Annotated in this window: 57 protein-coding genes (2 of these 57 running past the window's edge); 26 read left to right on the top strand and 31 right to left on the bottom strand. The window is 71.5% G+C overall.

All coding sequences use genetic code 11. The annotated features are described in order from the left end of the window. The 5 genes from ACIQWX_RS19805 to ACIQWX_RS19785 form a co-directional block, all read left to right on the top strand. On the top strand, window positions 1-801 hold the 3' portion of the coding sequence (locus ACIQWX_RS19805; protein ID WP_400872700.1) for a carbohydrate ABC transporter permease. 189 nt of this gene lie to the left of the window's left edge; 801 of the gene's 990 nt are visible here — the last part of the coding sequence; its start codon lies beyond the left edge, outside the window; its stop codon occupies window positions 799-801. Continuing rightward, on the top strand, window positions 798-1,670 hold the full coding sequence (locus ACIQWX_RS19800; RefSeq protein ID WP_400872697.1) for a carbohydrate ABC transporter permease: 873 nt from the start codon (window positions 798-800) through the stop codon (window positions 1,668-1,670). The genes ACIQWX_RS19805 and ACIQWX_RS19800 overlap by 4 nt, the downstream gene beginning before the upstream one ends. 2 nt (window positions 1,671-1,672) lie before the next feature. Beyond that, complete coding sequence (locus ACIQWX_RS19795) at window positions 1,673-3,094, top strand: GH1 family beta-glucosidase (RefSeq protein WP_400872695.1); 1,422 nt, start codon at window positions 1,673-1,675, stop codon at window positions 3,092-3,094. Between the two features lie 948 nt (window positions 3,095-4,042). After that, window positions 4,043-5,809, top strand: a complete 1,767-nt coding sequence (locus tag ACIQWX_RS19790; protein ID WP_400872692.1) for an IlvD/Edd family dehydratase — start codon at window positions 4,043-4,045, stop codon at window positions 5,807-5,809. Window positions 5,810-5,888: 79 nt separating this feature from the next. Beyond that, complete coding sequence (locus ACIQWX_RS19785; protein WP_400872689.1) at window positions 5,889-6,200, top strand: DUF3040 domain-containing protein; 312 nt, start codon at window positions 5,889-5,891, stop codon at window positions 6,198-6,200. Here ACIQWX_RS19785 and ACIQWX_RS19780 read toward each other — a convergent pair. After that, the gene (locus tag ACIQWX_RS19780) at window positions 6,197-7,324 is read right to left on the bottom strand and encodes an NADP-dependent malic enzyme (protein ID WP_400872687.1); all 1,128 of its coding nucleotides are present in this window, start codon (window positions 7,322-7,324) and stop codon (window positions 6,197-6,199) included. The two genes, ACIQWX_RS19785 and ACIQWX_RS19780, sit on opposite strands and share 4 nt — an antisense overlap. A gap of 43 nt (window positions 7,325-7,367) precedes the next feature. Beyond that, window positions 7,368-7,784: a CBS domain-containing protein gene (locus ACIQWX_RS19775; protein WP_400872684.1), complete on the bottom strand. Its 417-nt coding sequence runs from the start codon at window positions 7,782-7,784 to the stop codon at window positions 7,368-7,370. Between the two features lie 87 nt (window positions 7,785-7,871). Between ACIQWX_RS19775 and ACIQWX_RS19770 the strand changes: the two genes are divergently transcribed. Continuing rightward, window positions 7,872-8,504: a UdgX family uracil-DNA binding protein gene (locus ACIQWX_RS19770; RefSeq protein WP_400872681.1), complete on the top strand. Its 633-nt coding sequence runs from the start codon at window positions 7,872-7,874 to the stop codon at window positions 8,502-8,504. On the opposite strand, the gene ligD (ACIQWX_RS19765) is transcribed toward ACIQWX_RS19770, so the two are convergent. The 4 genes from ligD (ACIQWX_RS19765) to ACIQWX_RS19750 form a co-directional block, all read right to left on the bottom strand. Next, the gene (gene ligD / locus ACIQWX_RS19765; RefSeq protein WP_400872678.1) at window positions 8,497-9,360 is read right to left on the bottom strand and encodes a non-homologous end-joining DNA ligase; all 864 of its coding nucleotides are present in this window, start codon (window positions 9,358-9,360) and stop codon (window positions 8,497-8,499) included. The two genes, ACIQWX_RS19770 and ligD (ACIQWX_RS19765), sit on opposite strands and share 8 nt — an antisense overlap. Beyond that, window positions 9,357-10,301, bottom strand: coding sequence for a non-homologous end-joining DNA ligase (ligD, locus tag ACIQWX_RS19760; protein ID WP_400875821.1), 945 nt, complete (start codon window positions 10,299-10,301; stop codon window positions 9,357-9,359). Before ligD (ACIQWX_RS19760) ends, ligD (ACIQWX_RS19765) begins: the two co-directional genes overlap by 4 nt. 5 nt (window positions 10,302-10,306) lie before the next feature. Further along, complete coding sequence (locus tag ACIQWX_RS19755; RefSeq protein WP_400872676.1) at window positions 10,307-11,245, bottom strand: Ku protein; 939 nt, start codon at window positions 11,243-11,245, stop codon at window positions 10,307-10,309. A gap of 115 nt (window positions 11,246-11,360) precedes the next feature. Continuing rightward, window positions 11,361-11,558, bottom strand: coding sequence for a hypothetical protein (locus ACIQWX_RS19750; RefSeq protein WP_400872674.1), 198 nt, complete (start codon window positions 11,556-11,558; stop codon window positions 11,361-11,363). Window positions 11,559-11,749: 191 nt separating this feature from the next. On the opposite strand from ACIQWX_RS19750, the gene ACIQWX_RS19745 reads away from it, so the two are divergent. Then, complete coding sequence (locus ACIQWX_RS19745) at window positions 11,750-11,959, top strand: hypothetical protein (RefSeq protein WP_400872671.1); 210 nt, start codon at window positions 11,750-11,752, stop codon at window positions 11,957-11,959. Window positions 11,960-11,998: 39 nt separating this feature from the next. Here the strand turns inward: ACIQWX_RS19745 and ACIQWX_RS19740 are convergent, their stop codons facing one another. Then, the gene (locus tag ACIQWX_RS19740; protein ID WP_400872669.1) at window positions 11,999-12,364 is read right to left on the bottom strand and encodes an STAS domain-containing protein; all 366 of its coding nucleotides are present in this window, start codon (window positions 12,362-12,364) and stop codon (window positions 11,999-12,001) included. Window positions 12,365-12,659: 295 nt separating this feature from the next. Between ACIQWX_RS19740 and ACIQWX_RS19735 the strand changes: the two genes are divergently transcribed. Then, window positions 12,660-13,391: an ANTAR domain-containing protein gene (locus ACIQWX_RS19735; RefSeq protein WP_400872666.1), complete on the top strand. Its 732-nt coding sequence runs from the start codon at window positions 12,660-12,662 to the stop codon at window positions 13,389-13,391. Window positions 13,392-13,406: 15 nt separating this feature from the next. Here ACIQWX_RS19735 and ctaD read toward each other — a convergent pair whose 3' ends face one another. After that, complete coding sequence (gene ctaD / locus ACIQWX_RS19730; protein ID WP_400872663.1) at window positions 13,407-15,179, bottom strand: cytochrome c oxidase subunit I; 1,773 nt, start codon at window positions 15,177-15,179, stop codon at window positions 13,407-13,409. An 83-nt stretch (window positions 15,180-15,262) separates the two neighbouring features. Further along, on the bottom strand, window positions 15,263-16,225 hold the full coding sequence (locus tag ACIQWX_RS19725) for an LLM class F420-dependent oxidoreductase (protein WP_400872658.1): 963 nt from the start codon (window positions 16,223-16,225) through the stop codon (window positions 15,263-15,265). 119 nt (window positions 16,226-16,344) lie between these two features. On the opposite strand from ACIQWX_RS19725, the gene ACIQWX_RS19720 reads away from it, so the two are divergent. The 3 genes from ACIQWX_RS19720 (at window position 16,345) to ACIQWX_RS19710 (ending at window position 17,974) form a co-directional block, all read left to right on the top strand. Then, complete coding sequence (locus ACIQWX_RS19720) at window positions 16,345-16,674, top strand: plasmid stabilization protein (RefSeq protein ID WP_372665490.1); 330 nt, start codon at window positions 16,345-16,347, stop codon at window positions 16,672-16,674. 62 nt (window positions 16,675-16,736) lie between these two features. Next, the gene (locus tag ACIQWX_RS19715) at window positions 16,737-17,186 is read left to right on the top strand and encodes an ATP-binding protein (RefSeq protein ID WP_400872655.1); all 450 of its coding nucleotides are present in this window, start codon (window positions 16,737-16,739) and stop codon (window positions 17,184-17,186) included. Then, window positions 17,183-17,974 (top strand): SigB/SigF/SigG family RNA polymerase sigma factor, encoded by a 792-nt coding sequence (locus tag ACIQWX_RS19710; protein WP_400872652.1) that lies wholly within the window; start codon window positions 17,183-17,185, stop codon window positions 17,972-17,974. The genes ACIQWX_RS19715 and ACIQWX_RS19710 overlap by 4 nt, the downstream gene beginning before the upstream one ends. A 95-nt stretch (window positions 17,975-18,069) precedes the next feature. Here ACIQWX_RS19710 and ACIQWX_RS19705 read toward each other — a convergent pair whose 3' ends face one another. Continuing rightward, window positions 18,070-19,584, bottom strand: coding sequence for a CHAD domain-containing protein (locus ACIQWX_RS19705; RefSeq protein WP_400872649.1), 1,515 nt, complete (start codon window positions 19,582-19,584; stop codon window positions 18,070-18,072). Between the two features lie 123 nt (window positions 19,585-19,707). Here ACIQWX_RS19705 and ACIQWX_RS19700 point away from each other — a divergent pair, with 123 nt between their 5' ends. Then, window positions 19,708-20,235 (top strand): hemerythrin domain-containing protein, encoded by a 528-nt coding sequence (locus tag ACIQWX_RS19700; protein WP_400872646.1) that lies wholly within the window; start codon window positions 19,708-19,710, stop codon window positions 20,233-20,235. Window positions 20,236-20,299: 64 nt separating this feature from the next. Continuing rightward, window positions 20,300-21,100 (top strand): GAF and ANTAR domain-containing protein, encoded by an 801-nt coding sequence (locus ACIQWX_RS19695; RefSeq protein ID WP_400872643.1) that lies wholly within the window; start codon window positions 20,300-20,302, stop codon window positions 21,098-21,100. Window positions 21,101-21,161: 61 nt separating this feature from the next. Here the strand turns inward: ACIQWX_RS19695 and ACIQWX_RS19690 are convergent, their stop codons facing one another. From ACIQWX_RS19690 to ACIQWX_RS19680, 3 genes are all read right to left on the bottom strand, one after another. Beyond that, the gene (locus ACIQWX_RS19690) at window positions 21,162-21,629 is read right to left on the bottom strand and encodes a hypothetical protein (protein ID WP_400872640.1); all 468 of its coding nucleotides are present in this window, start codon (window positions 21,627-21,629) and stop codon (window positions 21,162-21,164) included. A gap of 74 nt (window positions 21,630-21,703) precedes the next feature. After that, window positions 21,704-22,537 carry an aldo/keto reductase gene (locus ACIQWX_RS19685; protein ID WP_400872638.1) on the bottom strand — a complete coding sequence of 278 codons (834 nt, stop codon included), beginning with the start codon at window positions 22,535-22,537 and terminating at the stop codon, window positions 21,704-21,706. Between the two features lie 80 nt (window positions 22,538-22,617). Beyond that, window positions 22,618-23,079: an SRPBCC family protein gene (locus ACIQWX_RS19680; protein WP_400872635.1), complete on the bottom strand. Its 462-nt coding sequence runs from the start codon at window positions 23,077-23,079 to the stop codon at window positions 22,618-22,620. 116 nt (window positions 23,080-23,195) lie between these two features. Between ACIQWX_RS19680 and ACIQWX_RS19675 the strand changes: the two genes are divergently transcribed. The 3 genes from ACIQWX_RS19675 to ACIQWX_RS19665 are packed head-to-tail and all read left to right on the top strand — an operon-like array spanning window position 23,196 to window position 24,174. Continuing rightward, entirely contained in the window at window positions 23,196-23,609 is a 414-nt protein-coding gene (locus ACIQWX_RS19675) for a phage holin family protein (RefSeq protein ID WP_400872632.1), read from the top strand. Beyond that, window positions 23,606-23,914, top strand: coding sequence for a DUF3618 domain-containing protein (locus tag ACIQWX_RS19670; RefSeq protein ID WP_400872629.1), 309 nt, complete (start codon window positions 23,606-23,608; stop codon window positions 23,912-23,914). The genes ACIQWX_RS19675 and ACIQWX_RS19670 overlap by 4 nt, the downstream gene beginning before the upstream one ends. Continuing rightward, on the top strand, window positions 23,911-24,174 hold the full coding sequence (locus ACIQWX_RS19665; RefSeq protein WP_400872626.1) for a DUF4235 domain-containing protein: 264 nt from the start codon (window positions 23,911-23,913) through the stop codon (window positions 24,172-24,174). Before ACIQWX_RS19670 ends, ACIQWX_RS19665 begins: the two co-directional genes overlap by 4 nt. 41 nt (window positions 24,175-24,215) lie before the next feature. On the opposite strand, the gene ACIQWX_RS19660 is transcribed toward ACIQWX_RS19665, so the two are convergent. After that, complete coding sequence (locus ACIQWX_RS19660) at window positions 24,216-24,587, bottom strand: STAS domain-containing protein (protein WP_400872623.1); 372 nt, start codon at window positions 24,585-24,587, stop codon at window positions 24,216-24,218. 167 nt (window positions 24,588-24,754) lie between these two features. Between ACIQWX_RS19660 and ACIQWX_RS19655 the strand changes: the two genes are divergently transcribed. Both ACIQWX_RS19655 and ACIQWX_RS19650 read left to right on the top strand, forming a co-directional pair. Next, window positions 24,755-26,044 (top strand): NAD(P)/FAD-dependent oxidoreductase, encoded by a 1,290-nt coding sequence (locus ACIQWX_RS19655; RefSeq protein WP_400872620.1) that lies wholly within the window; start codon window positions 24,755-24,757, stop codon window positions 26,042-26,044. Between the two features lie 11 nt (window positions 26,045-26,055). Beyond that, a complete protein-coding gene (locus ACIQWX_RS19650) occupies window positions 26,056-26,604 on the top strand; it encodes a hypothetical protein (protein ID WP_400872618.1) in 549 nt (182 codons plus the stop codon). A gap of 35 nt (window positions 26,605-26,639) precedes the next feature. On the opposite strand, the gene ACIQWX_RS19645 is transcribed toward ACIQWX_RS19650, so the two are convergent. Beyond that, window positions 26,640-26,834, bottom strand: coding sequence for a DUF2630 family protein (locus tag ACIQWX_RS19645; protein WP_400872615.1), 195 nt, complete (start codon window positions 26,832-26,834; stop codon window positions 26,640-26,642). Between the two features lie 57 nt (window positions 26,835-26,891). Here ACIQWX_RS19645 and ACIQWX_RS19640 point away from each other — a divergent pair, with 57 nt between their 5' ends. After that, a complete protein-coding gene (locus ACIQWX_RS19640) occupies window positions 26,892-27,878 on the top strand; it encodes a serine hydrolase domain-containing protein (protein WP_400872613.1) in 987 nt (328 codons plus the stop codon). A 45-nt stretch (window positions 27,879-27,923) separates the two neighbouring features. On the opposite strand, the gene ACIQWX_RS19635 is transcribed toward ACIQWX_RS19640, so the two are convergent. Next, on the bottom strand, window positions 27,924-28,802 hold the full coding sequence (locus ACIQWX_RS19635; RefSeq protein WP_400872611.1) for a LysR family transcriptional regulator: 879 nt from the start codon (window positions 28,800-28,802) through the stop codon (window positions 27,924-27,926). 82 nt (window positions 28,803-28,884) lie between these two features. Here ACIQWX_RS19635 and ACIQWX_RS19630 point away from each other — a divergent pair, with 82 nt between their 5' ends. Genes ACIQWX_RS19630 through ACIQWX_RS19620 form a run of 3 tightly spaced genes read left to right on the top strand, consistent with a single transcriptional unit; the run spans window position 28,885 to window position 32,919 of the window. Continuing rightward, the gene (locus ACIQWX_RS19630) at window positions 28,885-30,174 is read left to right on the top strand and encodes a diaminopimelate decarboxylase (protein ID WP_400872609.1); all 1,290 of its coding nucleotides are present in this window, start codon (window positions 28,885-28,887) and stop codon (window positions 30,172-30,174) included. 40 nt (window positions 30,175-30,214) lie between these two features. Beyond that, a complete protein-coding gene (locus ACIQWX_RS19625; protein WP_400872606.1) occupies window positions 30,215-31,708 on the top strand; it encodes an ArnT family glycosyltransferase in 1,494 nt (497 codons plus the stop codon). Between the two features lie 26 nt (window positions 31,709-31,734). Continuing rightward, window positions 31,735-32,919 carry a 4-hydroxybenzoate 3-monooxygenase gene (locus tag ACIQWX_RS19620; RefSeq protein WP_400872603.1) on the top strand — a complete coding sequence of 395 codons (1,185 nt, stop codon included), beginning with the start codon at window positions 31,735-31,737 and terminating at the stop codon, window positions 32,917-32,919. On the opposite strand, the gene ACIQWX_RS19615 is transcribed toward ACIQWX_RS19620, so the two are convergent. After that, window positions 32,916-35,267 (bottom strand): alpha-L-fucosidase, encoded by a 2,352-nt coding sequence (locus ACIQWX_RS19615; protein WP_400872600.1) that lies wholly within the window; start codon window positions 35,265-35,267, stop codon window positions 32,916-32,918. The genes ACIQWX_RS19620 and ACIQWX_RS19615 overlap by 4 nt on opposite strands. Window positions 35,268-35,495: 228 nt before the next feature. Between ACIQWX_RS19615 and ACIQWX_RS19610 the strand changes: the two genes are divergently transcribed. Beyond that, window positions 35,496-35,759 carry a hypothetical protein gene (locus ACIQWX_RS19610; RefSeq protein WP_400872597.1) on the top strand — a complete coding sequence of 88 codons (264 nt, stop codon included), beginning with the start codon at window positions 35,496-35,498 and terminating at the stop codon, window positions 35,757-35,759. 407 nt (window positions 35,760-36,166) lie between these two features. After that, complete coding sequence (locus ACIQWX_RS19605) at window positions 36,167-37,387, top strand: SGNH/GDSL hydrolase family protein (RefSeq protein ID WP_400872594.1); 1,221 nt, start codon at window positions 36,167-36,169, stop codon at window positions 37,385-37,387. On the opposite strand, the gene ACIQWX_RS19600 is transcribed toward ACIQWX_RS19605, so the two are convergent. The 8 genes from ACIQWX_RS19600 to ACIQWX_RS19565 form a co-directional block, all read right to left on the bottom strand. Continuing rightward, complete coding sequence (locus tag ACIQWX_RS19600) at window positions 37,373-38,647, bottom strand: MFS transporter (protein ID WP_400872592.1); 1,275 nt, start codon at window positions 38,645-38,647, stop codon at window positions 37,373-37,375. The two genes, ACIQWX_RS19605 and ACIQWX_RS19600, sit on opposite strands and share 15 nt — an antisense overlap. Further along, window positions 38,644-39,180 carry a GNAT family N-acetyltransferase gene (locus ACIQWX_RS19595; protein WP_400872589.1) on the bottom strand — a complete coding sequence of 179 codons (537 nt, stop codon included), beginning with the start codon at window positions 39,178-39,180 and terminating at the stop codon, window positions 38,644-38,646. The genes ACIQWX_RS19600 and ACIQWX_RS19595 overlap by 4 nt, the downstream gene beginning before the upstream one ends. Before the next feature lie 54 nt (window positions 39,181-39,234). After that, window positions 39,235-39,789: a YbaB/EbfC family nucleoid-associated protein gene (locus ACIQWX_RS19590; protein WP_400872586.1), complete on the bottom strand. Its 555-nt coding sequence runs from the start codon at window positions 39,787-39,789 to the stop codon at window positions 39,235-39,237. Further along, a complete protein-coding gene (locus ACIQWX_RS19585; RefSeq protein ID WP_400872583.1) occupies window positions 39,786-40,127 on the bottom strand; it encodes a type VII secretion target in 342 nt (113 codons plus the stop codon). The genes ACIQWX_RS19590 and ACIQWX_RS19585 overlap by 4 nt, the downstream gene beginning before the upstream one ends. Before the next feature lie 4 nt (window positions 40,128-40,131). After that, entirely contained in the window at window positions 40,132-42,132 is a 2,001-nt protein-coding gene (locus ACIQWX_RS19580; RefSeq protein ID WP_400872580.1) for a hypothetical protein, read from the bottom strand. 8 nt (window positions 42,133-42,140) lie between these two features. Further along, a complete protein-coding gene (locus ACIQWX_RS19575) occupies window positions 42,141-42,608 on the bottom strand; it encodes a hypothetical protein (RefSeq protein WP_400872578.1) in 468 nt (155 codons plus the stop codon). Between the two features lie 20 nt (window positions 42,609-42,628). After that, window positions 42,629-43,471, bottom strand: a complete 843-nt coding sequence (locus tag ACIQWX_RS19570; protein WP_400872575.1) for an ESX secretion-associated protein EspG — start codon at window positions 43,469-43,471, stop codon at window positions 42,629-42,631. A 151-nt stretch (window positions 43,472-43,622) separates the two neighbouring features. Beyond that, window positions 43,623-44,561: a 2-dehydropantoate 2-reductase gene (locus tag ACIQWX_RS19565; protein ID WP_400872572.1), complete on the bottom strand. Its 939-nt coding sequence runs from the start codon at window positions 44,559-44,561 to the stop codon at window positions 43,623-43,625. A 113-nt stretch (window positions 44,562-44,674) separates the two neighbouring features. Here ACIQWX_RS19565 and ACIQWX_RS19560 point away from each other — a divergent pair, with 113 nt between their 5' ends. Next, entirely contained in the window at window positions 44,675-45,616 is a 942-nt protein-coding gene (locus tag ACIQWX_RS19560) for a hypothetical protein (protein WP_400872570.1), read from the top strand. A 1,013-nt stretch (window positions 45,617-46,629) separates the two neighbouring features. Here the strand turns inward: ACIQWX_RS19560 and ACIQWX_RS19555 are convergent. The 6 genes from ACIQWX_RS19555 to ACIQWX_RS19530 form a co-directional block, all read right to left on the bottom strand. Further along, window positions 46,630-47,856, bottom strand: a complete 1,227-nt coding sequence (locus ACIQWX_RS19555) for a DUF222 domain-containing protein (RefSeq protein ID WP_400872568.1) — start codon at window positions 47,854-47,856, stop codon at window positions 46,630-46,632. A 169-nt stretch (window positions 47,857-48,025) separates the two neighbouring features. After that, window positions 48,026-48,721: a flavin reductase family protein gene (locus ACIQWX_RS19550; protein ID WP_400872565.1), complete on the bottom strand. Its 696-nt coding sequence runs from the start codon at window positions 48,719-48,721 to the stop codon at window positions 48,026-48,028. 93 nt (window positions 48,722-48,814) lie between these two features. Beyond that, window positions 48,815-49,624 carry an FAD binding domain-containing protein gene (locus ACIQWX_RS19545; protein ID WP_400872562.1) on the bottom strand — a complete coding sequence of 270 codons (810 nt, stop codon included), beginning with the start codon at window positions 49,622-49,624 and terminating at the stop codon, window positions 48,815-48,817. Then, window positions 49,621-50,091, bottom strand: a complete 471-nt coding sequence (locus ACIQWX_RS19540) for a (2Fe-2S)-binding protein (protein WP_400872560.1) — start codon at window positions 50,089-50,091, stop codon at window positions 49,621-49,623. Before ACIQWX_RS19540 ends, ACIQWX_RS19545 begins: the two co-directional genes overlap by 4 nt. After that, on the bottom strand, window positions 50,088-52,352 hold the full coding sequence (locus ACIQWX_RS19535) for a xanthine dehydrogenase family protein molybdopterin-binding subunit (protein ID WP_400872557.1): 2,265 nt from the start codon (window positions 52,350-52,352) through the stop codon (window positions 50,088-50,090). The genes ACIQWX_RS19540 and ACIQWX_RS19535 overlap by 4 nt, the downstream gene beginning before the upstream one ends. Before the next feature lie 43 nt (window positions 52,353-52,395). Beyond that, on the bottom strand, window positions 52,396-53,148 hold the full coding sequence (locus ACIQWX_RS19530) for a sulfite exporter TauE/SafE family protein (RefSeq protein WP_400872554.1): 753 nt from the start codon (window positions 53,146-53,148) through the stop codon (window positions 52,396-52,398). A gap of 392 nt (window positions 53,149-53,540) precedes the next feature. On the opposite strand from ACIQWX_RS19530, the gene ACIQWX_RS19525 reads away from it, so the two are divergent. After that, on the top strand, window positions 53,541-53,781 hold the beginning of the coding sequence (locus tag ACIQWX_RS19525) for a discoidin domain-containing protein (protein WP_400872551.1). Its footprint extends 2,783 nt past the window's final position; 241 of the gene's 3,024 nt are visible here — the first part of the coding sequence; it begins with the start codon at window positions 53,541-53,543; its stop codon lies off the right edge, out of view.

Here is a 53,781-nt window from a genome sequence, read left to right as displayed (position 1 = left end):
CTGTTCAAGTGGGAAGCCGGGAGCGACGACCCCGACTTCATCGGCCTCGACAACTTCAAGGAGCTCTTCGCCGACACGCAGTTCTGGAACGCGCTGACCAACACGATCAGCATCTTCCTGCTCTCCAGCGTGCCGCAGCTGATCATCGCGGTACTGCTGGCGGCGCTGCTCGGGGCCCGGCTGCGCGGCGCGACGGGCTGGCGGGTCGGCATCCTGCTGCCGTACGCGGCCAGCCTCGTCGCGATCGGCATCATCTTCGCGAACCTGTTCGGCCCCAAGTACGGGCTGATCAACGGCGTGCTCCAGACCATCGGGCTCGACCCGGTCGACTGGCAGGCCAGCCGGTTCGGCAGCCACGTCGCCATCGCGATCATGGTCAACTGGCGCTGGACCGGGTACAACGCCCTGATCGTGCTGGCGGCCATGCAGGCCATCCCGAAGGAACTGCACGAGGCGGCGCTGATCGACGGCGCCGGCACGTGGCGCCGCTTCTGGAACGTCACCCTGCCGTTGCTCCGGCCGACGCTCGTCTTCGTCACCATCACCTCGACGATCGGCGGCCTGCAGATCTTCACCGAGCCGAAGCTGTTCGACGCCATGCCCGGGTCGAACAACGGCGGCTCCACCAACCAGTTCCAGACCGTGACGCTGTACCTCTACCAGACGGCGTTCCAGAACGCCGACCTCGGTTACGCCTCGGCGATCGCCTGGGTGCTGTTCGTGATCATCGTGCTCATCGCGCTGGTGAACTTCTTCCTCACCGGCCGGATCGCGCGTCCCCAGGCGGTGAAGAAGAAATGACGACTGTCCAGAGTGACGGTAGCAATACAAGACTGCGACAGAAGGTCGCCACGCTCGGCAAGCCACGCAAGGCGACCTACGTCGTGCTGGCGATCTTCGTGCTCGGCTCGCTGTTCCCGTTCTACTGGTCGTTCCTGGTGGCCAGCCGCGACAACGGGATGCTCACCGAACGCATCCCGCCGTTCGTACCCGGCGGCAACTTCTTCGCCAACGCCGCGCGCGTGTTCGACACCGTGCCGTTCTGGAAGGCGCTGGCCAACAGCGTCATCGTGTCCGGCACGGTGACGCTGACGACCGTGCTGTTCTCCTCGCTGGCCGGGTTCGCCTTCGCGAAACTGCGGTTCCGCGGGCGCAACAAGCTGTTCGTGTTCATCGTTGTCACGCTCGCGGTGCCCACGCAGCTGGGCATCATCCCGCTGTTCATCGCGATGTCCGAACTGGGCTGGACGGGCAGCCTGACGGCGGTGATCGTGCCCAACCTGGTCACCGCGTTCGGCGTGTTCTGGATGCGGCAGTACACAGTGGACGCACTGCCGTACGAGCTGATCGAGGCCGCGCGCGTCGACGGCTGCAGCATGATCCGGATCTTCTGGAACGTCTGCATGCCCGCGGTCCGGCCGGCCGCGGCGATCCTCGCGATGTTCACGTTCATGATGTCCTGGAACGACTTCCTGTGGCCGCTGGTGGTGCTGGACGCGGGCAACCCGACCGTCCAGGTGGCGCTGGAGAAGCTGCAGAGCGGCTACTACGTCGACTACTCGCTGGTGCTGGCCGGTACGACCCTGGCCACCATCCCGATCCTCATCGTCTTCGTCCTCCTCGGCCGCCAGATCGTGGCCGGGATCATGCAAGGTGCCGTGAAAGGGTGAACATGTCCGTACATCCCGACAGCGTTCGGTCGGAGGACGTCCGGGCGGAGACCGCGTTGATGTTCCCGCCCGGGTTCGTCTGGGGCGCCGCCACCGCGGCGTTCCAGGTGGAAGGGGCCACCACGGCCGACGGTCGCACCGACTCGGTCTGGGACGTCTTCGCGCGCCGTCCGGGTGCGGTCGTGGGCGGCGACACCGGCGACCCGGCGGCCGACCACTACCGCCGGTACGGCGAAGACGTCGACCTGATGCGCCGGCTCGGCCTCGGCGCGTACCGCTTCTCGCTGGCCTGGCCCCGCGTCCGGCCGGACGGCGGCGCGCCGAACGCCGCCGGGCTCGCGTTCTACGACCGGCTGGTCGACTGCCTCCTGGAGGCCGGCATCCAGCCGTGGGCGACGCTCTACCACTGGGACCTGCCCCAGACGCTCGAGGAAAAGGGCGGCTGGACCAACCGGGACACGGCGTACAGGTTCGCCGAGTACACCGAGACGGTGCTGGCCCGGCTCGGCGACCGCGTCGCCAGCTGGTCGACGCTGAACGAGCCGTGGTGCGCGGCGATGCTCGGCTACGCGGGCGGCATCCACGCGCCCGGCCGCACCGACCACCCGGCCGCCGTCGCCGCCACGCACCACCTGCTGCTGGGCCACGGGCTGGCGATGGACATCATCCGCCGCCACGCCCCCGGGGTACCGGCGGGAATCACGCTCAACCTGTACCCGGTCGCCCCGCACGACCCGGCGAACGTCACCGACGTAGCCGCGGCCCGGCGCATCGACGGCCTGCAGAACCGCCTGTTCCTCGACCCGGTCCTGCGCGGCGGCTACCCGGACGACCTGGTGACCGACCTGGCCCCGTTCGGCCTCGGCGACGTGGTCCGCCAGGAGGACGCGGCGATCATCGCGGCGCACGTCGACTGGCTGGGCGTGAACTACTACCGCGACTACCGCGTGGCGGGCCGCCCGGTGCCGGGCAGCGAGCCGGCGGGCCCGGAGTGGGTGGGAGCGGGCGACGTCCACTTCGTCCCGGACCCGGCGGCCCCGCGCACGGACTCCGGCTGGGAGGTCCAGCCGGCGGGGTTGACGGAGTCGCTGCTGCAGGTCCACCGCGGCTACCGCAGGGTGCCGCTGTACATCACGGAGAACGGAGCGGCGTACCCGGACGTGGTGGCGGACGGCGGCGACATCGTCGACACCGACCGGGTGGCGTTCCTGGACTCCCACCTGCGAGCGGCGCACGACGCGCTGGAGGCCGGGGTGGACCTGCGCGGCTACTTCTACTGGTCGTTGCTGGACAACTTCGAGTGGGCGGAAGGGTACGCAAAGCGGTTCGGCCTGGTCCACGTGGACTACAAGACCCAGGTCCGAACGCTGAAGCGCAGCGCGCAGTGGTACTCCCGGGTGATCGGGTTGAACGGCCTGGGCTGACACGCCGAGCGGGCCACCGGCGCGGGTGGCCCGCCCGGGTGGGTGAGGGGTGCGGCCGGGCCCGAGGGATCCGGGCCCGGCCGCTCGGCCGTCTCGCGCCCGCCCCGAGGGTCGCCAATGCCTCATTCGGGACATCTGACGCCCCCAATGCGCCATTCGCGACACCACTCGGCCGGGTCGGCTCCCCACCGCCGGCCCGGCTCCCCACCGCCGGCCCGGCTCTGCGCCCGCCGCCCGCCGGCCGCCTTCGCAGCCCGCCCACGCCAACCTCGAGACGCAAGGGGAACTCGAGAACGGCCACGGACGAGAACCCAGACTCCCCCGCACCCCGATCCGAAGCCAGAACACGGCCGGCAACGCCGGGTCAAGGCATCTTTCCCGCCTTGACGCGGTGTTGCCGGCCGTAGTCACAATGACAGCTTCGGGGTGCCGGAAGGGCTTTTAGGAACCCGCCTACCGAGACGCGGCAGGGCGGGGCACAGGCGCGGCAGGGCGGGGCACAGGCGCGACGGGGGCGGGGCACAGGCGCGGCAAGCCGGGTACAGGCGCGACGGGGCGGGGCACAGGCGCGGCAAGCCGGGCACAGACGCGGCAGGGCTCGGCGAAGACGCGGCAGGCTGGGCACCGACACGGCAGGGCTGAGTAAAGGCGCGACTGGCTGAGGACAGGCGCGGCAAGGCTCGGGAGAGCTGGGGACGGGCGCGGCAAGGCTCGGCAGAGGCGCGGCCGGGCTGGGGACAGGCGCAGCAGGGCTAGGCAGAGGCCCAGCGGGGCTCAGCACGAGCGCAGCAAGCGCGGCAAGGCTCGGCAGAGCTGGGGACAAACGCAGCAAGGCTCGACAGAGCCGCGGCCGGGCTCGGCACAGGTGCGCCAAGGCTGGGAAGGCAATGCAAGCCGAGCGGGCACAGAGGCGTGCATTCCGCCGCCCCCGTTGCCAAACTGGCCAGCATGGGACTGCGCAGCGAAGCTTGGTTCAACAACCCCGCCGACCCGGGAATGACGGCCCTCTACCTAGAGCGCTACATGAACTGGGGCCTGACCCGCGAAGAACTCCAGTCGGGAAAACCGATCATCGGCATAGCGCAGACCGGCTCCGACCTCTCCCCCTGCAACCGGCACCACCTCCAACTCGCCGACCGCACCCGAGAAGGCATCCGGGAAGCCGGCGGCATCGCCATCGAGTTCCCGGTCCACCCCATCCAAGAGACCGGCAAGCGCCCGACCGCCGCCCTGGACCGGAACCTCGCCTACCTCGGGCTCGTCGAGACCCTCTACGGCTACCCCATCGACGGCGTCGTCCTCACCACCGGCTGCGACAAGACCACGCCCGCCTGCCTGATGGCCGCCGCGACCGTCGACCTGCCGGCCATCGTGCTGTCCGGCGGCCCCATGCTCAACGGCTGGCACAACGGCGAGCGCACCGGCTCGGGGACCATCGTCTGGAAGGCCCGCGAACTGCTCGCCGCCGGGGAGATCGACGACGCCGGGTTCATGGAGCTCGTCGCCTCCTCCGCCCCTTCACCCGGGCACTGCAACACCATGGGCACCGCTTCGACCATGAACGCCCTCGCCGAGGCGCTCGGGATGAGCCTGCCCGGCTGCGCCGCCATCCCCGCCCCGCACCGCGACCGGGCGCGGATGGCCTACCGCACGGGGCTGAGGATCGTCGAGATGGTGCGCGAGGACCTCAAGCCGTCGGACATCCTGACGCGCGAGGCGTTCGAGAACGCCATCGTCGTCAGCTCGGCGATCGGCGGCTCGACCAACGCGCCCATCCACATCGGCGCGATCGCCCGGCACGTCGGCGTCGACCTGCTCCTCGACGACTGGCAGCGCCTCGGTCACGCCGTCCCGCTGCTCGTCGACCTCCAGCCGGCGGGCAAGTACCTCGGCGAGGAGTTCCACCGCGCGGGCGGCGTCCCCGCCGTCGTGCACGAGCTGATGCGCCACGACCTGATCCACGAAGACGCACCGACGGTCAACGGCCGCACGCTCGGCGACAACTGCCGCGACGCCGAAGCCGGCGACCGCGACGTCATCCGCACCTTCGGCACCGCCCTCACCGAAGACGCCGGGTTCCTGGTCCTCAAGGGCAACCTCTTCGACGCCGCGATCATGAAGTCCAGCGTGATCTCCCCCGAGTTCCGCCGCCGCTACCTGGCCGGCGGCGTCTACGAGGGCACCGCCGTCGTGTTCGACGGCCCCGAGGACTACCACGCCCGCATCGACGACCCGGACCTCGGCGTCGACGAGCACTCGCTGCTCGTCATGCGCGGCACCGGCCCGCTCGGCTACCCGGGCTCGGCCGAAGTCGTCAACATGCGGCCACCGGCGGACCTGATCAAGCGCGGGATCCACGAACTGCCGTGCCTCGGCGACGGCCGCCAGTCCGGTACGTCCGGTTCGCCGTCCATCCTCAACGCCTCGCCCGAAGCCGCCGCGGGTGGCGGGCTCGCGGTGCTGCGGACCGGCGACCGGGTGCGGATCGACCTCGCCGCCGGCACCGCCGACGTCCTGATCCCCGGCGAAGAGCTCGCGCTGCGCCACAAGGAGCTGGCCGAGGCGGGCGGGTACCCGGTCCCGGACGCGCAGACGCCGTGGCAGGAGATCCAGCGGTCGATGGTCGACCAGCTCTGCGACGGCATGGTGCTGCGCCCGGCGGTGGCGTACCAGCGGATCGCGGCGACGAAAGGCATCCCCCGCGACAACCACTAGCGGCACTTTCACGAGAAAGTGCCGCTTCGGACGCGGTGGGAGGGGGTATCCCTGCGGTAGCCGAGGCGAGGAGGCCATCATGCTGCCGGAGCGAGAGCGCCACGCGTTGCGCGAAATCGAGGCGGAGCTGCAGGCGAGCGACCCCGTGTTCGCGGCCGCCTTCACCGGCCGCACCCTGCGCGAGGCCAAGCGGTGGAGCCTGCTGCTGGTGCTGTGCGACGTCACCGCGGTGGTCATGCTCGTCGTCGGCCTGTTCGCCCGCGACGCCGCGCTCGTGCTGTGGGGCACGGTCGGAGCCGGCGCGCTGGTCGCGTGGCACATCGCCCGCGCCGAGACGGCCGCCCAGTCCACTCAGGACGGAAAGCCGGCGGCCGGGTCCACAGTGGACTAGCCGGCCGCCCGCGCCGCGCCGGCGACCGCCTCCGCCATCGCCGGCACCAGTGCCTCGTCGAACACGCTCGGCACGATGTGCCCGGCGTCCAGGTCGTCGCCGACCACGTCCGCCAGCGCGTGCGCCGCCGCCAGGAGCATCTCGCCCGTCACCCGCGGGGCGCCGGAGTCGAGCAGCCCGCGGAACATCCCGGGGAACGCCAGCACGTTGTTGATCTGGTTGGGGAAGTCGCTCCGACCGGTGGCGACGATCTCCGCGTGCTTGCCCGCCGCCTCGGGATCGACCTCCGGGTCGGGGTTGGCCAGCGCGAAGACGATCGCGCGGTCCGCCATCCCCGCGAGGTCGCCGGGGTCGAGGAGGCCGCCCGCGCTCACGCCGACGAACACGTCCGCGCCCCGCAGCACGTCCTGGACGCTCCCGGTGGCGTGCGACGAGTTGGTGTTCTCCGCCAGCCAGTGCTTCTCCCCCACCAGGTCCCGGTCCGGGTGCAGGACGCCTTCGCTGTCGCAGACGACGACGCCGTCGGAGCGGTAGCCCGCGCGCAGCAGCAGCCGCGCGATCGCGCTGCCCGCCGCCCCCGCGCCGGCGACGACGACCGACGTGCTCCCGGGGTCGCGGCCGGTCAGCTTCAGCGCGTTGTGCAGCGCGCCGAGCACGACGACCGCGGTGCCGTGCTGGTCGTCGTGGAACACCGGGATGTCGAGCTCGTCGTGCAGCCGCCGCTCGACGGTGAAGCACCGCGGCGCGGCGATGTCCTCGAGGTTGATCGCGCCGAACGACGTCGCCAGGTCCTTGACGGTGCGGACGAGGTCGTCGGGTTCACGGCTCACCGGGCAGATCGGCCAGGCGTCGACGTCGGCGAAGCGCTTGAGCAGCGCCGCCTTGCCCTCCATCACGGGCAGCGCGGCGGCCGGGCCCCGGTCGCCGAGCCCGAGCAGCGCGGACCCGTCGGACACGATGGCGACCGAGTTGCCCTTGACCGTCTCCCGCGCGAGGAGGGACGGATCGTCGCCGACCCGCTTCGCCTGGTCCGCGACGCCCGGCGTGTAGTGCTCGGCCAGGTCGCCGGGGGTGTCCAGGGCGACGCGGGTCGCGACTTCGACTTTTCCTCGGCTGCGTGACATGCCCGCGGGGTACCCGGACCGCCCGGGGAGGAATCACCGCCGCTCAGTCGTAGGACAGAGCCTCGACGAGCTCGCCTGCCGTCGGGTTCGTCAACGCGCGGGCGACGTCGGCCTGCGCGACGATGCCGACGAGGTCGTGCCCGTCGATCACCGGGAGCCGGCGGACGCGGTGCTCGGACATGGTGCGCAGGATCTCCTCGGCGCCGTCGTCCGCACCGATCGTCACGACCTCGCCCTGGGCGAGCTCGCCGACGTGGACCGCGCGGACGTCCTTGCCCTCGGCCAGCACCTTCACCACGATGTCGCGGTCGGTGATCATGCCCTTCAGCCGGTTGTCCTCGCCGCAGATGGGCAGCGCGCCGACGTTCAGCCGGGCCATGGTCTGCGCCGCGTCGTGCACGGTGTCCGACTCCCGGGCGCAGGTCGCGTCCGACGTCATGATCTCGCGTGCGGTGGTCATCGTGAACTCCTTCCGTTCTCGGGATACCGCGCGGCTACCCGGGGTGCGCGGGTTTACCCGTGCGCCGTGGCGGGAATTTCCCGGCACATGCCGGATACCCGCGGTGCCGAGCCGCCGGACACCACCGACCTCGACCGGTTGCGGTCAGCGGCGTCGGGCTGCCACGGCTGTCACCTGTACGAGGACGCCACGCAGACCGTCTTCGGCGAAGGCACGAAACGGGCGAAGGTCCTGGTCGTCGGCGAACAGCCGGGCGACAAGGAGGACCTCGCGGGCGAGCCGTTCGTCGGGCCCGCCGGGAAGCTCCTGGACCGCGCGTTCGAAGAGGCCGGGTTCGACCGGAAGGCGCTCTACGTCACCAACGCGGTCAAGCACTTCAAGTTCAAGCGCGACGAACGCGGGAAGCGCCGCATCCACCAGAAGCCCGGCCGCACCGAGGTGGTCGCCTGCCGGCCGTGGCTGCTGGCGGAGCTGCGCGCGGTGCGCCCGGCGCTGGTGCTGCTGCTGGGCGCGACGGCCGCGCAGTCGCTGCTGGGCACCAAGTTCAAGCTGACGGAGCACCGCGGCGAGCCGGTGGAGGCGCCCGAGGACGTGGCCGAGCTGATGCCTTCCGCGATCGCGACCGTGCACCCGTCGGCGATCCTGCGCGCCCCCGACCGCGACGAGGCCTACGCGGCCTTCGTCGAAGACCTCAAGGCGGCGAACGCACTGCTCAAGTGAGCTGCTTCACCGCCGCCTCGGCGGACGCCGCGTGCGCGTCCAGGTCCCGCCACGGGTCGTCCTTGCGCGCCAGCCGCTGCTTCTCCTTGGCCAGGCTCCACCCGTCCGGGTCCGCCTTGCCCAGCTCGCGCCAGTCCAGCGGGGTGGCCGCCGCGGCACCCGGGCGGGCGCGCAGCGAGTAGGACGCGACGAACGTCTGCGCGTAGCCGTTGCGGTTGGCGTCCAGGAAGATCCGGTCGCCGCGCTTGTCCTTGCGCTGCGCCGTCGTCAGGCGGTCCGGGTCGTCCGCGGCGACGCGGTCGGCGAGCGCGCGGGACAGCTCGAGCACGGTTTCGGTGCCGGTCTTCGCGTCCAGCGGCGCGAGCACGTGGAAGCCGCGGCCGCCGGTCGCCTGGACGAACGGCGTCAGCCCCACTCGCTCGTAGTGGTCGCGGATCCGCCGCGCGACCGCGCGCAGCTCGGCGACCGGCGTGCCGTCCGGCGGGTCGAGGTCGAGCACCAGCCGGTCCGGCCGCTCCGGTGCGTCCACAGTGGACAGCCAGACGTGGAACTCCAGCGTGCCCTGCCCCGCCAGGTATTCCAGGGTTTCGGCGTCTTCGCAGACGACGTAGTCGTCGGTGCCGCCACCGCGCCGGGGCACGCTCTCGACGCGGATCGAGTCCGGGAAGTGCTCCCCCGGGTGCTTCTGGAACCAGCCCTGGCCCTCGATGCCGTCGGGGTAGCGCCGCAGCGTCAGCGGACGGCCGCGCAGGTGCGGCACCATGACGCCGGCGACCGCGCGGTAGTACTCGACGACGTCGCCCTTCGTCAGCCCGTCGCCGGGGTAGTACACCTTGTCCGCGTGTGAAATCTTCATCCGCGCTCCCGCACGACGTCCGCCGCCTTCTTGTCCTCGCGCAGCCCGGCGAACCGCGGGTGCCGCAGCCGCCCGTCGCGCGTCCATTCGGAGAAGCCGATCTGCGCGACCAGGTCCGGCCGGACCCAGTGCGCACCCTTTTCCGCGACCGGCTCGGCGAACGGCGACTTCGGCGTCTCCCGCTCCCGCAGCTGCGCGTGCAGGGAGGCCAGGAGCCGCTCGTCGAAGCCGGTGCCGACCTTGCCGGCGTACTTCAGGCCACCGTCCTCGTGGTAGCCGAGCAGCAACGCGCCGAAGCCGTGGCGGGCGCCCTGCGGGTCGGTGAAGCCGCCGATGACGAGCTCCTGCCCTTGAGCGCACTTGAACTTCAGCCAGTCGGGGGACCGTCCGTGGTGGTACGGCGACTCCGCGCGCTTCGCGATGACGCCCTCCCAGCCGCGCCGGCAGGCATCCGCGTAGAACTTCTCGCCCTCGGTGTTGCGGTGGGCGGAGAGCCGGAGCGGGTCCTCGAAGTCGAACGCGTCGCGCAGCAACGCCTTGCGCTGCCGCAGCGGCAGCGCGGTCGTGTCTTGGTCGTCGTAGTACAGCAGGTCGAACAGGTAGTAGTGGACGCGCACGCCGGTGGCCCGCGCGCGGTCCGGGTCGCTGACGTGGATCCGCGGCTGCAGCGCCGCGAAGCTGGTGTCGGCGCCGTCGAACGCGACGATCTCGCCGTCCGCCACGAACCGCGGGCCGCCCTGGGCCGCCAGCGCTTCGACGAGCTCCGGGTAGGCGTTGTCCATCACCTTGTGGTTGCGCGAGTAGAGCGTCGGCGGGCCCGAGTCGCGCACGCAGATCGCCCGGACGCCGTCCAGCTTGCGCTCGAAGATCCAGCCGTCGTCGGAGAACCGGCGGTCGGTGAGCGTGGCCAGGGTCGGTTCGCGCCAGCCGGGTCCGGTCACCCCCGTCACGAGGCCTTCAGCGCCTTCTCCAGCTCGGCGCGCGTCATCTTCGACCGGCCCTTCACGCCCTGCTCGCGGGCCAGCTTGTCCAGGTCCGATTTGGACAGCTCGGCGAGGTCGGGCTCCTTCTTCTTCGCCGGCTTCTTGCCGGGTTTCTTGCTGCCACCCTTGCGGTTCTTCACGCTGCGCGACAGCGCCTCGAAGAGGTCGACGACGTCGGCCGAGGGCTCCGGCTCCTCTTCGTGGGCGATCTCCTTGCCCTGCTTCTTGGCCTTGATGAGCTCTTCGACGCGTTCGGAGTACTCGTCGCGGTAGTCGTCGGGCTTCCACGGCGCGGTCATCTCGTCCACGAGCGCGAGCGCCATGTCGAGCTCCTTGGGCCGCGGCTTAGGCAGGTTGGGCAGCCCGCCCATGACGTCCTTCGGCTTCCGCAGGTCGGCGACGAAGTGCAGGGTGTTGAGCACCATGACGTCCTCGCCGGCGCGGATCGCCGACAGGTATTCCTTGCCACGCAGGACGAACTTCGCGATACCGGCCTTCTCGCTGCGGTCCATCGCCTGCAGCAGCAGGCCGTACGCCTTGGCGAAGTCCTCCTTCGCCGGCTTGAGCCAGTACGTGCGGTCGAAGAACCACGGGTCGATCTCGTCGAGTTCGACGAACTGCTCGATGTCGATCCGCCGGGACCGCTCGGGCGCGATCTCGTCCAGCTCGTCGGGCTCGACGAGCACGTGGTCGCCGCCGCCGACGTCGTAGCCCTTGACGATCTCGTCCTGGGTGACCTCGTCGCCGGTCCGCTCGTTGACCCGCCGGTTGCGGATCCGGTCCGACGTCCCGCGTTCGAACTGGTGGAAGTGGATGGTGTGGTCCGCGACCGCGGGGTACAGCTCCACGGGGACGGTCACCAGCCCCAGGCTCAGGGCACCGCTCCAGACCGGTCTGGCCATGTCTCGACCTCCTCACCGGCAGCGGTACCCGGGTGGCGCCGGCCCGAAACGCCGACGGTGACGCAGCGGAGCCCGCCGTGACCGGGTCGGTCGCGACGGGCTCCGAGGTCGTGCGTCAGGCGACTTCGCTGCTGCGGCCGCTCGATCGGTGCAGGCCCAGCATGTCGAGCAGCTGAGCGCAGTCTTCGGGATCTTTCGCCCGCGCCGCGACGGCCAGCGCCGCCTTGCGCCGGGTGTCGGCCTGTGCCGGCGTGTCCCCGCCCTCGAGGAGGAGGTCCGCCACCGGTCGCAGGTCGTTCCGCTTGTCTCGCATGTTCGCTCCCCTCCGGCAATCCCCCGGTGAACCCTGTCGCCGGCCGATTACCCGGTCTCATCCCACCCAACACAAGAGTCACCGATCGGGTTCCCAGAGACGGGGCTTGCTAGGCCGAACGAGTGAATTCACCCGGTTCCGACGGGGGAACCGGCAAGGTAGGTGAGACCCCCGTCACACCAGGAGGCCGGATGGGCACCCAGCTCCGCATCAGCCGCGAGGACGGGTCGTTGCCCTGCGAAGTGTGCGGCTTCCCGACGATGCACGTCGCGCGGGTGGTGGCCGACGACGGAACCATCTTGGGCCGCACGCTGATCTGCACGACGTGCCAGCGCGGTGGGCATCGCCCGGACGCGGGTGCCGAGACCGAGGCACCGCCGGACGAGGTGCCGGCCGGTTAGCGGCGCCGAATAACCACGCGGCACCCCGAGCCGTCGCACTCAGGCCGGGGCGGGCTCGGGTCGTCCGATCGAAATCGCCAGTCGCCGGTCCGCCCCCGTCACCCGGAGTGCCCGCCGGACCAACGAGTTCGTCCCCGCCTCCACCACCAATTCCGTTCCGTTCTGCGAGGCCTGCAAAGCCGCGCGCAGCAGTACTCGGATCCCCGCGACACCGAGGAAGTCCACTTCGGACAGATCGAGGACGAGCCGATCCGGGGCCGCGCGCAGGCGGTCCGACACCAGCGTCGCCAGATCCGCCGCCGTCGTCGTGTCGATCGCGCCGCGGGCCGTGATCCGCACCGCGTGCGGGGCCGGCCACGTCGCGCGCAGCCGGAGTGCCGGGTTTCGGGGTCGGGGGACCTTCATGCCGGTTCGCCGCCGTCCTGGGTGCGCGGCCGGAGCGCCGCGAAGGGTGTGCCGAGGCCGGCTGCTGTGCTGAACCGTCACCCGAGCCTAACCACCTCCGGACCGCTCGCAACCTGCGTTGCTCCGAACGGGCGTGTGCCCTCGCCGAGGCGGTGACCGCTTGTGCCCGGGGTGACCGGGATGCAGTAATCTCGCGCTGGACCCGTTAAAGCGCTAGCGGCCCACTAGTGGCGCGCGCCCGGGTCCTCCCTGGTCCAGAGCGCCCTGAGAACAGAGAATGAGGGGCGTCACCAGGATGACGGGCGGCGATGAGCAGCTCACCGCGCGGTTGGACGAGGTCACGGTCGCGATGGAGACGCTGACCGCGATGCTGGACACCGAGCTCGACCTCGGGCAGATGCTGCAGGCGGTGTGCGACCACGCCGTGCAAGTGGTGCCGGGGGCGGACATGGCGAGCATCACCCTGGTGCGCGAAGGCGTGCCCGAGACGGTGGCCAGCACCGACCAGCGCGCGGTGAACTTCGACCGTGAGCAGTACCGGATCGGGGACGGGCCGTGCCTGCGCGCCGCCGAGACCGGGCAGCCGGTCCGCGTCGGCGTCGGGGCGGTCGGGGACATCTGGCCGCAGTTCGTGACGTCGGCCGAGCAGCTCGGGGTGGCCAGCTTCCTGGCCGCGCCGCTGACCGTGGACGACGACATGTCCGGCGCCGTGAACCTCTTCGGCTTCGGCGAGCACGGCTTCAGCGAACTGGGCACGAAGATCCTCGAGCTGTACACCGCGACGGTCGTGATCGGCCTGCGCAGCGCCCGCCGGTACTTCGCGGCCCGTGAGCTGATCGACCAGCTGAACCGGGCGCTCGAGACGCGCGCGGTGATCGACCAGGCCAAGGGGATCCTGATGGCCGCGCACCGGATCACCGCGGAAGAGGCGTTCCAGCGCCTGGTGAAGCGGTCCCAGGACGGCAACCGGAAGCTCCACGAGGTGGCGGCCGAGTTCGTGGCGGCGGTGGCCACCACCGCGAACTAGCGAACCACCGGCGGCTCAGCGCGACGAACCCGCCGCGCCCGCGTGGCCTTCCCGGGCCCCGCCCGGATCCGCTTCCCGGTCCAGCGCGCGGGCCCGCGCCCGCTTCGACCGGATGTACCGCTCCTCCTTCATCTGCTCCACCGCCTCCGGGTGGTGCAGCTCGAAGGCGGGCCGCTCGGAGCGGATCCGCGGCAGGTCCAGGAAGTTGTGCCGCGGCGGCGGGCACGTCGTCGCCCATTCGAGGCTGTTGCCGAAGCCCCATGGGTCGTCGACCAGGACCTGCTCGCCGTAGCGGTAGCTCTTCACCACGTTCCAGATGAACGGCAGCGTCGACGCGCCCAGGATGAACGCACCGATCGTCGAGATCGTGTTCAGCGTCGTGAAGCCGTCCGAGGTCAGGTAGTCCGCGTAGCGGCGCGGCATGCCCTCGTCACCGAGCCAGTGCTGGACGAGGAACGTCGTGTGGAACCCGATGAACGTCGTCCAGAAGTGCCACTTGCCGAGGCCCTCGTCGAGCATCCGGCCGGTCATCTTCGGGAACCAGAAGTAGATGCCGGCGAACGTCGCGAACACGATCGTGCCGAACAGGACGTAGTGGAAGTGCGCGACGACGAAGTAGGAGTCGGTCACGTGGAAGTCCAGCGGCGGCGACGCCAGGATGATCCCGGTGAGCCCGCCGAAGAGGAACGTCACCATGAAGCCGACGGACCACAGCATCGGCGTCTCGAAGGTCAAGTGCCCCTTCCACATCGTGCCGATCCAGTTGAAGAACTTGATCCCGGTCGGCACCGCGATGAAGAACGTCATGATCGAGAAGAACGGCAGCAGCACCGCGCCGGTGGCGAACATGTGGTGCGCCCAGACCGCCGCCGACAGGCCGGTGATCCCGATCGTGGCGAACACCATCAGCCGGTAGCCGTAGAGCGGTTTCCGGCTGAACACCGGGATGATCTCGGTGACGATGCCGAAGTACGGCAGCGCCACGATGTAGACCTCGGGGTGGCCGAAGAACCAGAACAGGTGCTGGAACATGATCACCCCGCCGTTCTCGGGGTCGAACACGTGCGCCCCGAGCCGGCGGTCGGCCTCCAGCCCGAACAGCGCGGCGGTGAGGATCGGGAACGCCAGCAGGATCAGGATGGCCGTGAAGAAGATGTTCCAGGTGAACAGCGGCATCCGCCACATCGTCATGCCGGGCGCGCGCAGCGTCACGATCGTGGTGACCATGTTGACCGCGCCCAGGATGGTGCCGAGCCCGGACACGATCAGGCCCATGATCCACAGGTCGCCGCCGACGCCCGGGGAGTGGATCGCGTTGGACAGCGGCGTGTAGGCCGTCCAGCCGAAGTCCGGCGCCCCGCCCGGGGTGAGGAACGAGCTGATCACGATCAGCCCGCCGAACAGGTAGAGCCAGTAGGCGAACCCGTTGAGCCGGGGGAACGCGACGTCCGGCGCTCCGATCTGCAGCGGCAGGATGTAGTTGGCGAAGCCGAACAGGTTCGGGGTGGCGTAGAGCAGCAGCATGATCGTGCCGTGCATGGTGAACAGCTGGTTGTACTGCTCCGGCGACAGGAACTGCAGTCCCGGCCGGCCCAGCTCGCCGCGCATCAGCAACGCCATCGCGCCGCCCGCCATGAAGAAGGCGAACGACGTCGTCAGGTACAGCAGGCCGATCGTCTTCGGGTCGGTGGTCCGCAGCAGGGCGAGCAGCGTCCCGCCCTTCGGTCCCCGCCGCGCCACCGCCAGCGGCACCGCCCGCAGGCTCGGTGCCGGCTTCACCTCGGTCATCCGCAGCTCCTGTCGCCGGACTGCCCCGTAACCCGCGTAGTACTCCTGATCACCCCGCCCCGCGTTCCCCCGAACGGGTGGAACTACTCCCGCAGGGCCGGGAGCAGCTCCTTTTCGGCGAAGTCGAGGAAGCCGTCCTGCTGGTCGCCGCCGATCTGGACCAGGGCGACGTCGGTGAAACCGGCCTTTTCGAACTCGCGCAGGCCCTCGACGATCGGCTCGACGTCCGGGCCGCACGGGATCGAGCCGGCGACGTCGTCCTCGCGGACGAACTGCGTGGCGCCGGCGAACCCGGCCGGGCCCGGCAGCTCGGCGTTGACCTTCCAGCCGCCGGCGAACCAGCGGAACTGCTCGTGCGCGCGCTTCACGGCCGCGTCGCGGTCGGTCCCCCACGAGACGGGCAGCTGCCCGATCTTGCGGCTCGGCGGGCCCGGCTTCGTCGCGTCCCACTCGCTCGACAGCTCGGCCTTCGGCTCGACGGCGATCATCGCGTCGGCGACCGGGGCGAACCGCCGGACCGACTGCGAACCGGACACCGCGACCCCGATCGGCACCCGGGTCTCCGGCAGGTCCCACAGCTTCGCGGAGTCGACGCGGAAGTGCTTGCCCTCGTAGTCGAAGTACCCGCCGTCGAACAGGCCGCCGATGATCTGCAGGGCCTCGGCGAGCATGTCGTGGCGCACGTTCGCCGGCGGCCAGCCGCGGCCGACGACGTGCTCGTTGAGGTTCTCCCCCGCGCCGAGCCCGAGGGTGAACCGGCCGCCCGAAAGCGCCTGGACCGTCGCCGCCTTCTGCGCCACGACGGCCGGGTGGTAGCGCATGGTCGGGCAGGTCACGTAGGTCATCAGCTCGACGCGCCCGGTGCTCTGGGTGACCGCGCCCAGCACGCTCCAGGCGTAGGGCGCGTGCCCCTGCTCGTCCAGCCAGGGCGAGTAGTGGTCGCTCATGACCTCGAAGTCGAAGCCGGCCTGTTCCGCGCCGGCGGCGAACCGGACCAGGTCGTTCGGGCCGGCCTGCTCGGTCATCAGCGTGTAGCCGATCTTCATCGGCGCCTCCAATCGGTCAGCTCCCCGCGTACCCACCCGGTGGCGCGGGTAACCGACCGTCGCGGTGGTTTACCGGGTGATCAACCGGGTACCCCGCCCGCGAGCGGAAGGAGTGTGCCATGCCCCAGTCGTGGAGTGCCAAGCGCGAACGGCAGTATGAGCACGTCAAGGACTCGGCCGAGGACCGCGGGGCGAGCACGAAGCGGGCCAAGGAGATCGCGGCCCGGACCGTGAACAAGAACCGCGCGCAGTCGGGCGAGTCCCGGCAGGCCAGCAAGACGTCGGTGAAGGACAAGTCGCCGCAGAAGCGCGGCGGCGAGCGCTCCGGCAACCGCAAGGGACCGGGCGGTCCGACCAAGGACCAGCTCTACAACGAAGCGAAGAAGCGGAACATCAACGGCCGCTCGACGATGACCAAGAAGGAACTCGAACGGGCGCTGGGCCGGTGACGAAACCGGAAACCCCTGATCAGCAAGTGTCGGCTTTCCCCCAGATGGGTAGTACCTCCCGCATGGAAGAAACACGAAGCGGCGGCTCGCACGGCAGCAAGCCGACGTTGGACGAGCTGCTCGAAGAGCCCGTCGAGCTGCGCCTGCCCGCCATGGCGGAGCAGATCCCGCTGGTCCGGATGCTGACGCACGGGGTCGTCTCGCGCGCGGACTTCGGGCTGGACGCCATCGCCGACGCGAAGATGGCCGTCGACGAAGCCTGCGCACAGCTGGTCCAGCTGGCCGAGCTCGGCACGCAGCTGCACTGCCGGTTCCTGCAGGCGGCCGACGGCCTCCACGTCGTCGTGTCCACCCGGTCGGCGGACCCGCGGCCGCCCAGCGACCGCACGTTCGGCTGGCACGTGCTCACCACGCTGAGCCGGTCGGTGACCGCGCACTGCGACGTCCTTCCCGGTGGAGGCGCGGGCATCGTCACGATCGAGCTGGTGCTGAACCCGGGAACGAGCGCGTGAGCGGCGAGCGGAAAACCCTCCTCCACCGCCCGGACGAATACGCCCACTGCGAGCCGCTGTTCGAGGAACTGGGGACCCTCGACGACGGCGACCCGCGGCGGGAGGTGGTCCGGAGCAAGCTGGTGACCGAGCTCCTGCCGCTGGCCGAGCACATCGCGACCCGGTTCTCCGGGCGCGGCGAGCCCCGGGAAGACCTGGTGCAGGTGGCGCGGATCGGCCTGATCAACGCCGTCGACCGGTTCGACCCCACCCGGGGTCACGACTTCCTGTCCTTCGCCGTGCCGACGATCATGGGCGAGGTGCGGCGGCACTTCCGGGACACCGGCTGGTCGGTGCGGGTCCCGCGGCGCCTCAAGGAGCTGCACCTGTCCCTGAGCCAGGGCTCGGCGGTGCTGTCGCAGCGCCTCGGCCGCGCCCCGACGCCGACCGAGCTGGCCGAGCACCTCAACCTGGACGTCGAAGAGGTCCGCGAAGGGCTCGTGGCCGGCAACGCCTACCAGGCGCTGTCGGTCGACAAGCCGGTGCACGACGACGCGGAGGCGCTGTCGCTGGCGGACACCATGGGGGAACCCGACCACGAGATGGCCATGGTGGAAAACCACGAGGCCCTCCAGCCGCTCCTGCAGGAACTGCCCAAGCGCGAGCGCGCCATCCTGGTGATGCGGTTCTTCGGCGGACTGACCCAGACGCAGATCGCCGACCGCGTCGGCATCTCCCAGATGCACGTCTCCCGGCTGCTGTCGCAGACCCTGGAGCAGCTCCGCGGGAAGCTCACCGGCGAAGGCTGACGCCCGCCGGCTCCCGCGCCCCTGCCCCTCCCGTCTTGAATGAGTCATTCAGGACCTCCCCGGTCCTGAATGACTCGTTCACGACGTCGTGCTGCTCAGAGCCAGCCCGGGCGGTCACCCTTGCGCAGCCGCCGCCACTCCCCCGCGAACCACTCGCGCAGCTCGTCCGCCGCCGCGGCGTCACGCGCGTAGAGCAGACCGAACGTGAAGGTGTTCTGCCCTTCACCGTGCCCGGCGATCGTCAGGTGGTGCAGGACGTCCCGGCCGACCACGGTGTCCTGGTGCTCGCCCAGCGTGCCCTGCACGGCCTTGACGTTCTTGCGCCACGCCCGCAGCTTCTTGCCGTAGACCGGTTTGACGGTGTCGGCGGCGTAGCGGGCCCGCTTGGCCTTCTTGCGGACGTCGTGCAGGGCCGTTTCCCGCTCGTGGCCTTCCTTGCCGCTCGCCACCGCTTCGGCGCGACGCAGCTTCTTCGCCGCCTTGCGGACCGGCTCGCGCAGCGCGGCCTTCGCGGGCTTGCGGGCCTGACGGGTCAGCGGCGGTTCCTCGACGACGGTGTCCAGCGCGCGCAGCAGCTTCAGGTAGCGCTTGCCGGTGAGCGTCGCCATCGCCCGGGTCCGGCCCTCCTCGGCCTCCCGGGCGAAGTAGCGGGTGAGGTACTGGCGCAGCGGCCCGAACACCAGCTCCGACGGGACGTCGTCGAGCCGCTCGCCCAGCCGCTGCTCGGTGACCTCGGTGTCGCGCGCCGGGGCGAGCTGCTGCCCGAGCCACTTCAGCTCGGCCGCGAGCGGCCCGGTCGCGTCCTTGTCCACAATGGACCCGAACGTGCGCAGGGCGCTGCGCAGCTTCCGGGTCGCGACGCGCATCTGGTGCACGGAGTCCTCGACGTCCAGCCGGACCCCGACGTCCGCGCGGCGCAGGGCGGCGTAGTGGTCGCGCAGCGAGGCGAGCACGACGTCGCCCGCCGTCGGCTTCTTGCGGCCGCGCGGCGGCGCCGGGACGCGGTCGCCGATCAGGCGCCGCAGCTTGGACGGCCACGGCGAGGCCGACGCACCGGCTTCGGCCAGGGCCCGGTCGAAGTCGTCGAGCCGGCCGGGGTCGGTCTCGGGTTCGAGTTCGAGTTCGAGCTCGCGCCACTCGTCGAGCCGCGCGCTCTCACCGCCGGCCTCGCCGGTGACGTGGTCGTCGGTGAGCGTCGCGACCGTCCGGCCGTCGCCGTCGGCCAGGCGGTGGGCGAAGCGGTCGGTGCGCAGGTGCGCGATCGGCACCAGCTTCTCCCCCAGCGTGAACGCGCGCACGAGGCGGCGCAGCCGGCCGGGGACCTTGTTCGGGTCGCCGCCCAGCGGCAGCTGGATCTCCTGCCGTTCGTCGGCGGAGACCGGCAGCTTGAGGTGCCAGCCCGCGTCGTGGCCGCCGACGCGCCGTCGCAGCGTGATGCCGCTCCTGGCCAGCCGGAACGTCTCGGTGTCGTAGTAGGACGCGTCGAGGATCTGCTCGACCGGGTCGTCCTGCGTCGCGACACCGGCGACGCCGACGAGCCTCGGCACCCCGCTGCCCGCGACGATCTCGTACTTGCGCTCGCGTTCGGTCACCGACGACGGCGCTGCCATGATCATCCTCCCTTGGAACCGGTTCTTCCGGCGGATACCCGGCCGGCGCCTGCCCGACACGGGATTCGCCGCGCGAGCAGCGGGTATCCCGAACGCGACCCCGAGCCCGGACCAGGAGCGTGCATGAACGGCAGCCAGCCCGCAACCGACCTGACCACCGTCCTCGCCGGCGACCACCGGGAGCTGGACCGCCTGTGCACCGAGCTCGAGCTCGGCCAGGGCAGCCCGGAGAACCGCAAGGACCTCGCCGACCACCTCATCGCGGAGCTGGTCCGCCACGCCGTCGCCGAAGAGTCCTTTCTCGACGGCGAAAGCGCGCTCGGCGAGGCGGACGGCCTGATGCGGCAGCTGGAGGGCGCCGGGCCGCAGGAGACCCGGTTCGAGCGGCTGCTGGGCGGGCTGATCCGCGCCGTCCGGCGGCACGTGCACGACGAGGGCCCGGCGGCGGTGCGCCGGGTCCGGCTCACCTGCTCGCCCGAGCGGCGGGCGGAGCTGGGCAAGGAGGTCCTCGCGGCCCGCGACGCCGCGGCGACGGTGCCGCACCCGGACCTGTCCGACCGCGTGCCGCAGGTCGACCAGCTGTGGCCGGGACCGGGCTTCGTCGACCGGGCGCGGGACGAGCTCCGCCGCGCCGCGGACTCGCCCGGTTGAGCGCCGGGCGGCGCCGGTTTCGGGTTGAATGGGGACCGGCACCCGAAGGAGGACGACGACCGGCATGAGCATCGGTGAAGACGAATGGGCGCGGGAGCGGGCGCGGTTCGGGCAGGACGGCGAGCCGCCCGCCGGCCCGCTGACGCAGCAGTTCGCCGAGCTCACGCGCATGTTGCTCGACGTGACCCCTACGGTGGGGGGCGTCCTGCGGCTCGTCGTCGGCGCCGCGAGCGCGCTCGTCCCGGGCGCCGACCTGGTCAGCGTCACCCTGCGCGAGCCCGACGGCACGTACCACACGCCGGTCGAGACCGACGCCGTCGCGGTGCGGCTGGACCAGGTGCAGTACGACCACGCGGAAGGACCCTGCGTCGAGTCGGCGCGCCCGGACGGCCCGGCCATCGGCTGGTCGCAGAACCTCGCGCAGGACCCGCGGTGGCCGTCGTTCGGCCCGGCCGCGGCCGGCTTCGGCTACCACTCGGTCTTGGCGACGGCGTTGCTGCCGGACGCCCTCCCACCCCGCCGCTCGGGCGCGCTCAACATCTACTCGAGCCGGCCGGAGGCGTTCGACAGCCGTTCGATCGACCTGGCGCTCTTGCTGGCGACGCACGCGTCGCTGGCACTGGCGCACACCGAAGCCGTCGTGGCGGCCGACCTGGAGCGGGAGCACCTGCACCGGGCGGTGGAGAGCCGGGACGTGATCGGCCAGGCGAAGGGGATCTTGATGCAGCGGCGCGGCATCACCGCCGACGAGGCGTTCGACGTGCTGCGGCGCGCGTCCCAAGACCTGAACGTCAAGCTGGCCGACCTGGCGGTGGCGCTCGCCACCCGGCACACCGAGGTCGACCTCCCGGTCGCCGACCGCTGAACCCCGGACACGACGAAGGGCGGAGCTTTCACGTGAAAGCTCCGCCCTTCGGAGTTGCGCGTTACTGGGCCGAGTACGGGGACCGGTTCTCAATCGACGGGCTGGCCGCCGGGTAGCGGCCGTCCTGGCCCGGCACCGGGGTGACCGTCGCCTGCGGCTCGGGTCCCGTGGGCTGCTGGCGGCCGCCGCGCTGGACCACCGCCTCCACCTCCTGCTCGCCGCGGATGCGGGCGAGCACCGCGAGGGTGATCGCGTGGGCGATCGCGAGGATCAGCAGCAGCACGCCGAGCCGCCCGACGACGCCCGGGAGGTCGCTGCCGCCCATGTCGATCGTGGAGATCAGCGCCAGCACGCCCAGCGTGGCCAGGTGGAACAGGACGGTGACCAGGCGGGTCATCGAAGCGCCGGCCGCCGGGTCGCCGTAGGAGTTCTCCAGGTAGCGGCGGCCGCTGCGGTAGATGATCTGCCCGTCGATCAGGACCAGCGCAACGCCGATCGCGAGGAACGACAGGTACGCGTTCGTGGTCATGCCGGGACGCTCCTTCTCCTGGGGGGACCTCTTCGGGTGAAGTACCCGGCCGGTCGCGGAGGGAAACGCCGCGGTCACCCCGTGAAGGTGTCGGGGTCCGGTCCGGTGCGGTGCCCGTCGTCGAGCTTGCCGATCGCCGTCATGTCCTCGTCGTCGAGCTCGAAGCCGAAGACGTCGATGTTCTGCCGGATCCGCTCCGGCGACGACGACTTGGGGAAGACGATGTTCCCGAGCTGGATGTGCCAGCGCAGCACCACCTGCGCGGCCGTCCGGCCGTGCTTTTCGGCCAGGTCCCGCAGGACCGGGTCTTCGAGGACCTCCGCCTGCGCCAACGGGCTCCACGCTTCGGTCGCGATGCCGTGTTCCCGGTGGTACGCACGCAGTTCGGCCTGCTGCAGCGCCGGGTGCAGCTCGATCTGGTTGACCGCGGGCACGGTCCCGGTCTCCTCGGCGAGCCGGTCGAGGTGGGCGGGCTGGAAGTTCGAGACGCCGATCGCGCGGGCCTTGCCCGCCCGCAGGATGTCCTCGAAGCCCTGCCACGTGCGGACGTAGTTGTCCTTGTGCGGCAACGGCCAGTGGACGAGGTAGAGGTCGACGTAGTCGAAGCCGAGGCGCCGCAAACTGCCTTCGAGCGCGGTGATCGCGTTGTCGTGCCCGTGCGCGTCGTTCGCCAGCTTCGTCGTGACGAACACGTCTTCGCGCGCGAGCCCGGACTCCGCGACGCCGACGCCGACACCCGCTTCGTTGCGGTACATCTGCGCCGTGTCGATGTGGCGGTAACCCGCTTCCAGTGCGGTTCGCACGGCCTGGGCGGTGTCCTCCGGCGGGATCTGGAACACGCCGAACCCGAACTGCGGGATCCGCACGTCGTCGCCCAGGTCCACGGCCGGAACGTCGGTGGTCGTCATGCCTGCGGCCTACCCGGGGGTTCCGGGCGCAAAACACGGCGGGACGGTAGCCGCCCCGCCGTGTCACCCGATCGTGTGATCTACGTCCCCGGGCGGTCCACGTCGCCGCGCCACGCGCCGGACTCGCGGCCGCGGCGCTCGATGAACTCCTTGAAGCGGTTCATGTCGCCCTTCACCCGGCGGTCGAGCACGCCGAGCTTGTCCGCCACGTTCTCGGCGAAGCCCTCGGGGTCGATGTCCATCTGCGCCGTGACCCGGGTGTGCGAGTCGTCGAGCCGGTGGAACGTGATCACCCCGGCGTGGTCGGGACCGGAGTCCGACGTCCAGGCGACCCGCTCGTCGGGGTGCTGTTCGGTGATCGTCGCGTCGAATTCGCGCGTCACGCCACCGAACCGCGTCACCCAGTGGGTGTGGGTGGCGTCCACCTGGCGGATCTCTTCGACGCCCTCCATGAACTGCGGGAACTCCTCGAACTGCGTCCACTGGTTGTACGCGGTCGAAACGGGGACCTCCACGTCCACGCTTTCGGTGATCGTGCCCATGCACTCCTCCTCGTCGGTGGTGTGCGAATCGGCTACCCGGTGCCGCACCGGTCAAACCCGGCGTGGTTGACCCCGCGCGCCCCCGGGTACACGGCGGCCAGGCAAGGAGGTGTTCCGTGATCGAAGAAGTGAACAAGAAGCCGGCGGCCGACCGCTCGGTCGGAGAGCTGGTGACGGACCTGACCGACGAGGTCAAGCGGCTCGTCCGGGACGAGATGCGGCTCGCGGTGTTCGAACTGCAGCGCAAGGGCAAGAAGATGGGCGTGGGCGCCGGGCTGTTCGGCGCGGCGGGCCTGTTCGCGTTGTTCGGCGCGGGCACGCTGGTCGCGGCCGCCGTGCTGGCGCTGGCACTCGTCGTGCCGGGCTGGCTGGCCGCGGTGATCGTCGCCGTCGCGTTGTTCCTGGTCGCCGGGATCGCCGCGCTGGTGGGCAAGAAGGAAGTCACCCAGGGCGTGCCGCCGGTGCCCGAAGAAGCCATCAGCGGGGTCCGCGAAGACGTGGACACCGTGAAACAGGGAGTGCACTCATGAGCGGGGACTTCCCGAAGAACGCCGAAGAGGCGCGGCTCGACCGGGACACCACCCGGGAAGAGCTGGCCGAGACGCTGGAAGCGCTCGGGCAGAAGCTCGACGTGAAGACCAGGGTCAAGGAAGGCGTCGACGAGAAGCTGTACCAGGCGACCGCGAAGGTCGCCGACGTGACGAACGAGCCGACCGCGGTCAAGTTCCGCCAGGGCGCGGACGCCGTCCGGAGCAACCCGCTGCCGGTCTTCGCCGGCGTGCTGGGCCTGGTGATCCTGATCCGGCTGATCCTGCGACGGAGGAACGACTCGTGAACAAGGTCCTGTACAAGCCGCTGAGCTGGATCGTCGGCGCCCTCGGGGGTGTCCTCGCCGGCCAGGCGTTCAAGCAGGTCTGGAAGCGCGTGGCAGGCGAAGAGGACGCGCCCGACGCCACCGACCGCGACTACACCTGGCAGCAGGTGATCATCGCGGCGGCGGTGCAGGGCGCGATCTTCGCCGCCGTCAAGGCCGCCACCGAACGCGCGAGCGCGATCGGGTACGAGAAGGCGACCGGCGACTGGCCGGACGACTGATCATCCACAGTGGACGGCGGGAGGCGTGACCGCCGCGGCGGTCACGCCTCCCGGCCGGGCTCGGGAACCGGCGTCAGGTCCGCGATCGCGGCACCGACCCCGGGGTGGATCTCCAGCAGCAGGTCCGCGCCGGTGGCCTCCAACGAGCGGGTGACCGCGTGGCCGCCGACGACGACGGCGACCCGGGTCCGGGCGTGCGCGTCGAGCAGCGACCGGACGCCGGCGCAGCTGAGGAACGCGACGCGGGTCAGGTCGACGACCAGCCGCTCGCCGGTGGCGAGCGCTTCGTCGAGGGTGCCGACGGTGGCGGCGTCGATGTCACCCACCAGCGTGACGACACGGACCCCGCCGGGTCGTACGGTGCTGGTGAAGGTCAAGCCGGACGGCTCGTCGATCGTGCGAAAACAGTACATGGCGCTCCCTATCGCAGCGTGCAGGGGCGCTGACCGGAGCACGTGAGTCTGAACAACAGCCAACACCCCGACCGTACGCGTCCAGGCCCACAGGTCAACCCCGCGGGTTTCCGCGTCCCGACCTCGGGTAACCGGCGGAGACCGACATCCGCCCCGGAAGGAGACCCATGCGTGTCGTGATCGTCGGCGGCGGGTTCGCCGGCTACCACGCGGCCAAGAGCCTGCGGAAGACCGCCGGCGAAGACGTCGAAGTCGTCGTGCTGAACCCGACGGACTACTTCCTCTACCTGCCGTTGCTGCCCGAAGTGGCGGCCGGGATCCTCGACCCGCGGCGGGTGACGGTGTCGATCCCCGAGACGCTGCCGGGTGTGCGGCTCGTGCTCGGCAAGGCGACCGGCGTCGACTTCGAAGCGCGCGAGGTCTGCTACACCGACCCGGAGGACCGGGATCACCGGATCGGGTACGACCGGGTCGTGCTCGCGGCGGGCAGCGTCAACAAGCTGTTGCCGATCCCGGGTGTCCCGGAGTGCGCGCACGGCTTCCGCGGCGTGCCCGAAGCGCTCTACCTGCGCGACCACATCACGCGGCAGATCGAGCTCGCCGCGGCGGCCGAAGACCCCGCCGAACGCGACGCGCGCTGCACGTTCGTGGTGGTCGGCGCGGGCTACACCGGCACCGAGGTCGCCGCGCAGGGCCCCGCGTTCACCGAAGCCCTGGCCCGGCGCCACCCCGAGCTGGCCGGGCAGAAGATCCGCTGGCTGCTGCTCGACGTCGCCGAGCGCGTGCTGCCCGAGCTCGGCAAGCGGCTCGGCCGGACCGCCGACGAGGTGCTGCGCGCCCGCGGGGTCGAGGTGCTGATGAAGACCTCCGTCGACCACGCCGACGCCAAGGGCGTCACGCTGACCAACGGTGATCCCGTGCCGACCCACACGCTCGTCTGGTGCGTGGGCGTGCGGCCGGACCCGCTGGTCGCCGACCTCGGGCTGGAGACCGCCAAGGGCAGGCTCGTGGTCACCGAGCAGCTCACCGTGCCCGGCCACGACGACGTCTTCGCCTGCGGCGACGCGGCCGCGGTGCCCGACCTCACCCGCCCCGGCCAGTACACCGCGATGACCGCGCAGCACGCCGAGCGGCAGGGCAAGCTCGCCGGGCGCAACGTCGCGGCGTCGCTGGGCTACGGCCGCACCGGCACCTACCGCCACCACGACCTCGGCTTCGTCGTCGACCTCGGGGCCGGCGCCGCCGCGGCGAACCCGTTGCACATCCCGCTGTCCGGGCTCCCGGCGAAGGCCGTCACGCGCGCCTACCACCTCATGGCGATGCCCGGGAACCGCGTGCGCACGGCGGTCGACTGGGCCCTCGACCGGCTGACCGGCCGCCAGACCGTCCAACTGGGACTCGTCCGGTCCGGCTCGGTGCCGCTCGACACCGACTCCCCCGAACTCCCCCGGCGCTGAAAGGACTTCCCATGGCCGCCGAACCCGCTCGTTCCGAAGGCCCGTCCGTCGTGACCGCGGGCGACCCGTCCGGGCCGAAGATCATCGTGCTCGACCCGGCCGGCGCCGCGCGGCACGACGAGCTGCCCGCGACCTGGCGCCCGCTGGCCGAGAAACGCGGGATCTTCTGGTGCCGGGTGCCCGCCGGCGGCGCCCTGACCGAGGCCGACGACCTCGTGGGCGACCACGGTCCCGGTGATCCCGAGATCGCCGTCGTCGCGAGCGGTCCGTTCGCGGCCGAAGCCCTCCAGCTGGTGGAACGCCACCCGGGCGGCGCCGCGCACCTGTTGCTGGTCGACCCGGCGTCGGACGCGTTCCTGCCCGCCGGTGACGCCGCGAAGGCGAACGAAGAATGGCTGGCCGAGCACGACGACGTCGTGGCGAAGCTGCGCGAAGCGGGCACAGAGGTGCGGCTGATCGCCTCGACGACCGGGGGCCCGGAGGACCGCGTGCCCCCGCCGTTGCCGCTCGGTCACCCGGACGTGGTGGCGGCGGTGCGATCGGCGCTCGGCGACGGTTAGCCCGGGCGCGCGGGCTACGTCCGAGCGCCGCGGCGTCAGTCGTCGTCGAAAACGGAGAGCGCCTGGCGGCGGTGCAGCAGGTCGACCGCCGCGTCGAGCTGGTGTTCGAGGTCCTTGAGCCGTAGCCGCTCGTCCGGGGTCAGCCCGCCGTGGTGGAGGGCGCCCTTGCGCAGCCGGTGCTCCTCGTCGATCAGGTCGGCGATGCGGTCGGTGATTTCGTGGCCTGCCATGGGAAGTTCCCCTCCTGTCCGTCCGCGAGCATACGCCGCGCGGGTAGCCTCGCCCGGGTGATCGACGTCGCCCAGCTGGTGCGCGCCCGTGGCGCTCGGGCGAGCCTGTGCGTCCTGCGCGACGGCCGGGTGCTGCTCGACATCGGCCCGCCGGACGCGCTGTACTGGATCTTCTCGGCGAGCAAGCCGTTCGTCGCGCTGCTGGTGCACGAGCTGGCGGTGCGGTCCGCGGTGGACCTGGACGCGCCGGTGGCCCGCTACTGGCCGGAGTTCGCCGGCGGCGGCAAGGGTGCGGTGACGATCCGCCAGGTGCTGCGGCACCGTTCGGGCTTCGCGACGGCCCGCGGGTTCGCCGGCGACGCGCTCACGATGACCGATTGGCCCCGCGCGGTCCGGGCGATCGAGCGCGCCCCGCTGCGCTGGGCGCCCGGCTCGGTCCCGGCGTACCAGCCGATCGTGTTCGGGCACATCCTGGGCGAGCTGGTCCGCCGGGTGACCGGCACGTCTGTGGAGTCGCTGCTCGCCTCGGAGTTCCTGGGTCCGCTGGGGCTGGCCGACACGTACCTCGGTCTGCCGTCCCCGCTGTGGCCCCGGCACGTCCCGGTCCGCGGCTACGGGCTGGGCGGCCCGGTGACGGCCCGGGTGGTGAACCGCCGCGCGGTCCGCCGTGCGGTGATCCCGGCGGCGGGCATCTCGACGACGGCCCGCGACCTGGCCCGGTTCTACCAGGCACTGCTGGACGGGTTCGCCGGACCGGCGGTGGCGGAGGCCCGCCGTCCGTCGGGCGACGCGGTGGTCGACCGGACGATCGGCACCCGCATCCGCTGGGCTCAAGGGTTCCAGCTGGGCGGCATCGGCCGTCCGATGGGGACGACGAGCGCCCGCGAGACGTTCGGGCACAACGGGAGCAACTGCTGCATAGCGTGGGCGGACCCGGGCCGGCGGCTGGTGTTCGCGTACTTGACGGACCGCCTGGTGTCCGGCCACAGCGCGGCGGCACACCTGGGCGAAGTGGCGGACGCGGTCCTGCGGGCCTGCGACTGAGCACAGCTCGTGGGTGAGAAACAGTGTTCTAGCCCTGTTTCTCACTCACGAGCGGCGGGCCAGGTCGATGAACCCCCGCACCACGGGCGCCACCGCGCCGGCCCGCCAAGCCAGGCCCAGGTCGATCACCGGCACCGGGTCCTCCAACCGCCGCAACACCACTCCGCGGCGCTTCAGCCCGCGCGCCCGGTGTTCCGGGACCGCCGCGATGCCCGCTCCCTCCGCGACCGCGCGCACCAATTGCTCGTCCTCCGGTTCCTCCCGCACGATCGGCGGCACCCCGGCCGGCCACACCTGCGCGCTGATCGCGTCGTACTGCCCCGGCCCGTTCTCACGCGGCCAGAACACCACCGGCTCCGCCGCCAGCCACGCCCGCCGCAACCGTCCGCGGCGGCGGGCCAGCGCGTGCCCCGACGGTACCGCGATCAGCACCTCCTCCGAGCCGACCACCGCCACCTCGACGCCCGGGGCGACCACCGGCGGCCGCACGAAGCCCACGTCGATCTCGCCGGCGGCCAGCCGTGCCAGGTTCAAGCTCGTCCAGCCCGTCTCCAGCGCCAGCTCCACCTGCGGGAACGCCGCCCGGTACGCCGCCACCAGGTCGCCGGCCAGCGGGCCCGGCGCCGACCGCGTATAGGCGATCCGGAGCCGTCCCGCGTCGCCGCGGCCGGCCGCCGCGATCACGCCGCGGGCGCGGTCCAGGCGCGAAAGCAGCTCCCGCGCCTCCGCCGCCGCCACCCGGCCCGCCTCCGTCAGCGCGAACCGCGGTCCCGAGCGGTCCAGCAGCGCCACTCCCAGCTCCGCCTCGAACGCCCGGATCTGCTGGCTCAGCGACGGCTGTGACACGAACAGCCGCGCCGCCGCGCGCGTGAAGTGCATCTCCTCGGCGAGCACGGCGAAGTAGTGCCAACGGCGCAGGTCCACCCAGTCACTATAGGACCGGCCTATAGATCGAGAGGGACGAAGTCTTGGACCGGCCGCCGCGCCGAGCCCAAGACTGGAAGACGTGAACCGCACCGATCGCAAGGCCCACGCCCTCGCCGCCGCCGCGGACCGGCGCCTCCTGGACCCGCTGGCCGGGTTCGTCGACCTCGCCGGGATCCGCGAAGCCGTCGAGGACCTGACCAAGGCGTTCGCGCCGCTCGGCCGCGTCCAGCACACCGTCGCCGCCAAGGCGTGCGGCCTCGCGCCCGTCCTGCGCTACCTCGCCGACCTCGGGGTCGACGCCGAGGTCGCGAGCCCCGGCGAGACGGCGGTCGCCGAAGCCGCCGGCCTGCGCGGCGCCCGGCTCGTCCTCGACTCCCCCGCCAAGACACGCGCCGAACTCGCGCACGCGCTGGCCGAAGGCACCGCGATCAACGCCGACAACTTCCAGGAACTGGCCCGGCTGGACGACCTGGTCGACCGCCCGCGCTCGCTGCTCGGCCTGCGGATCAACCCCCAGGTCGGCGCCGGCCGGATCGGCGACACCAGCACCGCGACGACGACGTCGAAATTCGGCATTCCCCTGCGGGACAACCGAACCGCCATCGTCAAAGCCTTCGCGCGGCGGCCCTGGCTGACCCGGCTGCACGTCCACGTCGGCTCGCAGGGCTGCCCACCGGAGCTGATGGCCGACGGCGTCGCCGCCGTGCACGAACTCGCCGAAGAGATCAACGCCGAACGCCGCCAGGTCACCAGCATCGACCTCGGCGGCGGCCTCCCCGTGAACTTCGCCTCCGAGGACCCCGGCCCGACGTACGCCGACTACGTCTCGACGCTGCTGGCGAAGGTCCCCGCCCTCGCCGACGGGCGCTACACCTTCGTCACCGAGTTCGGCCGGTCCCTGCTCGCGAAGAACGGCTTCCTCGTCAGCACCGTCGAGTACACGAAGGTCGCCGGCGGCCGGCCCATCGCCGTTACGCACGCGGGCGCGCAGGTCGCCGCGCGCACGGTCCTCCAGCCGGAGCACTGGCCGCTGCGCCTCACCGCCCTCGATCCCCGGGGCCGCCCGAAGACCGGACCCGAAGTGCCGCAGGACATCGCAGGTCCGTTGTGCTTCGCTGGCGACCTCCTGGCGAAGGAGCGTCCGTTGCCGCTGCTCGAACCCGGCGACCTCGTCGTCGCCCACGACACCGGCGCCTACTACTTCGGCGCGCACTACGCCTACAACACGCTGCCGCGCCCGGCCGTCCACGGCTTCACCGTGTCCGCGCGAGGACACGTCGAATTCACGCCGATCCGCCGCGCGCAGTCCCTCACCGAGCTGGTCGCGGACGCGGGTGCCGAATACGTCGGAGCGCTCCCCGAGGCGTGATCACCGGCGTACGATCCGGGCACGCCGAGGGGAGACTGCCATGGGGGCCGGTCGCGACCTGCCGCGGTTCGCCGCGCTGCCAGTGGGGATCGTCGTCGCCGCGCAGGCGGTGATCCTGACCGCGCTGTCCGGCCGCTACGGCTTCCACCGCGACGAGCTGTACTTCGTCGCGGCGGGCCACCGCCTCGACTGGGGCTACGTCGACAACCCGCCGGTCACGCCGTGGCTCGCCCGCGCGTCGACGGCGTTGTTCGGCGAGACGCCGTCCGGTCTGCGCGTGGTCGCGACGCTGCTCGGCATGGCGACCGTCGTGGTCGTCGCGCTGATCGTGCGCGAGTTCGGCGGGGGCCGCGGCGCGCAGCTGTTCACCGCGGTCGCGACGGCGCTCTCGGCGTACGTCCTGGTCGTGTCGCACATGCTGGCGACGAACTCCGCGGATGTCCTCCTGTGGTCGCTGATCGCCCTGTTCGGCCTGAAGCTCCTGCGCACCGGCGACGGCCGCTGGTGGCTCGCCATCGGCGCCGCCGCCGGGCTCGGGATGGCGAACAAGTGGCTCGTCCTGCTCCTGCTGTCCGGGCTGGGCATCGGCGTGGCCGTCGCCGGTCCGCGCGCGGTGCTGCGGACCTGGTGGCTCGCCGCCGGCATCGGGGTCGCCGTGGTCCTGGCCGCGCCGGTGGTGGTCTGGCAGGCGGCGCACGGCTGGCCGATGCTCACCGTCGCCGGCGGGATCAGCGACGACGACGGCGGCGAGAACCGCGCGTTGTTCGTGCCGATGCAGCTGGTGTACCTGTCCCCCGTGCTGGTGCCCGTGTGGATCGCCGGGCTCGTGCGGCCGTGGCGCGACCCCGCTCTGCGCTGGGCGCGCGCGCTCGCGATCGCCTACCCGGTCGTCTGCGCCGAACTCCTGGTCCTGGGCGGGAAACCGTACTACTCGGTGCCGTTGCTGCTGCCGCTGGTGGCGCTCGGCGCCGAGCCGGCGTTGCGGTGGCTGGGCCGTGGTGCCGTGCCGCGGCGGGTGCTCACCGGCGCCGCGGCCGTGGTGTGCGCGGTCGTGTCCGTCCTCACCGGACTCCCGGTGGTGCCGGCGTCGGCGCTGAACGGCCCGTTGCTGGCGGTCAACAAGGAACCCGGCGAGCAGGTCGGCTGGCCGGGGTTCGCCGAATCCGTCGCCGGCGCCTGGGAGAAGATCCCGGCCACCGAGCGGGACACCGCGGTGATCGTCGCCGGGAACTACGGCGAGGCGGGCGCGCTCGAGCACTACGGGCCCGCACTCGGGCTGCCCCAGCCGTATTCGCCGCACATGTCCTACGCCGACTGGGGTCCGCCGCCGGACCGGCTGGTCGGCCCGGTCCTGCTCGTCGGCGGTTTCGACCGCGGGTCGCCCGCGTCGCGGCTGATCACCGGGTGCCGCCCGGTGGCCAAGTACCACACCGCCGGAGGTGTCGACAACGACGAGAACGGCACCTCGTTTTCGTTGTGCACGCTGACCGAGCCGTGGTCGACCGCCTGGCCGAAACTGCGGCAGTTCTACTGAGTCCGGTTCGCGCTACCCTCGGGCGCATGGTGGCGACGCGCACGGCGGTGGCCGTGGTGGGGGCGGGTCCGGCCGGGCTCACGGTGGCGAACCTCCTGCGGCGCGCGGGGATCCCCTGCGTGCTGCTGGAAACCGGGAGCCGGGCGTTCATCGAGCAGCGGCCGCGGGCCGGGTTCATCGAGGAGTGGGCCGTCCGCGGGCTCGAACAGCGGGGGCTCGGCGAGCAGCTCGTCGCGAAGGCACCGCGGCACGAAGAGTTCGAGTTCCGGTTCGCCGGGCGGCGGCATCCCTTCCGCTACGGCGACGTCACCGGGCAGCGGCATTTCGTGTACCCGCAACAGCTTCTGGTGACCGACCTCGTCGCGCAGTACACCGACGCGGGCGGCGAGGCCGTCTTCGAGGTCTCCGACGTCCGGCTGCACGACCTGGCATCGGACTCCCCCGCCGTCACGTTCCGGACCGCGGACGGGGAGCACCGGATCGAGTGCGACTTCGTCGCCGGCTGTGACGGCGCCCGCGGCGTCACGCAGGGGTACCTGCCGCCGGAAACCACCGTGAAGTCCCACCACGACTACGGAATCGGCTGGCTGGCCCTGCTCGCGGAGGCGCCCCCGTCCGCCGACGGCGTCCTGTTCGGCATCCACCCGCGCGGGTTCGGCGCGCACATGGCCCGCACGCCGGAGGTGACGCGGTTCTACCTCCAGACGGCGGCGGGCGAGACCGAGGCGGACTGGCCCGACGAGCGCGTCTGGACGGAGCTGAAGGCGCGGCTCGCGGTGCCGGACGGGCCGGTCACCGAGGGGAAGCTGATCGAAAAGCGGATCCTCGACATGCACAACTACGTCGTGGAGCCGATGGCGCACGGCCGGCTGCACCTGGCGGGCGAGTCGGCGCACCTGGTCGCGCCGATCGCGGCGAAGGGCATGAACCTGGCGCTGCACGACGCGTTCCTGCTGGCCGAGGCGTACGAGGCGCACTACGCGGGCGACCCCACGCGGCTGGCCGGCTACTCCGACGCGTGCCTGCCGCTGGTGTGGCAGTACCAGGAGTTCTCCCAGTGGCTGTCGGACATCTTCCACCACACCGCGGCCACGGGCGACAACCCGTTCCAAGCGCGCATCGCGGAGGCCCGGATGCGCCGCCTGCTGGGTTCGCCCGCGGCCGCGGCGGCGTTCGCGGAGCTGTACATCGGCAAGAACGCCGACCTCTAGCTCCAGGCGATCTTGAACACCCACGCGTAGCGGCCGGCCTGCCGGGCCGCGGCCGGGACGTCGATCACCAGCGAGCCGTTTTCGACGGTCCAGTGCAGGTTCCCGCGGTAGCCCAGCAGCGTCACGCGGTCGCCGGCGCGGATCGGGACCGGCGCGTCGACCACCAGCCTGCTGCCCGGCGCAGCCAGTGAGTGCACGTAGAAGGCCTCGTTCTGCTTGACCGTGAACCGCAGGTCGCCGAGCTGGGCCATGCGCGACCAGTACGTCGTGCCGTAGATGGCTTCGCCGTTGACCTTCAGCCACGCACCCGCGTCGCGCAGGTGCTTCTGCATGACGTCCGGGATCGTGCCGTCGAAGTCCGGGCCGATGTCGAGCAGGAAGTTGCCGTTCTTCGACACGATGTCGACGAGCGTCCGGACGACCTCCTCCGCCGTCATGTACCGGTCGTCGGGGGTCGCGCGGTTGTAGCCGTAGGAGAACGGGTCGAGGCCGCGGCTCGCCTCCCACTTCGCGACCACGGTGTTCGGGTACGTCGTGTACTCCGGCGTGGTGAAGTCGTGGTCGGGGATGCCGCCGCGGTCGTTGTAGGTGACGTCCTTGGGGCGCTTGCGGTTCTTGGCGTGGTTGAAGTACTCGGTGATCGTGGTCCGCGTGTCGTTGACGCCGCCGATGTCGAACCACAGGACGTCCGGGTCGAACCCGGAGATCAGCTCGAGCACCTGCGGAGTCTGGTAGTCGCGGACGAAGTCCTTGCCCGCGGTGTAGCCGGTGTAGGGCAGCGGCGCGCCGGTGTACGGGTTGCGCGGCGCGTGGCCCATCCACGGGTTGTCCGGGTTGAACCATTCGGGCAGCGAGAAGTACAGGCCGTTGCGCAGCTGGGGCGTGTACTTCCGGGACGCCGTGAACAGTTCGCCGATGATGTTCCGGCGAGGGCCGAGCTTGACGGAGTTGCGGTCGCTGACCTTGGTGTCCCACAACGCGAAGCCGTCGTGGTGCTTGGACGTCAGGACGTAGTACTCGGCGCCCGCGTCCGCGATCAGGTCGAGCCACGTGCGGGGGTTGAACTTCGCGGCGGTGAACAGCGGGATGAAGTCGTCGTAGGCGAAGTCCTCGCCGTACTTTTCGCGGTGGTAGGCGTAGGTCGCGCCGTTCGGGTCCTGCTGGTTCTGCCAGTACCACTCGGCGTACTGCTGCCCGACCGGCGCCCACGCGGGCACGGCGTACACGCCCCAGTGGATGAAGATGCCGAACTTGCTGTCGGTGAACCAGTAGGGCGCCCGGTGCGTCGACAGCGACGCGTCGGCCGGCCGGAAGTCCGGAATCCCGAGGGTGATCGGCACCTGCTGGGTGGCGAGGGTGCCGCGGCCGGCCGTGACGCGGACCTGGCCGTTCGTGGTGGTCCCCGGCGGCACGGACGCGTTCGGGGCGATCCCGAGCCGGACGGTGGCCTGCTCCCCCGGCGCCAGCGCGCGGATGGCCGCCGGCACGGTCGTCCGGCCGCCGGGGACGTCGACGGTGACGGCGACCTTGTCCCCGGCGCCGAGCCACACGGTGCCGGCGTTGACGATGGTCGCCTCGGCGGCCTGCGGACCGCCGTCGGACAAGAGGTTCGCCGTCGAGCGGCTGTCCAGGACCAGCGCCGAGCGGCCGACGGCCACCGGCTGCAGGGTGAGGGCGAAGACGTGCAGGCTGGAGACGTTCGGCGCGGGGTTCGCCGTGGTGGGCAGGGTCAGGGCGACGGCTTCGCGAGCCGGGTCGACCCAGACCTGGCCGGTGGCCAGGGAAACCGGGTTGTTGTCGACGACCCCGCCGGGTGCGTACCGGAAGGGCGAGACCAGCGCGCCGGTGCCGGTGTACCAGTCGGGGCCGGAGAGGGAACCGGTGCTCGTGCTGCCGTCGGCGTAGTGCACGGTGGCGGTGCCCCCGGTCGTGCCGTAGCTGGCGGCGACCAGGAAGTACGCGACGAAGTAGCGACCTTTCGGCAGGTCGATCCGCTGGCCGGTGGCGGCGATGTTGTTCTTCGCGCCGACGGCCGCGGGCCCGAGCGTGAACGGGACGCCGCCGACGGTGCTCGTCCGCCCGGCGGGCAGCTGTTCGGCGGGGAAGGTGTAGCCGGAGCCGTCGAAGTCGCCGCCGGTGGCCGAAGCGCTGTCGATGCCGTCGTTGGTGAACCAGGCATCGAGCGCGACGGGCACGGGCGGCGGGGGCGGGACGATCGGCGTGCCGGGGCGGTCCGGAGCGGCGTCCACGGGTACCGCGGCACCGGCGGGGGTGCGGCCGGCCGCGCTGAGGGCCACGGCGCCACCGAGCGCGATGCCGAGGGCTTGCCGGCGGGGGAAGGTCGTCACTGAACCTCCAGGGATCGGATGACTACGGCGGAAGGACGACAGAGTTCGGCCTTTGGTGGCCGTTCGGTCGTTGGCGGGGCTGATTCATCCGATGCCTGACCTTGCTCGCTGGGCCAGTCGGGTGTCAAGAGGCGATCGAAGTGAACCTCGCTCGAGCTCGGTTCGTGGTCCTCAGTACGAGCTGCAGCTCTCGTCGTCACACCAGCCGCGCACCGAAAGGCCAGACCGATGTCCACCCCACAGAACGCGCTGAGCCGCCGCGCGATCACCATCCTCAAGGCGGTCCGCGACGGGCGCGCCGAGCTCCGCTGCAGCTGTGAACCCGACCTCCGCGTGGACGGGTTGTCGTGCTGCGACCAGAACACCGCCCACGACCTCGCCCGCGCCGGGCTGATCCGCGCGATCGGAACGCCGTCGCCGGGCCAGTGGGCGCCGGCCCAGCTGACCGACGCCGGCCACCACGCGCTCGGCGGCTTTTCCGCCGCCGCCTGAGCGAAGCCGCCGGCGGGCTTCGAACGTAGTGAATGACTCATTCCTGTCGCCTGGCGACAGGAATGAGTCATTCACGTCGTTTGGCGTCCTGGTTGGAATCCCGCCGCCTCGCGAAAAACCTCGGGAACCGCGTGAACCGGTCCGGGCCGGGGACCGTGCTCTGGGTGAGGGCGTCTCGCACACGCCCTCCGGGGTCGCCACGACGCAACGATCCGGGCCAGCCTCCGCCCGATCGGGACCGGGCACTCCGGCGAGCGGCCGTCGCGGCAACGGCCACCTCGCGCGGGCCCGTCCGGCATCCCCAGAATCCCGGACGGGCCCGCCCCCGGCCGCTGTCCGGGATCTTGTCCGGTTCGCTCACCTGATCAGCGGTCCCTGGCCCGGAGCAGCCGCGCCACTGTGAGTTCATGCGACGCTTCCTGGCCGTGAGCGCGGCAGTCCTGGCGGGGTTCGGCATCCTCACGACGTCCGGCAGCGCGAAACCGGAAAGCGCTGTCCCGACCGTCACCGAGCACGCCGTCAACGGGTGGGTCGGCACCTGGGCCGCCGCGCCCGCGGCCGCCGTCGCCAACACCCCGGACGGCTACCCCGGCTTCTCGATCCGCAACGTCGTGCACTCCAGTGCCGGCGGCAGCCGCACACGCGTCCACCTCTCGAACGCCTTCGGCGCCTCCCCCGTGACCTTCGGGCACGTCACCATCGCCGTGCAGGCCACCGGACCCGACGCCGTGCCCGGCACCCTGCGCTCGCTGACCTTCGGCGGCGCGCCGAGCGTCGTCGTCCCCGCCGGCGCCGAAGCGCTCAGCGATCCGGTGAACCTGCGGGTTCCCGCGGACGCCAACCTGCTCGTCACGACGTACGTGCCCACGAAGTCCGGCCCGGTGACCTACCACCCGGCCGCGTCGCAGACGTCGTACTTCACCCGCGCCGGCGACTTCGCCGGCAGCGAGGCCGGCGCGCCCTACACCGAGCAGACTTCCGTCTGGCACTACGTTTCCGGCGTCGACGTCCAAGGCAGCGCCGACGCTTCGATCGTGACGCTCGGCGACTCGATCACCGACGGCGTCGGCTCGGTCGCCGGAGCCAACCACCGCTGGCCGGACTACCTCGCCGACCGGCTCCACGGCCGCTTCGGCGTCCTCAACGCCGGCATCAGCGCCAACCGGCTGCTGCTCGACGTCCCCGGCTCCGGCGCCGGCCAGAACGCGCTGTCCCGCTTCGACCGCGACGTGCTGAGCGTCGGCGGCGTCCGGACGCTCATCGTGCTGGAGGGCATCAACGACATCCAGCAGGACCCGCACCAGACCGACCCCAACGCGATCACCTCGGCCTACCGCCAGCTGGTGACGCAGGCGCACGCCCGCGGCATCCGCGTCCTCGGCGGCACGCTCACGCCGTTCAAGGGCTGGCGCGTCTACGACGAAACCCTCGAAGCCACCCGCACCGCGGTGAACACGTTCATCCGCACCAGCGGGGTCTTCGACGGCGTCGTCGACTTCGACGCCGCCGTCCGCGACCCGGCCGACCCGCTGCGGATGCTGCCGGCCTACGACTCCGGCGACCACCTGCACCCGGGCGACGCGGGCTACGAGCGGATGGCCGCCGCGGTCCGGCTAGACCGGCTGTGAGCGCGGGATGAACAGCACCGCCACCAAACTGAGCAGCGCCACCGCCACCAGGTAGAGCGACACCGAAAGCGAAGTCCCGGTGGACGTCTGCAGCGCCGTCGCGATCAGCGGTGCGAACCCGCCGCCGAGCACCGCGCCGACGGCGTAGGAGAACGACGCGCCGCTGTAGCGGTACCGCGGCTCGAACAGCTCCGCGAACAACGCCGACTGCGGCCCGTAGGTCGCGCCCAGCCCGATGTTCAGCACCACCACGGCCACGATCAGCCAGACCGCGGCCTTGGTGTCCACCAGGAGGAAGAACGGGATCGGCCAGACGACGAGCAGGATCGACCCCGCCAGGTACACCGGTTTGCGGCCGACGCTGTCCGACCACGCCGCCGTGACCAGGATGCTCACCAGCCACGTCACGCTGCCGACGATGACCACGACCAGCAGCGTGGTGCGGTCGATTTTCAGCACGGACGTGCCGTAGGACAGCAGGTACGCCAGGAAGATGTAGCCGATCGCGGTGTTGGCGATGAAGCTGCCCGACGCCACGAGCACCGCCCGCGGCCGTTCCCGGAAGACGTCGACCATCGGACGGCGGCTGCGCGCGTCCGACTCCCGCAGCCGCGCGAACACCGGGCTCTCCTCGATCCGCAGCCGGATCACCAGGCCGACGCCGACGAGCACGATGCTCGCCAGGAACGGCACCCGCCAGCCCCAGGACGCGAACTGCGCGTCGGTCAGCGACCGGCCGAGGATGAAGAACAGCAGCTGCGCCAGGATGAGCCCGGCCGGGACGCCGATCTGCGAGAACGACCCGTACCGGCCGCGCCGGCCTTCCGGCGCGTGCTCGACCGCCATCAGCGCCGCGCCGCCCCACTCGCCGCCCGCGCTCAGCCCCTGCAGCAGCCGCAGGACGAGCAGCAGGATCGGGGCCCAGACGCCGATCGCGGAGTACGTCGGCAGCAGGCCGACGCCGACCGTGGCGAAGCCCATCAGCAGCAGCGACAGCACCAGCATCGCCTTGCGGCCCACGCGGTCGCCGAAGTGGCCCCACAGGATCCCGCCGACCGGGCGGGCCAGGAACCCGACGCCCAGCGTCGCGAACGCGGCGAGCGTGCCGGACGCGGGGGAGAGCGTCGTGAAGAAGAGCTTGCCGAACACGAGCGCCGTCGCCGTGCTGTAGATGAAGTAGTCGTACCACTCGATGGTGGTCCCGATCGCGCTGGCTACGGCGACCCGCCGCAGCTGTCGTGCCGCGACCGGGGTGCTCACGAGCCGGCCAGCGCGGGGACGAGGTCTTCGGCGAGCAGGTCCATCAGCAGCCCGTCGTGCCAGCTGCCGTCCGGACCGCGTTCGTACGCGCGCATCCGGCCGACCGGCTGGAAGCCCAGCGACTGGTACAGCTGGATGGCGGACTTGTTGTCCGCCGCGGGGTCGATCACCAGCCGGTGGTGCCCGCGCACGGTGAAGAGGTGCTCGGCCAGCGTCCGGATCGCGTCCGTGCCGAGGCCGCGGCCCTGCCAGTCCGGGTGGACCGCGATGTCGATCCCGGCGTGCCGGTACTGCGGATCGGCTTCCTCGAAGGCCAGTTCGATGCCCACGACGACGTCATCGTGCTCGATGGCGTACGTCGTGGTGCCTTCGTCGGGGTCGAGCAGGTAGGACACTTGGGTGGCCACCGGCTCTTCGGCGTCCGCCCACCAGCGGGCGATGTCCGGGTGCGACAGGATCTCCTCGAACCGGGCGGCGTCCGCGGCTGCGGCGGGGCGCAGGCGGACGCGGCTTCCGGGGATCAGGCCGGTCATCGAATCAGTGTCGACCCCGGAAGCCCTCCTGTCGAGCGGTCTCGCCGCCCGGCGTCACCAGGGGTTGTTGTCCTGCTCGTCCGGATCGGCCCCGGTCCCGCGGCGCGGCGGCGTCGCCGGGCCCGCCGAGGGCGGCGGCGTCGCGGCGCCACCGGACGGCGACGGCGGGGAGGGCGGCGGCTCGGCGGCCGGCGGCTCGTCGGGCTCGTCCGGGTCGGGGAACCGGCCGCGGAGGTTGTCCAGCAGCAGCGTCCTGGTCTCGCGGTCCTCGTCGCCGAGCTGCTCGGACATCACCCCGGCCACCTTCTCGGCGATGCCGGACTGCGCCCGCCGCATGGTGGTCAGGATGGCCCGGGACAGCTCGTCCAGGGGGAACGACTTGACCTTGTTGCTGAACGTCAGGTCGGTGACCGTGCCGTCGGCGCCGACGGTGACGCTGACCGCGCCGTCGCTGCTGGTCGCCGTCAGCCGCAGCCGCTCGGTCTCCTCCTGCGCCGCCTGGTAGCGCTGCGCCTTGGCCGCGAACCCGGCCGCCCAGTCGTCCATCCGGCGGATCGCCTCGTCCGGGTCCCGGATCAGGTCGCCGATGCCGTTGTTCGGAGAGGTCACGCCTGCCTCGATTCCGCCGTGCGCGGCGACGCGGCGAGCTGCCGCTCGAACGGCTGGGCGTTGGCCTCTTCGCCGTCGCGGTAGGACTGCGCCGCCGTCTTGACGTTGTCGGCGAGCCCGCGGACGCCCTCGGACGACGCGGTGAGCGCTTCCTTCGCCTTCTCCCCCGTCGGCCGGATGATCGGCGGCAGGAACGCGCACAGCAGCCCGTAGGCGTGGTCCGACATCGCCGAGTCGGCCGCGGCCGCCGCCGTGTCGAGCCGGTCCACCAGGCTCTCGACGTGGCTCGCGTGCGCGACCAGCTCGTCCGGTTCGACCTCGAAGCCCGCGGCCGTCATGCGTTCACTTCCAATCCTGGTTCTTCCAGTCGCCGATCACCGGCGGCGCCACCGCCTGCTCGCCCGCGAAGAAGTTGGGGTCGTCGCTTTCGAGGTAGTCGGCCGACTTGTGTTCCTTGTCGTCTTCCTTCTTGCCGCCGCGGCCGGCGGCACCCATGCCGCCCATGCCGGGGCTGCCCGCGGCACCGGACTTGCCGGCCAGGCCCGCGTTGCGCGCCGCCGCCGCTTCGGCCTCCGCGGCCGCGCCGGACGCGGCACCGCCGCCCAGGCTGCCCGCGCCCGTGCCGCGCACGCCACCGCCGACGCCGCCGGCACCCGCGCCACCGCCGCCGATCCCGCCGAGGGAACCGCCCCCGGTTCCGCCGCCGATGCCGCCGAGCCGGCTCGCGATGCTCTCGCCGTTGATCCCGCCGCCACGGCCGATGGTCGGCATCTTGCCGCCGCCCGGGATGCTGCTGTTCGGGATGCCGCCGGGGCCGGTGCCGGTGGGCAGGCCGGTGATCGGGTCGATGCCGGGCGGGGTGAACCCGGGGATCGGGCTGCCGCCGCGGATGCCGCCGCCACCACCGCCGGAGACGTCCGGGATGTTCGGGATCGACGGCGGCGTGTAGCCGGTGCCGCCGGTTCCCCCGGTGCTCCCGCCGATCCCGGAGGGGGTGAAGCCGGACGACGTCGTCGAGTCGTCGAAGCCCGGCACGGACGAGCCGGGGATGCCGGAACCGGTGAAGCTGCCGCCGGGGATGTCCGGGATGCCGGCGCCCGAGAAGCCCGACCCGCCGGCCCCGCCACCACCGCTGGCGGCCGGGATGCCGGCCCCGGAGAAGCCCGAGCCGCCGGCTCCGCTGCCACCGCCGGGGATGCCGGCGCCCGAGAAGCCGGACCCGCCCGCGCCCGAACCGTCGCCGGGGATGCCGCTGCCGGAGAAGCCGGAGCCACCCGCGCCCGAACCGCCGCCGGGGATGCCGGCACCGCTGCCGCCGGCGCCGCCCGCGCCGTCGAGCCCGGCGGCGTCCAGGCCGGCCGGGGTGCGGCCCGCGGCCGTGGGGTCCAGCGCCGGGTCCATCGCCGTGCGCGCCATCAGCGGCTGGGCGCCGCCCGCGCCCGCGCCGCCCGCGCCCATCGCCGTGCCCTGGCGTTGCGCCGTGGCCGTCGGGAGTTTCGGCGGGGCCGGGAACCGCGGTGTCGCGACCGCGGCGCCGATGGTCTCGTCGTACTGCGTCATGATCTGCGCGGCGTGGTCCCGCGCGGCCGTCTGCGCCCGGTAGGTCTGCATCGCCTCGCCGGCCGCGGCCGCGTACTGCACCGGGTCGGTCATCGCCATCAGCTTCTGGTTGGTGCTCTGCAGGTCGAACTGCACCGGCGGGTTCGCGACCATCTGCCGCTGGGTCTCGTTGAGCGCCTGGGAGTGGATCTCCTGCTGGCGGCCGGCGAGCGTCGCGCCCTGCGCGGTCGCGCCGAGCCACTTGCCGACGCCGGCGAGGTGCTCGCGGACGGCGTCACCGGCGTCGCCCTGCCAGTTGCTGGTGCTCGCGTTGATCGCGTCGCCGAGGGTCTTCTGGTGGGTGCCGAGGTCGTTGCCGACGCTCACCCACTCCTCCGACGTCTCCGCGACGGTCGCCGGGTTGGCGTCCTGCGTGATGGCGTCGTTCATCTGCTCGTGGCTGGCGTTGGCCCAGAGCGTCTTCGGGGCGCCGCCGTTCTCACGCATGGTGAGGCCCTCGTCGAGGCCGTGCTTGGCGTTGTCGAGGTGCTGCTGGTACAGCTCCTGGATCTTCTTGTCGCGCAGCACCGGGTCGACGGCGGGGCCGAGCCAGCCGGCCCGGATCTCGTCGTCGATCTGCTGGGTGGCCATCTCGCGGATCTCGTCACCCGAGGGGGTGTTGTCCGTCTTCAGCGGCCCGACGTAGTACTTCGACGACGAATCGGCCGTCACGTCGTACAGCGGACTGCGCGGGTTGTAGTCCGGGGACGACGGGTCCGAGACGGACTCGGCGGTGGGTGCCACGGTCTCCCTCAGCTCTGGTCGGCAGTCGGGAGCGAGGTCAGCGTCGCGCGCGTGGTCTCTTCCCGGGACTTGTAGTTCTGCTTGGCCAGCTTGATGGCCTCGATGTAGGTGGGGAACTCCTGGCGCGCCGCCTGCAGCTGCGTGACCAGGCCGTTCTCGTCGGCGGCGGTGCTCACCATGTGCGCGGAAACCCACTGGCCGGTCGCGGTCCGGCTCATCGCGGGCGCGTCGTGCAGCCGCTGCAGGGTCGCCCAGCGCTGCTCGAGCGACTCGAGCACGCCTTCGAGGGCTTCGATCAGCTGGTTGCCCGTGGTGTCGTCGATGGCGAAGCCGCCGGTCTGCGCGAGCCGCTTCAGCTGGGCGCCGGCGAGCCCGACGCGGACCGCGGCCATCGCCTTCTGGGCGGGTTCGGTCGCGGTCTGCATCTGCGCCGTCGCCTGGAGAGCCTGGGCAACCGCCTGGGTCTCTTCCGTCATCAGGACTGTTCCCTTTCCGGTCAGTACACCGCGGCGATGGCGTCGCGGATCGCGCGGGCGAGGTCGGCCCGCCCGGCCGGTACGTATTCCGCTGTCAGTTCGCCGGCTTCGCCGGTCGTGGTGCGCACCAGGTAGCGGCCGTCGGCGGTGTCCAGCCAGCTCAGCGGGTCGCCCGCGAGCCGCTCGCCGCGCCTGCCCTGCGCGGTGACGGCGATGTGGCCGCCGCCGAGCCGCGGTTCGGCGAGCACGCGTTCGAGCACCGCGACGTCCGACGGCTTCGGCGCCGGCGGCCGGCGGCCCGGCCGCACCACGGCCTTGACCTCGATCATGCCGAAGGCGTCGGTCTCTTCTTCGTCGAACTCGGCGTCCGCGATCCGCTTCGCCGTCATGGCCGAGACCTCGCGCCCGGCCGCGCGGTGCACGACGTGCCTGCCGGTGGTCGCGGCGGGGGCGGGCGGCAGCACACCGGTGACGACCTCGACCAGCTCCTCGTCGGCGAAGAGCGAGAAGAGCAGGTCGTCGGTGTCCGGGGCCTGGGTGACGCCGAGCGCCTGGGCGCCGTCGGTGACCACGAGCACGGCGACGTCGGCGCCGAGGCCGTCGATCCCGCTGACCGCAACCGAAACCCGAGGCTCGGCGAGCAGCTCGAACGCCGTCCGCACGCCCGGGTGCAGTTCGCCCGAGACCGAAAGCCGTCGCTCCTCGAGCGCGTCGTACACCTGGCGCGCGACCCGCACGAACCGCACCGGGTCCGCCGGGAGGTTGCCCGCGCGCAACGGGTACCGCCGGATGTCGCCGCCGGTCGCCTGGCCGACGACGAGGGCTTCGACGACCTCGAGGACGAACTCGAACCTGTCCGCCATTTCCCCTCGCTGCATTCGTTCGTCAAACCCTCAAGCAACTTTCCTGCCGAAGGTTAGCAGTGCCCGGGAACCCCGCGTCGGCGCCGCCACGCGGGTGCCCGAAAGACCACGATCCCCGGCCTGTGCGGGCAAAGCGCGCTCGGTGATCTTTTCACCCGATGCGGTGCTGGTGCACGCGCAACTGGAGGGTGACGAGATCGAGCAGCGGCGTCGCAACGCCCAGCTCACGGGCACGCGCGGTGAGGTCGCCGAAGATCTGCTCCCCCTCGACCGGGTGACCGCCGAGCAGGTCGCGGTACAGCGAAGATCCCCCCATCGCGGGGTCGGTGACGGTCTTGCGGGTGGCCGCGAGGTCGGCGGCGGGCACCGGGTACCCGGCGGCCGCGGCAACGGCGGCGGCTTCGGCCACGACGGCTTCGGCGAACTCCGTGCCGCCGGGGACGGCGACGACGTCGCCGATGGTGCCGCGCATCAGGCTGTTCACGGCGCCGATCGCGGCGATGAACACCCATTTCGCCCACATCGACTCGGTGATCCGCGCGTCCAGGGCGGCGGTGAACCCGGCGTTCTTCAGGGCGTCGTCGACGTCGGCGAGGTTTCCGGGCGCTTCGGCCTTTTCGGGCGCTTCGGTGCGGGCGCCGTAGGCGAGGCTCTGCAGCGGGCCGAGCCGCCGGATGGCGCCGTCGTCGTCGATGGTCGTCTGCACCTTGGCGACGCCGCCGAGCACGGCGTCCGGGCCGAACCGCTTGTCGAGGACGTCGACGTGGGCGAGCCCGTTGAGGAACGGCAGGACCAGCGTGCCGGACCCGACGGCGGGGGCGAAGTCGTCGATGGCCGAGGCGAGCCCGGTGGCTTTGACGGCGACCAGCACGAGGTCGTAGGTGCGGTCGAGGGAGCCGGTCTCGACGAGCGGCGCGTCGAGGACGGTGTCTTCACCGAGGCCGACGATCCGCAGGCCGCGTTCCCGCAGCAGCTTCGCCCGGGCCGGCCGCACGAGGAAGGTGACGTCCCGCCCGGCCTGCAGCAGCCGCCCGCCGAAGTACCCACCGGTAGCCCCGGCCCCCACCACGAGAATCTTGAAGTCGCTCACGAGACGACGCTACGCCTGCCGCGCGGGTGTCCCACGGTCCGGACCACAGCGTCTCCACAGCAAGACACAGCAAAACGACAGGTCGATCGGGGTGCGCCGCACGTTGAGCGGTCATGGGAAGACGGATCGGCTGGACGCTGGCGGGCGCGGGCCTGACGGCGGCGGCGCTGACGGCCGGGATGGTGGTGGCCACGGAGGGACACCGGGCGACGACGGTGTCGCCGTCGGTGTCGGCTGTGTCGGCGTCGCCGTCGCCGTCGCTGTCGCCGTCGCCCGACGACACGGCGGTCAGCCCGGTGGCGTCGACTGAGCCGTTGCCGGACCTGTCATCGGTGGCCGGCGAGGTGAGCGCCGCGGTGACGGCGGCGTCCAGCGGAACGAGTGTCGGTTTCGTCCTGTACGACCGCGAGTCGGACAAGGAGCTGGCATCGGTGGACGCGGACAGCCCGTACTACACGGCATCGCTGGTCAAGCTCCTGATCGCGATCGACGAGGTCCGCCAGGAGGACGGAACGTGGGCCCTCCCGGACGCGTCGGCGGTGGAGGACCTGACGGACATGCTGGAGGGCAGCAACGACGCAATAGCCTCGGCGTTCTGGGAGCGCAACGGAGGCAACGCGATAGTGACCCGAACGGCGGCGTTGATCGGGCTGTCCCACACAACACCGCCAACGGACCCGACGCAGTGGGGAATGGCGAAGACGAGCGCGGCCGACGTGGTGGCGACGTACGAGTACATGCTGGACGTGATCCCGGACGAGGTGGCGGCCCCATTGCTGGCGGCACTGGCGGGAGCCCGCAACCCGGCGGACGACGGGTGGGACCAGTACTTCGGGATCCCGGACGGGTTGCCGGGGCGGTCCTGGCAGATCAAACAGGGGTGGATGATCTTGCGGAACGCGCTGGTGTTGAACACGACGGGGGTGGTCAGCGGGAGGTATGTGGTGGTGTTGCTGACGCAGCAGCCGGCGGTGAGTTCGGCCAAGGGGCGCGCAGCGGTGACGGCGGGGATCAAGACGTTGGGCCCACTGCTGACCCAGCTCGACGCGACTTGAGTTCGGTTCGCTGAGGGGCTTCGGGTTGGTTCGAGGCGGCGGAGAACATGCGTGGGCGACGCTAATGCAGGGTTCGCCTGCGAACGGCGGGCGCTTCAAGCGGAGAAACACCGGTTCACCGCGCGCGAGGCGCGCTTACAGCGGAGAGGCGAAGCCCACGCGGCAACGACTCACGACTGAGCAGGCGGTGGGTGCGAGCACAGATGGCGGGCAGGTCCAGCATCTCGAAGGCGCACCCGAATCGGGAGGCTAGGCCGAGGCAACCGGTGGCGGACGGCTGGCCACCAGCGGCCTACACAAGGCCCGGCGGCCGGCGGCGGGCTACTCGACACTGGTGGGCGTGTTGACACCGAAGCAGTTGGCCGCGCTGGTTGATGGGCTGGGTGAGGGTGACCGTTGTGTGCAGATGGATGAGCAGCGTGACGGGTTCGGCGGCTGAGGCGGGTTCGCCGACGAGCGTGGTTCGGCGGGGGCGCCTGTGGGGCGGATCCTTGCCTGCGGGTGCTTGCCGGACGGGCCCTTGCCGCCGGGTACTCGCCAGACGGCCGCATGCCGCCGGGTACGTGCCGGGCAGGCCCTTACCGCCGGGTACTCGCCGGACTTCCCTTGCCAGCGGGTGCCTGCCGGACAGGCCCCTGCTGCCAGGTACGTGCCGGACGGCCGCTTGCCAGCGGGTACCTGCCGGACAGGCCCTTGCTGCCGGGTACGTGCCGGACGGGTCCTTGCCGCCGGGTACTCGCCAGACGGCCGCATGCCGCCGGGTACGTGCCGGACAGGTCCCTGCTGCCGGGTACTCGCCGGACGGCCGCTTGCCAGCGGGTACCTGCCGGGCGGGCTCTTGCTGGCGGGTGCTTGCCGTGCGGGCACTGGTGGGAGGGCTGATCGGTCTCCCTTTCGCCGCACGCGGCGGACGGTTCATGGATGCCGCACGGCGGGGTGGGTTACGTGATCTGGATGTGGGTGTAGGCCCGTAGCCTTCTGCTGGCTGCGGGCCTTTCCCGTGTTTGGTTGTCCTACGCTGCGAATGGCAGCGGTTGGTGCAGGTTGTTGCGCCTGGGTTTTCGTTCCCTGTCCAGGAACGCTGGTGGCAGGAACTCCGGTAGGCCGTCGGCGGCGATGCGGACCTCCCAACCCGACCGATGCAGCAGTCGGTGGTGGTGGGCGCACATCAACACCAGGTTGTGCAGGTCTGTGGGGCCGCCCTCGGCCCAGTGGCGGATGTGATGCCCCTGGCAGTGGCGGGGTGGGCGGTGACAGCCCGGGAACGCGCAACCCCGGTCACGCAGGTACAACGCCCGGCGCAGACCTGCGGAGATCAGGCGGCGGAGGCGGCCCAAGTTCAACGGCTCGCTTCTCTCGCCCAGTACCGCTGGGATGATCATGCTGTCGCAGGCGTGGACCCGCGCCTCGGCCGCCGACATCGTGCCCGTGTCGCCGAGGGTGGCTTCGCCGAGGCCGGACTTGAGGTCCTTCAGGTGGACCGCGACCATCACGTGCGCCCGTTCCCCTGCCTGCATCGGCAGAGTTGGGGAGTTGAGGGCCAGGTCGATCGCGTCGGAGAAAGCGTCCCCGTAGCGTTCCTGGGGCGAGCGGTGGTCACCGGTCTCGTTGGCGCCTGTGCGGCGTTCGGCCAGGGAGTCCAGCAGGGCGCTGGCTCGGGTGCCTGTCTCGTCGTCGAAGCGGCCGTGCAGCTCCCAGATACCGGTTCTCTTGCGCCGCAGGGACACTTCGCGGCTGGGAACCGGCGGTTCGGTGGTGTCGGGTTCGGGGCCATCGGGGTCCAGGTGCGCCACGATCCGCGCACCGAGGGCAGCGACCTGCTTGTAACCTGCATTCTCGGCCAAGGCCAGCAGGTGCTGTTCGGCATCGTCACGGTGCTCGAGGGGTATCTCGGTCAACGCTCCGACGATGGTGTCGATCATCGGGTTGCTCAAGCGGCCCGAAGAAGCGGCAGCCGCCGTTACGGGAGCCACGGCGGGCGGACTGTCGAGGTGACGCCCACCGTGCAACCCACGGGCTCGTTTGACCACCGTCTCCGCCGCCGACTTCGGGATGTCGGCCAAGTGCTCGAGTAACCGGGAAACAGAGCGGTAGCCGAAGAGTTCCATCACCCCGCGGGACTCGATTTCGACCAGCAGCGCACCGATCTCCGCCTCAGCCGACCGCACAACAGTAAGCAGCGCGGTGACACGATCGGCCAAGGCCATCGCATCCGTCTTCCACGCCGTTTCCGTTGCCATACAACAAGGTTAGCCGAACCCGAACACACGATCATCACTCGTTCGGGTAGACCACGAGAAGTCCGGCAGGGGCACCGTAGCGTGGGGAATCGGCGCTCCGGCACCGAGCAACACGAGACCACAAGAAGCGCCGATTTCCCACGCCCCGGCGAAGCCGCATCAGTAAAACTCAACCAAGAGACCCAACACCAACAGAACGCGCCCGCTCAATATCAGGCCCTCGATAGAGATCCTCAGGAATCCGAGCCAAAGTAGAAGGATGAACCTGCGACCCAAGCCCATAAAGCTTCTGAAAACTCATGATCAAAGGCCGCCAAGCATCCGGATCGATGTGATAGGCACTCCCGGGAACCCGAACCGACTCATGCACGAAAACCCGCTGAACCCGAACCTCGAAAGCCACAATCCCCCCACGCTGCAAGGGATCCTCGTCAGCAACGGGATGCACAGCCTCGACCACAGCCTCCATCGCAACCGGACACTCGGCAACCCGAGGCGGCGAAACGGTCTCAGACGCAACCGGAGTCAACCCAGCACGCGAAAACTTGTCCGCAACATGGAAGTACCCCCGCTTCACCTTCCCAGGCGGAACAGGATCCGAACCCGTGGTCAACGCCAGCCGATCGACGGCGGCGGCCAACGAGTCCGACGGCAGGTTCAGCACGCATTCACGCGTACGCAACAAGTTCTGGGCGGTCTTGGACCGAGCACCGAGCCCGAGCATCGCCCGCCACCCGAGCCAGAACGCCGACGACATCGGGGCCAGGTTGGCCGAAGCGTCCTCGTTTTCGCTGGATATCAACACGACCGGCGTGCCGAAGTACAGGATACCGGGCTCGATGGGCGTGTGCGCAGAAGTCTTCACGCCTCGATCCTGCCCACTGCGAAACCACCTGGCTGGCGGGAATCGGCCGTCGCGATCACCGGCGCCGCGAGGGGCGCCGGTGATCGACGATCGTCAACTGGCAGCCGTCAACGCGCGGCGCGTCAGCACCCGGGCCAAGTGGCGGCGGTACTCCGCCGTCGCGTGGGGCTCGTCGGGCGGATTCGTGTCCGAAGCCGCCAAAGCAGCCGCCGATTCGATCGACTCCCCCGCCGCCAACGCCGATTCCGTGGCCGTTGCCCGCAACGGGACTCCGCCCATGTTCACCAAGCCGACGCGGCCACCCACCACGGCGACCCCCACCATCGCCCAGTCGATCGCGCGGCGGGTGAACTTCTCGAAGCCCCAGCCCAAGCCCGTCTGACGCGGCAGCCGGACCTCGGTCAGCAGCTCGGACGGCTCCAGCGGCGTCGTGAACGGGCCGAGGAAGAACTCCGACGCCGGGATGCGCCGCTCCCCCGATGGGCCGCGCGCGACCAGGACCGCGTCGGACGCCAGGATCGCCGCCGGCAGGTCGGCCGCCGAGTCCGCGTGCACCAGCGAACCGCCGATCGTGCCGCGGTGGCGGACCTGGCGGTCGCCCACCGAAGCCGACACGTGCGCCAGCAGCGGCGCGTGCTCCAGCAGCACCGGGTCGCGCGAAAGGTCGCTGTAGCGGGACAACGCGCCGATCACGACGTCGTCGCCGTCGAGGCGGACGTAGCGCAGCTCGTCCACCGGGCCGATGTCGATCAGGTACTCCGGGGCCGCCAGGCGCAGTTTCATCAGCGGCAGCAGGGAATGCCCGCCCGCCAGCACCTTGGCGTCGTCACCGTGCAAAGACAGCGACGCGAGCGCCTCGTCCACTGTGGACACCCGCTGGTACTCGAACGCAGCCGGGATCACCGGTCCACCTCCTGATCGGACGCGTCGATCACGGCGCTGACGATGTTGTGGTAACCCGTGCAGCGGCACAGGTTTCCCTCGAGCCCGGCGCGCACCTCGTCGCGCGTCGGCTTCGGGTTGTCCGCCAGCAGCGACACCGACGCCATGATCATCCCCGGCGTGCAGAACCCGCACTGCAGGCCGTGCTGCTCGCGGAAGGCACGCTGCACGGGGTGCAACGAACCGTCCGAAGAGGACAGTCCTTCGACGGTCGTGACGGCGTGGCCGTCGGCCTGCGCGGCGAGCACCGTGCAGGACTTGACCGACTCGCCGTCGAGCAGCACCGTGCAGGCGCCGCAGGACGTCGTGTCGCAGCCGATGTTCGTGCCGGTCAGCCCGGCGGTGTCGCGCAGGAAGTGCACCAGCAGCGTCCGGTCCGGCACCTCCTCGGCCACCGGCCGCCCGTTGACCTCGATCGAAACCTTCACCGCGCGTTTCCCTTCGAAGCTTCTTCCAATGCGGCCCAGACCCGGATCGGGGTCGTGGGCATGTCCAGGTGCTGCACCCCGCGGGCGGAAAGCGCGTCCACCACGGCGTTGTGCACCGCGGGCGTCGAGCCGATCGTCGCGGCTTCGCCGATCCCCTTGACCCCCAGCAGGTTCCGGTCGGTCGGGGTGGCCATGTCGACCAGCTCGAAGTCCGGCAGCTCGACGGCGGTGACGAACGAGTAGTCCGCGAGCGTCGCGGTCGTCGGGTTGCCGTCCTCGTCGTAGGTGACGACCTCCATCAGCGCCTGCGCGGCGCCCTGGCCGAGCCCGCCGTGGCGCTGCCCGCGGAAGGTCAGCGGGTTGACGATCGGGCCGGCGTCGTCGACGGCGATGATCCGCCGCAGCTCGACCTTGCCGGTCTCGGTGTCGACCTCGACGACCGCGAGGTGCGCGCCGAACGGGAACGTCGGCTTGCCGCCGCCGAACCAGACGTCCGCGGTGAGCTTGCCGTCGGACGCCGTTTCGGCGACCTGCGCCCAGCTGAGCACCGCGCTCGACGGCGCGCCGCGGACCTGCCAGACGCCGCGCTCGGCGTCCAGCTCGAGGTCGTCGGGCGCGGCTTCGAGCAGGTCGGCGGCCAGTTCGCGGGCCTGCGCGATGACCTCGTCGGCGGCCTGCCGGATCGCCGAGCCGCCGAGCTGCAGCGACCGGGAGCCGAACGTGCCGACGGCCTTGGGCACCTCGTCGGTGTCCCCGTGGCGGACGGTGATCTTCTCCAGCGGCACGCCGAGCTGGTCGGACAGGAGCATCGCCAGCGACGTCCCGAGACCCTGGCCGTGCGGGGAGCTGCCGGTCCAGGCGACGACCGAGCCGTCCGGGTGGATGTCGACGCGGCCGCTCTCGCCGCCCGCGTCGCCGCCGGTGATCTCGACGTACGCGGCGATCCCGAGGCCGAGCTCGACGTGGTCGCCCGCTTCGCGACGCCGTTTCTGCTCGGCGCGCAGCTCGGCGTAGCCGGCGGACTCGAGGACCTTGTCCAGCGCGGCCGCGTACTCGCCCGTGTCGTAGGACGCGCCGGTCGGCGTCTGGTACGGGAACTCGTCGGGCCGGATGAAGTTGACCCGGCGCACTTCGGCCGGGTCCAGCCCGAGCTCGGCGGCGAAGCGGTCCATCGCCCGCTCGAGCGCGGCCGTCGCCTCCGGGCGGCCCGCGCCGCGGTAGGCCGCGATCGGCGTCGTGTTCGTGACGACGGCGCGGCTGCGCGTCTCCACCTTCGGGAACCGGTACACGCCGACGGCCATGAGTTCGGTCAGCGTCGGCAGGAACAACGTCCGCGGGTAGGCGCCGGCGTCCTGGATGACGTCGAGCCGGTACGCGAGGACGGTGCCATCGCGCTTGCCGCCGATGGTGACGGTGTTCTGCTGCGCGCGGCCGTGCGTCATCGAGGTGAGGTTCTCGCTGCGGGATTCGACCCAGCGGACCGGGCGGCCGATCTCGCGAGCGGCCCAGCCGAGGACGGTCGCTTCGGGGTCCGCGCCGATCTTCGCGCCGAAGCCGCCGCCGACGTCCGGCGCGATGACTCGCACGTTCTCTTCGCCGACGCCGAGGCTCATGGCCAGCTGCGTGCGGGCGATCTGGGCGTTCTGCGTGGAAAGCCAGGCCGTCAGGCGGCCGTTCTCGCCCCACGCGCACGACGCGCCGCGGACCTCCAGCGGCGCCGGCGCGACGCGCTGGTTGACGATGGTCGTCGAGACGACCACGTCGCAGTCCGCGAAGATCCCGTCGTCGAACTCCTGCGCGCCGTTGACCTGCATTACGTTGCTGCCCTTGTCCGGGTACAGCAGCGTCTCGTCCGCCAGCGCGGTGTCGATGCTCGCGACGGCGTCGAGGGGGTCGTAGTCGATGTCGACCAGCTCGGCCGCGTCGGCCAGCTGGTAGCGCTCCTCGGTGAGGACGAGCGCGACGGGCTCGCCGACGTAGCGCACCACGCCGTCGGCCAGCCACGGTTCCTTCACCGGTCCCGCGTCGTGCGGATCGAGGCCGAGGTCGGCGGCGGTGAACACGCCGAGCACCCCCGGCGCCGCCTTCGCCTCGCTGACGTCAATGCTTTCGATCCGCGCGTGCGCGACCGGACTCCGCACGAACACCGCATGCGCGGCGCCGGAAAGCGCTTCCTCCCGCAGATCGTCCACGTAGGTGCCGCCCGCGGTGATCAGGTTCTGATCCTCCTGGCGGACCACCCTGGTCCCGACAATGCTCATCTGGTCTCCTGCTCGCCGATACCCCGCCGATCATGCCCTGTTTTCAGGAGAACGCCAGTACCACAGCGAGTCCCAGGCCGGCGATGCCGATCCCGATGCGCAACGGCGTCGCCGGGAGCCGGCGGACGAGGTTCGAGCCCAGCCACGAGCCGGCGAGGGAGCCGAGGCAGACGGCGAGCGCGGCGGCCCAGACGACCTTGCCGGTGAAGGCGAAGACGATCGCGGCGAGCAGGTTCGCCGACCCGGTGACCAGGTTCTTCGCGGCGTTCGTCCGGGCCAGCGGCTGGCTCCAGACGGAGACGAGCAGGGCGAGCATGAGCACCCCGGCGGCGGCGCCGAAGTAGCCGCCGTAGACGCCGATGAAGAACGCGGCGACGGCGGTGGCCGGGCTCAGGCCGTGGTGTTCGGCGCCTTCCGCCAACCGGCGCAGCCGCGGACCGGCGATCAGGACGATCGAGGCGCCGCCGATCAGCCACGGGACGATGGCGGTGAAGGCGTCGGAGGGGGTCAGGAGCAGGACCAGGCCGCCGCACGCGCCGCCGACGGTGGTGATGAGGCAGAGCGGGACGAGCTTGGCGCGCTGGCCGGCAAGTTCCGGCCGCGCGCCGGCGGCGGCTCCGGCGGTGGTGCCGAGCATGGCGACGGTGTTGGTGACGTTCGCGGTGACGGGCGGCAGGCCGGCGGCGAGGAGGGCGGGGTAGGAGACGAGGGAGGCGAGTCCGGCGGTCGCTCCGGTGAGGCCGGCTCCGATGCCGGCCAGGACGAGGAGGAGGAAGGTGCCGGGGGCGGTGATCACGTTGTCATCACAGCACGGCGGAGCGGGTCGGCTGCGGTGAGCTTGCTCCCACCGGGTGGATGCGGGCCCCGGCAGCGGCGACTGGCTGCCGCCGGCGGCGCCCGGCGATCAGCCGCGGGCGGCGGGGTGCGGGGTCCCGCTTCGCCTGGCGCGGACGAGACAGCAGCCGCCCGCCAAAGGTCTTGAATGAGTCATCAGGACCTCCGAGGTCCTGAATGACTCATTCAAGACCTCGGAAGGCGCGAGCGAACCAGCCGCGCGGTGTAAGCCGTTATACGAATTACCCCAGCCTTGTCCGAAACCGGACGGGATCCGCCGCCACCCTTGCCCGACGACCACCGACCGTCACAGAATCCGCGCTGACAAGGTTGTCATCGAGCGGAGACCGGACCATGGGTGAGTTGAACCGGCGAACAGCCCTCCTCAGCGCGGGCGGCGTCGCCGCGCTGCTGGCCTCGGGCCTGCTGCCCGGCACGGCGTCAGCGGCCGGCGCAGCACCCAAGGCACCCGCGGCACCGCCGGACCCGGTCGCCGCCACCTACCTGCGCGTCCTGCTCCGGCACACCCGGTGGGCCGAGCAGCAGTTCGACGCCGAAGCCGGCATCTACCCCGCGAAGGACTTCACCTTCGCCG

This window comes from Amycolatopsis sp. NPDC098790, assembly GCF_044759945.1.
GTDB lineage: Bacteria > Actinomycetota > Actinomycetes > Mycobacteriales > Pseudonocardiaceae > Amycolatopsis.
Note: the sequence above shows the minus strand (reverse complement) of the source record. Positions and strands in the feature narration are given on the sequence as shown.

Excerpts from the sequence above, each read along its gene's own strand:
- ctaD (WP_400872663.1), bottom strand. The coding sequence starts at position 15,179 with ATGACCGAGGTGAAGCCGGCACCGAGCCTGCGGGCGGTGCCGCTGGCG.
- ACIQWX_RS19735 (WP_400872666.1), top strand. The coding sequence starts at position 12,660 with ATGACGGGCGGCGATGAGCAGCTCACCGCGCGGTTGGACGAGGTCACG.
- ACIQWX_RS19595 (WP_400872589.1), bottom strand. The coding sequence starts at position 39,180 with ATGACCGGCCTGATCCCCGGAAGCCGCGTCCGCCTGCGCCCCGCCGCA.
- ACIQWX_RS19750 (WP_400872674.1), bottom strand. The coding sequence starts at position 11,558 with ATGCGAGACAAGCGGAACGACCTGCGACCGGTGGCGGACCTCCTCCTC.
- ACIQWX_RS19670 (WP_400872629.1), top strand. The coding sequence starts at position 23,606 with ATGAGCGGGGACTTCCCGAAGAACGCCGAAGAGGCGCGGCTCGACCGG.
- ACIQWX_RS19655 (WP_400872620.1), top strand. The coding sequence starts at position 24,755 with ATGCGTGTCGTGATCGTCGGCGGCGGGTTCGCCGGCTACCACGCGGCC.
- ACIQWX_RS19705 (WP_400872649.1), bottom strand. The coding sequence starts at position 19,584 with ATGGCAGCGCCGTCGTCGGTGACCGAACGCGAGCGCAAGTACGAGATC.
- ACIQWX_RS19745 (WP_400872671.1), top strand. The coding sequence starts at position 11,750 with ATGGGCACCCAGCTCCGCATCAGCCGCGAGGACGGGTCGTTGCCCTGC.
- ACIQWX_RS19775 (WP_400872684.1), bottom strand. The coding sequence starts at position 7,784 with ATGACCACCGCACGCGAGATCATGACGTCGGACGCGACCTGCGCCCGG.
- ACIQWX_RS19780 (WP_400872687.1), bottom strand. The coding sequence starts at position 7,324 with ATGTCACGCAGCCGAGGAAAAGTCGAAGTCGCGACCCGCGTCGCCCTG.
- ACIQWX_RS19740 (WP_400872669.1), bottom strand. The coding sequence starts at position 12,364 with ATGAAGGTCCCCCGACCCCGAAACCCGGCACTCCGGCTGCGCGCGACG.
- ACIQWX_RS19790 (WP_400872692.1), top strand. The coding sequence starts at position 4,043 with ATGGGACTGCGCAGCGAAGCTTGGTTCAACAACCCCGCCGACCCGGGA.
- ACIQWX_RS19650 (WP_400872618.1), top strand. The coding sequence starts at position 26,056 with ATGGCCGCCGAACCCGCTCGTTCCGAAGGCCCGTCCGTCGTGACCGCG.
- ACIQWX_RS19770 (WP_400872681.1), top strand. The coding sequence starts at position 7,872 with ATGCCGGATACCCGCGGTGCCGAGCCGCCGGACACCACCGACCTCGAC.
- ACIQWX_RS19610 (WP_400872597.1), top strand. The coding sequence starts at position 35,496 with ATGTCCACCCCACAGAACGCGCTGAGCCGCCGCGCGATCACCATCCTC.
- ACIQWX_RS19795 (WP_400872695.1), top strand. The coding sequence starts at position 1,673 with ATGTCCGTACATCCCGACAGCGTTCGGTCGGAGGACGTCCGGGCGGAG.
- ligD (WP_400872678.1), bottom strand. The coding sequence starts at position 9,360 with ATGAAGATTTCACACGCGGACAAGGTGTACTACCCCGGCGACGGGCTG.
- ACIQWX_RS19755 (WP_400872676.1), bottom strand. The coding sequence starts at position 11,245 with ATGGCCAGACCGGTCTGGAGCGGTGCCCTGAGCCTGGGGCTGGTGACC.
- ACIQWX_RS19605 (WP_400872594.1), top strand. The coding sequence starts at position 36,167 with ATGCGACGCTTCCTGGCCGTGAGCGCGGCAGTCCTGGCGGGGTTCGGC.
- ACIQWX_RS19800 (WP_400872697.1), top strand. The coding sequence starts at position 798 with ATGACGACTGTCCAGAGTGACGGTAGCAATACAAGACTGCGACAGAAG.
- ACIQWX_RS19685 (WP_400872638.1), bottom strand. The coding sequence starts at position 22,537 with ATGACGACCACCGACGTTCCGGCCGTGGACCTGGGCGACGACGTGCGG.
- ACIQWX_RS19625 (WP_400872606.1), top strand. The coding sequence starts at position 30,215 with ATGGGGGCCGGTCGCGACCTGCCGCGGTTCGCCGCGCTGCCAGTGGGG.
- ACIQWX_RS19785 (WP_400872689.1), top strand. The coding sequence starts at position 5,889 with ATGCTGCCGGAGCGAGAGCGCCACGCGTTGCGCGAAATCGAGGCGGAG.
- ACIQWX_RS19620 (WP_400872603.1), top strand. The coding sequence starts at position 31,735 with ATGGTGGCGACGCGCACGGCGGTGGCCGTGGTGGGGGCGGGTCCGGCC.
- ACIQWX_RS19585 (WP_400872583.1), bottom strand. The coding sequence starts at position 40,127 with ATGACGGCCGCGGGCTTCGAGGTCGAACCGGACGAGCTGGTCGCGCAC.
- ACIQWX_RS19570 (WP_400872575.1), bottom strand. The coding sequence starts at position 43,471 with ATGGCGGACAGGTTCGAGTTCGTCCTCGAGGTCGTCGAAGCCCTCGTC.
- ACIQWX_RS19715 (WP_400872655.1), top strand. The coding sequence starts at position 16,737 with ATGGAAGAAACACGAAGCGGCGGCTCGCACGGCAGCAAGCCGACGTTG.
- ACIQWX_RS19680 (WP_400872635.1), bottom strand. The coding sequence starts at position 23,079 with ATGGGCACGATCACCGAAAGCGTGGACGTGGAGGTCCCCGTTTCGACC.
- ACIQWX_RS19645 (WP_400872615.1), bottom strand. The coding sequence starts at position 26,834 with ATGGCAGGCCACGAAATCACCGACCGCATCGCCGACCTGATCGACGAG.
- ACIQWX_RS19700 (WP_400872646.1), top strand. The coding sequence starts at position 19,708 with ATGAACGGCAGCCAGCCCGCAACCGACCTGACCACCGTCCTCGCCGGC.
- ACIQWX_RS19725 (WP_400872658.1), bottom strand. The coding sequence starts at position 16,225 with ATGAAGATCGGCTACACGCTGATGACCGAGCAGGCCGGCCCGAACGAC.
- ACIQWX_RS19690 (WP_400872640.1), bottom strand. The coding sequence starts at position 21,629 with ATGACCACGAACGCGTACCTGTCGTTCCTCGCGATCGGCGTTGCGCTG.
- ACIQWX_RS19720 (WP_372665490.1), top strand. The coding sequence starts at position 16,345 with ATGCCCCAGTCGTGGAGTGCCAAGCGCGAACGGCAGTATGAGCACGTC.
- ACIQWX_RS19695 (WP_400872643.1), top strand. The coding sequence starts at position 20,300 with ATGAGCATCGGTGAAGACGAATGGGCGCGGGAGCGGGCGCGGTTCGGG.
- ACIQWX_RS19660 (WP_400872623.1), bottom strand. The coding sequence starts at position 24,587 with ATGTACTGTTTTCGCACGATCGACGAGCCGTCCGGCTTGACCTTCACC.
- ACIQWX_RS19555 (WP_400872568.1), bottom strand. The coding sequence starts at position 47,856 with ATGGCAACGGAAACGGCGTGGAAGACGGATGCGATGGCCTTGGCCGAT.
- ACIQWX_RS19535 (WP_400872557.1), bottom strand. The coding sequence starts at position 52,352 with ATGAGCATTGTCGGGACCAGGGTGGTCCGCCAGGAGGATCAGAACCTG.
- ACIQWX_RS19575 (WP_400872578.1), bottom strand. The coding sequence starts at position 42,608 with ATGACGGAAGAGACCCAGGCGGTTGCCCAGGCTCTCCAGGCGACGGCG.
- ACIQWX_RS19560 (WP_400872570.1), top strand. The coding sequence starts at position 44,675 with ATGGGAAGACGGATCGGCTGGACGCTGGCGGGCGCGGGCCTGACGGCG.